General features: G+C 73.1%; 55 protein-coding genes and 1 pseudogene (1 of these 56 only partly in view). 36 read left to right on the top strand and 20 right to left on the bottom strand.

The genetic code is table 11. The features are described from left to right. Positions 1 to 606 (bottom strand): annotated as a pseudogene (locus AB0B83_RS09920) (EamA family transporter) (its annotated part extends 210 nt beyond the left edge of the window); the annotation flags it as partial. A 93-nt stretch (positions 607 to 699) separates the two neighbouring features. Here AB0B83_RS09920 and AB0B83_RS09915 point away from each other — a divergent pair. The 4 genes from AB0B83_RS09915 (at position 700) to AB0B83_RS09900 (ending at position 4,262) form a co-directional block, all read left to right on the top strand. Beyond that, entirely contained in the window at positions 700 to 1,203 is a 504-nt protein-coding gene (locus AB0B83_RS09915; RefSeq protein WP_357577830.1) for a MarR family transcriptional regulator, read from the top strand. Between the two features lie 215 nt (positions 1,204 to 1,418). After that, entirely contained in the window at positions 1,419 to 2,153 is a 735-nt protein-coding gene (locus tag AB0B83_RS09910) for a peptidase E (RefSeq protein WP_357577829.1), read from the top strand. A gap of 176 nt (positions 2,154 to 2,329) precedes the next feature. Continuing rightward, positions 2,330 to 3,415, top strand: coding sequence for a redox-regulated ATPase YchF (gene ychF / locus AB0B83_RS09905; protein ID WP_357577828.1), 1,086 nt, complete (start codon positions 2,330 to 2,332; stop codon positions 3,413 to 3,415). A 382-nt stretch (positions 3,416 to 3,797) separates the two neighbouring features. Further along, positions 3,798 to 4,262, top strand: coding sequence for a DUF4878 domain-containing protein (locus AB0B83_RS09900; protein WP_357577827.1), 465 nt, complete (start codon positions 3,798 to 3,800; stop codon positions 4,260 to 4,262). A gap of 26 nt (positions 4,263 to 4,288) precedes the next feature. On the opposite strand, the gene AB0B83_RS09895 is transcribed toward AB0B83_RS09900, so the two are convergent. From AB0B83_RS09895 to AB0B83_RS09875, 5 genes are all read right to left on the bottom strand, one after another. Further along, entirely contained in the window at positions 4,289 to 5,227 is a 939-nt protein-coding gene (locus AB0B83_RS09895; protein WP_357577826.1) for an MBL fold metallo-hydrolase, read from the bottom strand. A gap of 89 nt (positions 5,228 to 5,316) precedes the next feature. Next, on the bottom strand, positions 5,317 to 5,745 hold the full coding sequence (locus tag AB0B83_RS09890) for a hypothetical protein (RefSeq protein WP_357577825.1): 429 nt from the start codon (positions 5,743 to 5,745) through the stop codon (positions 5,317 to 5,319). A 54-nt stretch (positions 5,746 to 5,799) separates the two neighbouring features. Then, positions 5,800 to 6,135: a YnfA family protein gene (locus AB0B83_RS09885; protein WP_357577824.1), complete on the bottom strand. Its 336-nt coding sequence runs from the start codon at positions 6,133 to 6,135 to the stop codon at positions 5,800 to 5,802. Between the two features lie 46 nt (positions 6,136 to 6,181). Then, a complete protein-coding gene (locus AB0B83_RS09880; RefSeq protein ID WP_357577823.1) occupies positions 6,182 to 6,808 on the bottom strand; it encodes a superoxide dismutase in 627 nt (208 codons plus the stop codon). Between the two features lie 230 nt (positions 6,809 to 7,038). Beyond that, positions 7,039 to 7,395: a hypothetical protein gene (locus AB0B83_RS09875; RefSeq protein WP_357577822.1), complete on the bottom strand. Its 357-nt coding sequence runs from the start codon at positions 7,393 to 7,395 to the stop codon at positions 7,039 to 7,041. 161 nt (positions 7,396 to 7,556) lie between these two features. Between AB0B83_RS09875 and AB0B83_RS09870 the strand changes: the two genes are divergently transcribed. The 4 genes from AB0B83_RS09870 to AB0B83_RS09855 are packed head-to-tail and all read left to right on the top strand — an operon-like array spanning position 7,557 to position 9,997. Then, positions 7,557 to 8,018, top strand: coding sequence for a hypothetical protein (locus tag AB0B83_RS09870; protein WP_357577821.1), 462 nt, complete (start codon positions 7,557 to 7,559; stop codon positions 8,016 to 8,018). Then, entirely contained in the window at positions 8,005 to 8,562 is a 558-nt protein-coding gene (locus AB0B83_RS09865; RefSeq protein ID WP_357577820.1) for a DUF3995 domain-containing protein, read from the top strand. The genes AB0B83_RS09870 and AB0B83_RS09865 overlap by 14 nt, the downstream gene beginning before the upstream one ends. Next, positions 8,529 to 8,939, top strand: a complete 411-nt coding sequence (locus tag AB0B83_RS09860) for a cupin domain-containing protein (RefSeq protein WP_357577819.1) — start codon at positions 8,529 to 8,531, stop codon at positions 8,937 to 8,939. The genes AB0B83_RS09865 and AB0B83_RS09860 overlap by 34 nt, the downstream gene beginning before the upstream one ends. 32 nt (positions 8,940 to 8,971) lie before the next feature. Next, positions 8,972 to 9,997, top strand: coding sequence for a hypothetical protein (locus AB0B83_RS09855; RefSeq protein ID WP_357577818.1), 1,026 nt, complete (start codon positions 8,972 to 8,974; stop codon positions 9,995 to 9,997). Between the two features lie 289 nt (positions 9,998 to 10,286). On the opposite strand, the gene AB0B83_RS09850 is transcribed toward AB0B83_RS09855, so the two are convergent. Continuing rightward, complete coding sequence (locus AB0B83_RS09850; RefSeq protein WP_357577817.1) at positions 10,287 to 10,700, bottom strand: GntR family transcriptional regulator; 414 nt, start codon at positions 10,698 to 10,700, stop codon at positions 10,287 to 10,289. A gap of 155 nt (positions 10,701 to 10,855) precedes the next feature. On the opposite strand from AB0B83_RS09850, the gene AB0B83_RS09845 reads away from it, so the two are divergent. From AB0B83_RS09845 to AB0B83_RS09835, 3 genes are all read left to right on the top strand, one after another. After that, positions 10,856 to 11,119 (top strand): hypothetical protein, encoded by a 264-nt coding sequence (locus tag AB0B83_RS09845; protein WP_357577816.1) that lies wholly within the window; start codon positions 10,856 to 10,858, stop codon positions 11,117 to 11,119. Between the two features lie 76 nt (positions 11,120 to 11,195). Then, positions 11,196 to 11,531, top strand: a complete 336-nt coding sequence (locus tag AB0B83_RS09840; RefSeq protein WP_132231031.1) for a YciI family protein — start codon at positions 11,196 to 11,198, stop codon at positions 11,529 to 11,531. After that, entirely contained in the window at positions 11,524 to 12,759 is a 1,236-nt protein-coding gene (locus AB0B83_RS09835) for a DUF6596 domain-containing protein (RefSeq protein WP_357577815.1), read from the top strand. The genes AB0B83_RS09840 and AB0B83_RS09835 overlap by 8 nt, the downstream gene beginning before the upstream one ends. Here AB0B83_RS09835 and AB0B83_RS09830 read toward each other — a convergent pair. Together AB0B83_RS09830 and AB0B83_RS09825 are read right to left on the bottom strand one after the other, a co-directional pair. Continuing rightward, positions 12,752 to 13,114 carry a PH domain-containing protein gene (locus AB0B83_RS09830; RefSeq protein ID WP_088998502.1) on the bottom strand — a complete coding sequence of 121 codons (363 nt, stop codon included), beginning with the start codon at positions 13,112 to 13,114 and terminating at the stop codon, positions 12,752 to 12,754. The two genes, AB0B83_RS09835 and AB0B83_RS09830, sit on opposite strands and share 8 nt — an antisense overlap. A 55-nt stretch (positions 13,115 to 13,169) precedes the next feature. Next, a complete protein-coding gene (locus tag AB0B83_RS09825; protein ID WP_357577814.1) occupies positions 13,170 to 14,054 on the bottom strand; it encodes a LysR family transcriptional regulator in 885 nt (294 codons plus the stop codon). An 86-nt stretch (positions 14,055 to 14,140) separates the two neighbouring features. Between AB0B83_RS09825 and AB0B83_RS09820 the strand changes: the two genes are divergently transcribed. Both AB0B83_RS09820 and AB0B83_RS09815 read left to right on the top strand, forming a co-directional pair. Next, a complete protein-coding gene (locus tag AB0B83_RS09820) occupies positions 14,141 to 14,503 on the top strand; it encodes a DUF1801 domain-containing protein (protein ID WP_357577813.1) in 363 nt (120 codons plus the stop codon). Beyond that, on the top strand, positions 14,500 to 14,892 hold the full coding sequence (locus AB0B83_RS09815) for a VOC family protein (RefSeq protein ID WP_357577812.1): 393 nt from the start codon (positions 14,500 to 14,502) through the stop codon (positions 14,890 to 14,892). The genes AB0B83_RS09820 and AB0B83_RS09815 overlap by 4 nt, the downstream gene beginning before the upstream one ends. A gap of 117 nt (positions 14,893 to 15,009) precedes the next feature. Here the strand turns inward: AB0B83_RS09815 and AB0B83_RS09810 are convergent, their stop codons facing one another. Both AB0B83_RS09810 and AB0B83_RS09805 read right to left on the bottom strand, forming a co-directional pair. Continuing rightward, on the bottom strand, positions 15,010 to 15,345 hold the full coding sequence (locus AB0B83_RS09810; protein ID WP_357577811.1) for a hypothetical protein: 336 nt from the start codon (positions 15,343 to 15,345) through the stop codon (positions 15,010 to 15,012). Positions 15,346 to 15,527: 182 nt separating this feature from the next. Next, positions 15,528 to 15,833, bottom strand: a complete 306-nt coding sequence (locus tag AB0B83_RS09805) for a 4a-hydroxytetrahydrobiopterin dehydratase (RefSeq protein WP_132231035.1) — start codon at positions 15,831 to 15,833, stop codon at positions 15,528 to 15,530. Between the two features lie 183 nt (positions 15,834 to 16,016). On the opposite strand from AB0B83_RS09805, the gene AB0B83_RS09800 reads away from it, so the two are divergent. Further along, a complete protein-coding gene (locus AB0B83_RS09800; protein ID WP_132231036.1) occupies positions 16,017 to 16,454 on the top strand; it encodes a (deoxy)nucleoside triphosphate pyrophosphohydrolase in 438 nt (145 codons plus the stop codon). Positions 16,455 to 16,531: 77 nt separating this feature from the next. On the opposite strand, the gene AB0B83_RS09795 is transcribed toward AB0B83_RS09800, so the two are convergent. The 4 genes from AB0B83_RS09795 to AB0B83_RS09780 all read right to left on the bottom strand — a co-directional run bounded on the left by AB0B83_RS09795 (position 16,532) and on the right by AB0B83_RS09780 (position 21,235). Beyond that, the gene (locus tag AB0B83_RS09795) at positions 16,532 to 17,629 is read right to left on the bottom strand and encodes a succinate dehydrogenase/fumarate reductase iron-sulfur subunit (RefSeq protein WP_357577810.1); all 1,098 of its coding nucleotides are present in this window, start codon (positions 17,627 to 17,629) and stop codon (positions 16,532 to 16,534) included. A 3-nt stretch (positions 17,630 to 17,632) separates the two neighbouring features. After that, on the bottom strand, positions 17,633 to 19,561 hold the full coding sequence (locus AB0B83_RS09790; RefSeq protein ID WP_311410711.1) for a fumarate reductase/succinate dehydrogenase flavoprotein subunit: 1,929 nt from the start codon (positions 19,559 to 19,561) through the stop codon (positions 17,633 to 17,635). Positions 19,562 to 19,573: 12 nt separating this feature from the next. Beyond that, positions 19,574 to 20,380, bottom strand: coding sequence for a hypothetical protein (locus tag AB0B83_RS09785; RefSeq protein ID WP_357577809.1), 807 nt, complete (start codon positions 20,378 to 20,380; stop codon positions 19,574 to 19,576). 306 nt (positions 20,381 to 20,686) lie between these two features. Beyond that, on the bottom strand, positions 20,687 to 21,235 hold the full coding sequence (locus tag AB0B83_RS09780) for a Uma2 family endonuclease (protein WP_357577808.1): 549 nt from the start codon (positions 21,233 to 21,235) through the stop codon (positions 20,687 to 20,689). A gap of 275 nt (positions 21,236 to 21,510) precedes the next feature. Between AB0B83_RS09780 and AB0B83_RS09775 the strand changes: the two genes are divergently transcribed. From AB0B83_RS09775 to AB0B83_RS09755, 5 genes are all read left to right on the top strand, one after another. After that, positions 21,511 to 22,566 (top strand): ABC transporter ATP-binding protein, encoded by a 1,056-nt coding sequence (locus AB0B83_RS09775; protein ID WP_357577851.1) that lies wholly within the window; start codon positions 21,511 to 21,513, stop codon positions 22,564 to 22,566. 114 nt (positions 22,567 to 22,680) lie between these two features. Further along, positions 22,681 to 23,769, top strand: coding sequence for a dipeptide ABC transporter ATP-binding protein (locus AB0B83_RS09770; protein WP_357577807.1), 1,089 nt, complete (start codon positions 22,681 to 22,683; stop codon positions 23,767 to 23,769). Beyond that, the gene (locus AB0B83_RS09765) at positions 23,766 to 24,767 is read left to right on the top strand and encodes an ABC transporter permease (RefSeq protein WP_151455021.1); all 1,002 of its coding nucleotides are present in this window, start codon (positions 23,766 to 23,768) and stop codon (positions 24,765 to 24,767) included. The genes AB0B83_RS09770 and AB0B83_RS09765 overlap by 4 nt, the downstream gene beginning before the upstream one ends. A 12-nt stretch (positions 24,768 to 24,779) precedes the next feature. Continuing rightward, complete coding sequence (locus AB0B83_RS09760; protein WP_151455020.1) at positions 24,780 to 25,766, top strand: ABC transporter permease; 987 nt, start codon at positions 24,780 to 24,782, stop codon at positions 25,764 to 25,766. Positions 25,767 to 25,875: 109 nt separating this feature from the next. After that, positions 25,876 to 27,621 (top strand): ABC transporter substrate-binding protein, encoded by a 1,746-nt coding sequence (locus AB0B83_RS09755; protein ID WP_311410706.1) that lies wholly within the window; start codon positions 25,876 to 25,878, stop codon positions 27,619 to 27,621. A gap of 167 nt (positions 27,622 to 27,788) precedes the next feature. Here AB0B83_RS09755 and AB0B83_RS09750 read toward each other — a convergent pair whose 3' ends face one another. Further along, on the bottom strand, positions 27,789 to 29,930 hold the full coding sequence (locus AB0B83_RS09750; protein WP_357577806.1) for a prolyl oligopeptidase family serine peptidase: 2,142 nt from the start codon (positions 29,928 to 29,930) through the stop codon (positions 27,789 to 27,791). An 87-nt stretch (positions 29,931 to 30,017) separates the two neighbouring features. On the opposite strand from AB0B83_RS09750, the gene mshB reads away from it, so the two are divergent. From mshB to AB0B83_RS09735, 3 genes are all read left to right on the top strand, one after another. Then, on the top strand, positions 30,018 to 30,944 hold the full coding sequence (gene mshB, locus AB0B83_RS09745; protein WP_357577805.1) for an N-acetyl-1-D-myo-inositol-2-amino-2-deoxy-alpha-D-glucopyranoside deacetylase: 927 nt from the start codon (positions 30,018 to 30,020) through the stop codon (positions 30,942 to 30,944). 17 nt (positions 30,945 to 30,961) lie between these two features. Further along, complete coding sequence (locus AB0B83_RS09740) at positions 30,962 to 31,399, top strand: hypothetical protein (RefSeq protein ID WP_357577804.1); 438 nt, start codon at positions 30,962 to 30,964, stop codon at positions 31,397 to 31,399. A 78-nt stretch (positions 31,400 to 31,477) separates the two neighbouring features. Beyond that, on the top strand, positions 31,478 to 31,945 hold the full coding sequence (locus AB0B83_RS09735; protein WP_357577803.1) for a hypothetical protein: 468 nt from the start codon (positions 31,478 to 31,480) through the stop codon (positions 31,943 to 31,945). Between the two features lie 152 nt (positions 31,946 to 32,097). Here AB0B83_RS09735 and AB0B83_RS09730 read toward each other — a convergent pair whose 3' ends face one another. Continuing rightward, positions 32,098 to 33,057: a GNAT family N-acetyltransferase gene (locus AB0B83_RS09730; protein WP_357577802.1), complete on the bottom strand. Its 960-nt coding sequence runs from the start codon at positions 33,055 to 33,057 to the stop codon at positions 32,098 to 32,100. 79 nt (positions 33,058 to 33,136) lie between these two features. On the opposite strand from AB0B83_RS09730, the gene fdxA reads away from it, so the two are divergent. From fdxA to AB0B83_RS09700, 6 genes are all read left to right on the top strand, one after another. Next, positions 33,137 to 33,463 (top strand): ferredoxin, encoded by a 327-nt coding sequence (fdxA, locus tag AB0B83_RS09725; protein ID WP_091422126.1) that lies wholly within the window; start codon positions 33,137 to 33,139, stop codon positions 33,461 to 33,463. Further along, on the top strand, positions 33,460 to 34,566 hold the full coding sequence (gene dapC / locus AB0B83_RS09720) for a succinyldiaminopimelate transaminase (RefSeq protein ID WP_357577850.1): 1,107 nt from the start codon (positions 33,460 to 33,462) through the stop codon (positions 34,564 to 34,566). The genes fdxA and dapC overlap by 4 nt, the downstream gene beginning before the upstream one ends. Positions 34,567 to 34,641: 75 nt before the next feature. Continuing rightward, on the top strand, positions 34,642 to 35,634 hold the full coding sequence (locus tag AB0B83_RS09715; RefSeq protein ID WP_357577801.1) for a DUF4034 domain-containing protein: 993 nt from the start codon (positions 34,642 to 34,644) through the stop codon (positions 35,632 to 35,634). Between the two features lie 85 nt (positions 35,635 to 35,719). Next, complete coding sequence (locus tag AB0B83_RS09710; RefSeq protein ID WP_357577800.1) at positions 35,720 to 36,745, top strand: prephenate dehydrogenase/arogenate dehydrogenase family protein; 1,026 nt, start codon at positions 35,720 to 35,722, stop codon at positions 36,743 to 36,745. Between the two features lie 73 nt (positions 36,746 to 36,818). Continuing rightward, entirely contained in the window at positions 36,819 to 37,466 is a 648-nt protein-coding gene (locus AB0B83_RS09705; protein ID WP_357577799.1) for an SIMPL domain-containing protein, read from the top strand. Beyond that, a complete protein-coding gene (locus AB0B83_RS09700; protein ID WP_357577798.1) occupies positions 37,466 to 38,113 on the top strand; it encodes a nucleoside/nucleotide kinase family protein in 648 nt (215 codons plus the stop codon). Before AB0B83_RS09705 ends, AB0B83_RS09700 begins: the two co-directional genes overlap by 1 nt. A 40-nt stretch (positions 38,114 to 38,153) precedes the next feature. Here AB0B83_RS09700 and AB0B83_RS09695 read toward each other — a convergent pair whose 3' ends face one another. Then, positions 38,154 to 38,711 carry a sugar O-acetyltransferase gene (locus AB0B83_RS09695; protein ID WP_357577797.1) on the bottom strand — a complete coding sequence of 186 codons (558 nt, stop codon included), beginning with the start codon at positions 38,709 to 38,711 and terminating at the stop codon, positions 38,154 to 38,156. Positions 38,712 to 38,809: 98 nt separating this feature from the next. Between AB0B83_RS09695 and AB0B83_RS09690 the strand changes: the two genes are divergently transcribed. Next, complete coding sequence (locus AB0B83_RS09690) at positions 38,810 to 42,175, top strand: S8 family serine peptidase (RefSeq protein WP_357577796.1); 3,366 nt, start codon at positions 38,810 to 38,812, stop codon at positions 42,173 to 42,175. Positions 42,176 to 42,226: 51 nt separating this feature from the next. Here AB0B83_RS09690 and dapD read toward each other — a convergent pair whose 3' ends face one another. Beyond that, complete coding sequence (dapD, locus tag AB0B83_RS09685) at positions 42,227 to 43,183, bottom strand: 2,3,4,5-tetrahydropyridine-2,6-dicarboxylate N-succinyltransferase (protein WP_357577795.1); 957 nt, start codon at positions 43,181 to 43,183, stop codon at positions 42,227 to 42,229. A 118-nt stretch (positions 43,184 to 43,301) separates the two neighbouring features. On the opposite strand from dapD, the gene dapE reads away from it, so the two are divergent. After that, positions 43,302 to 44,375 (top strand): succinyl-diaminopimelate desuccinylase, encoded by a 1,074-nt coding sequence (dapE, locus tag AB0B83_RS09680; protein WP_357577794.1) that lies wholly within the window; start codon positions 43,302 to 43,304, stop codon positions 44,373 to 44,375. Positions 44,376 to 44,465: 90 nt separating this feature from the next. Here dapE and AB0B83_RS09675 read toward each other — a convergent pair whose 3' ends face one another. Beyond that, positions 44,466 to 44,627: a hypothetical protein gene (locus tag AB0B83_RS09675; protein ID WP_311414872.1), complete on the bottom strand. Its 162-nt coding sequence runs from the start codon at positions 44,625 to 44,627 to the stop codon at positions 44,466 to 44,468. Positions 44,628 to 44,880: 253 nt separating this feature from the next. Between AB0B83_RS09675 and AB0B83_RS09670 the strand changes: the two genes are divergently transcribed. The 6 genes from AB0B83_RS09670 to AB0B83_RS09645 all read left to right on the top strand — a co-directional run. Next, positions 44,881 to 45,741, top strand: coding sequence for a TIGR00730 family Rossman fold protein (locus tag AB0B83_RS09670; RefSeq protein ID WP_357577793.1), 861 nt, complete (start codon positions 44,881 to 44,883; stop codon positions 45,739 to 45,741). Between the two features lies 1 nt (position 45,742). Continuing rightward, a complete protein-coding gene (locus AB0B83_RS09665; protein ID WP_132231057.1) occupies positions 45,743 to 46,288 on the top strand; it encodes a TIGR00730 family Rossman fold protein in 546 nt (181 codons plus the stop codon). A 72-nt stretch (positions 46,289 to 46,360) separates the two neighbouring features. Continuing rightward, a complete protein-coding gene (locus AB0B83_RS09660) occupies positions 46,361 to 49,828 on the top strand; it encodes an ATP-dependent DNA helicase (protein ID WP_357577792.1) in 3,468 nt (1,155 codons plus the stop codon). A gap of 50 nt (positions 49,829 to 49,878) precedes the next feature. After that, positions 49,879 to 53,325 (top strand): ATP-dependent DNA helicase, encoded by a 3,447-nt coding sequence (locus AB0B83_RS09655; RefSeq protein WP_357577791.1) that lies wholly within the window; start codon positions 49,879 to 49,881, stop codon positions 53,323 to 53,325. A 205-nt stretch (positions 53,326 to 53,530) separates the two neighbouring features. After that, positions 53,531 to 53,734, top strand: coding sequence for a cold-shock protein (locus tag AB0B83_RS09650; RefSeq protein WP_007464836.1), 204 nt, complete (start codon positions 53,531 to 53,533; stop codon positions 53,732 to 53,734). Between the two features lie 220 nt (positions 53,735 to 53,954). Next, positions 53,955 to 55,224, top strand: a 1,270-nt coding sequence (locus tag AB0B83_RS09645; protein WP_357577790.1) for a DEAD/DEAH box helicase, incomplete at its 3' end; no start/stop codon positions are given.

Below are 55,224 nucleotides of genomic sequence, written 5' to 3'. Positions count from 1 at the left end.
CACGGGCGGCGTCCCCTCGACCAGCAGGGCGGCCGGCACCACCATCAGCCCGCCGGCGGTGAGCTGCCAGCCGGTGGCGGTGAGCGTGCCGACGCCCGGCGGACGGCCCCAGCGACGGGTCAGCACCAGGCCCGCGCCCATCGCGGCGGTGGCGGTCAGCCCGGCGGCGACGCCCGTCGGGTCGAGGCCCGCGTCGGGGCGCAGCACGACCAGGGTGACCCCGGCGAGCGCCGCGAGCGCGGCGGCCAGCGCCCGGGGTTGGGGCCGTTCGTGCAGCACGAGCACCGTCAGCCCCGCCACCAGCAGCGGCTGGGTGGCGCCGAGCACCGCGGCGGCGCCGCCGGGCAGGTGGTACGCGGCGAAGAAGAGCAGCGGGAAGAACGCCCCGATGTTCAGCGCGCCGAGCACGGCCGCGCGCCACCACCAGGCGCCGTGCGGGCGGTGCCGGGTCAGCGCGAGCAGCAGCAGGCCGGCGGGCAGGGCCCGGATCGCGCCGGACCAGAGCGGCCGGTCGGGCGGCAGCAGTTCGCTGGTGACCAGGTACGTCGTGCCCCACGCGGTCGGCGCGGCGGCGGTGAGCAGGATGTCGAGCCGGCGTCGGTCCACGGTTCCTCGCTAACTCTTGTTGCTAAGTATCTTGCCACTAAGCTACTTCGTGGCGAGTAAAAGCGGGAGTGCGAGGTGCGGCACAATCCGGGGGTGACCGAGCGGGACGACGTCGACGGCATCGTCGAGCAGTGGCAGCGCGAGCGGCCCGGAATGCGCCCCGAGCCGATGGCGGTCTTCGGCCGGATCTACCGGCTGGCCCGGCTCGTCGGCGACGAGCAGGAGCGCACCTACGCCCGCTGGTCGATCAGCCGGGGCGAGTTCGACGTGCTGGCCGCCCTGCGCCGCGCCGGCACCCCCTACACGCTGGCGCCGAAGGCGCTCACCGCCTCGCTGATGCTCACCTCCGGCGGGATGACCGGCCGACTCGACCGGCTGGAACGCGCCGGACTGCTCCGCCGCGCACCCGACCCGGCGGACCGGCGCGGGCTCCTGGTCACCCTCACGCCGGCCGGCCTCGAACTGGTGGAGGAGGCCGCCGAGGCGGGGCTGGCCGTCCAGCGCCGCCTGCTCGACGCGCTGCCCGCCGAGGACCAGCGGCGCCTCGCCGACCTGCTGCGTACGCTGCTGGGCGCGGTCACCGACAGCGGACGCTGACCGGCGCCGCGGACCTTGGCGGCCGACGGACGGCAGCCCCGGGCCGGCGACCGGCGGCGCTGACCTGGCGGCGATGGGCGGCGCTGACCCTGGCGGCGACGGGCGGCAGCCCCGGGCCGGCGACCGGCCCGGGCGGGCCCGCGTGGCGGGCGCCGAGCGGCGGGGGAGCGGCCTCGGGCAGGATGGGCACCGTCGACCCCGACGGAAGGACGACCGTGCCCGCCAGTGAACCGACCATCCTCGCCACCAGCATGGGCATCTACGCGCCGCGCCACGAGGGCGGGCCCCGGCGGGTCAATCCCGTCTTCGACCTCGCCGCCGAGCTGGCCGAGGCCGGGCCGGAGCCCAGGATCTGCTTCCTCAACCAGGCCGAGGGAGACCAGCCGACCACGCTCGCCCGGGTCTACGAGGCGTTCGCCGGCAGCCGGTTCCGGATGACGCACCTGGCGCTCTTCCCGATGCCGAACGTCGACGACGTCCGCGCCCACCTGCTCGCCCAGGACGTGATCTGGGTCGGCGGCGGCAGCGTCGCCAACCTCTGCGCGGTCTGGCGGGTGCACGGCCTCGGCGAGATCCTGCGCGAGTGCTGGGAGGCCGGCGTGGTGCTCGGCGGCGTCTCCGCCGGCTCGATCTGCTGGCACGCCGGCGGGGCCACCGACAGCTTCGGCACCACCCTGCGCGGCTTCACAGACGGGCTGGGCTGGCTGCCCTACGGCAACGGCGTGCACTACGACAGCGAGGAGCAGCGCCGCCCGCTGATGCACAAGCTGGTCGCCGACGGCACGCTGCCGACCGCGCACTGCACCGACGACGGCACCGGCCTGCTCTACCGGGGCACCCGCCTGGTCGAGGCGGTCGCGGACCGCGAGGGGCCCTCGGCGTACGAGGTCAGCCGCGCCGACGACGGCACCGCCCGGGAGACCCGGATCACCCCCCGCCTGCTCGCCTGACCGGCCCGAGCTGCGCGAACCCGGCCCGACCCTCCGGGCCGGCCCGGTCCTCCGTGCCGATCTTGGTACGGGAGCGCCCCTGGAGGGGCCGTTCCGTACCAAGATCGGTCGGGCGTGGCCCGGTGCACCGGCCTGCCTGAACCGGGGTGTGGGGCGTCGGCGTAAGCTGGCTCGTCGTGAGTCTCACCATCGGGATCGTCGGCCTGCCCAACGTCGGCAAGAGCACCCTGTTCAACGCGCTGACCAAGAACGACGTGCTCGCGGCGAACTACCCGTTCGCCACCATCGAGCCCAACGTCGGCGTCGTCGGGCTGCCGGACGAGCGGCTGCACACGCTCGCCGAGATCTTCAGCTCGCAGAAGGTGCTGCCGGCCCCGGTGTCGTTCGTCGACATCGCCGGCCTGGTGCGCGGCGCCTCCAAGGGGCAGGGCCGGGGCAACGCGTTCCTGGCGAACATCCGCGACGCCTCGGCGATCTGCCAGGTCGTCCGGGCCTTCTCCGACCCGAACGTGGTGCACGTCGACGGCAAGGTCTCCCCGGCCGACGACATCGAGACGATCAACACCGAGCTGATCCTCGCCGACCTCCAGACCCTGGAGAAGGCCCTGCCCCGGCTGGAGAAGGAGGCCAAGCTCCGCAAGGACCGGGCCGCCGCCGTCACCGCCGCCAAGCAGGCCGTCGAGCTGCTCGACACCGGCGTCACCCTCTACGCGGGCGCCAAGGACGCGGGCATCGAGCTGGAGCACCTGCGCGAGCTGCACCTGCTCACCACCAAGCCCTTCCTCTACGTCTTCAACGTCGACGAGGCCGAGCTGGGCAACGCCGAGTTCCTCGACGAACTGCGCGCCCTGGTCGCCCCGGCCGAGGCCGTCTTCATGGACGCCAAGATCGAGTCCGAGCTGGTGGACCTGCCCGACGAGGAGGCCCGCGAGCTGCTGGAGTCGATCGGGCAGAACGAGCCGGGCCTGGACCAGCTCGTCCGCGTCGGGTTCCGCACGCTCGGACTCCAGACGTACCTCACCGCCGGCCCCAAGGAGGCGCGCGCCTGGACCGTCCCGGTCGGCGCGACCGCGCCGGAGGCCGCAGGCGTCATCCACTCCGACTTCCAGCGCGGCTTCATCAAGGCCGAGGTGGTCTCCTTCGGCGACCTGGTCGCGGCCGGTTCGATGGCGGCGGCCAAGGCCGCCGGCAAGGTCCGGATCGAGGGCAAGGAGTACGTCATGCAGGACGGCGACGTCGTGGAGTTCCGCTTCAACGTGTAGTGACGATCCGGTTCAACGGGTAGTCACGTTTTGAGCGACCTCTGACGGCGGCGGCGCCCGGCTCAGCTCTTGCGAACGGGCACCAGCCCGTCCAGATCGAGCTTGATCGTGAACGGTGTCGTGGTGCGCAGCACGTGGCGATGAATCGCGGTCGGCACGTACGACCGGGCGGGCTCATCGAGTTCGTAGGTGTGGACCTCAGGCGTGTAGACGGTCCGGGACGGATCGTAGGGCGCCCTCGTGGCCAGAAGATCAGGCTCGGGACGATTCCATCTGTCGAGTCGAATCGTGATCTCCCGGTCGACCTCGATGCCCGGCGGTACCTGGTCCGTCCGAATCCAGCGCGTCGGAGGATTGCTCGCGTCGCCTACCCTCCCTAGCCATGGCCTATCAGCACCAGATGCCCCAGCCGCCCCAACCGCCGAAGAAGCGCACGCTGCGTACCGTGTTGATCGTCGTCGGCGTGGTCCTCGTGCTGTGCTGCGGTGGCGCCGGTATCGGCGGCTTCTTCCTGTACAAGGGGGTCAAGGGCGCGACTGATCCGGCGCGGCAGGCCGCTGAGTCGTTCGTCAGCCACCTGGAGGCGGGCGATCCGGACGCGGCGTACGAGCTGTTGTGCGGCGACACGCGCGCCGGGTACCCGAGGGAGGCGTTCGTCCAGGGTGTCGCCAAGGAGCCGAAGATCCGCGGTCACAAGGTGAACGGCGTGAACGTGCAGAGCGTCAACGGCCGCACCACGGCGACCGTACGCATGGCGCTGCAACTGGACAGCGGCTTCACCGACCAGCACATGTTCATGCTGGTGAAGGAGGACGGCGCCTGGAAGGTGTGCGGCCAGCCGTACTGAGCCGCACACCCTGGCGGGGTGGGATGTCAGCCGAGTCCCGCCCAGGGATCCTCCCGACGCCACACCATCGGCAGGCGCAGCGGGATCCGGTCGTGGTCGGCCAGCCGGACGAGGACGCGCATGGTGCGGTCGAGGTCGTCGCCCGCGTACGGCAGGGCGCGTAGCGGCTGGTCGAGCGGGCGGAAGAAGTCGTCCCAGTGGACGAGGACCACGCGCCGGGCTCCGACGGCCCGTACGGTCTGGTTCCAGTAGGCGCGGAGGTACTGCTCGTCCTGCACGCCGAGCTGGCCGACGCCCAGATAGACCACGTCGGCCCGGCACCCGTCCAGTGCTCCGGGCAGGTAGCCGGCGCTGCCCTGGACCAGCGCCGTCCGGCCGCTCGTGTGCGCGACGAGCACGGACCACGCCTCACCGCACCTGTAGGCGCTGGCCCTGGCAGGGGGCACCACGGGTGCGGTGATCGCACCGGGGAAGCGATCCGGTGGGCAGTGCGTGGACTTGACGAACGTGAGGGTGAAGGGGCCCCGGGTCACCGGCTCGCGCGGCGTGACGACCTGGATGCGGTCGTCGGTGAGGCCGGCCCCTCGACCGACCCAGGCCGCGGACCGGCCACCGGTGAGCACCGCACCGGTGCGGAGCGCGACGGTCGCGGAGTCCAGGACGTGATCGAAGTGGGTGTGCACCGGGACCACGGCGGCCAGCCGGCGTCCGCCCTCGTCGTGCTCCAGTCCCAGCCGGGTGAGCGCGGAGTCGATGCGTGCGTCGTCGGGGGCGAGCTTGCGGAGAGCGACCCTGAGCAGGGACGGCCGGGAGAAGAACCCGTCGGTCAGCACCGCGGTGTCACCGTCGTCGAACAGCAGGCTGGCGGTGCCGAGGAACGTGACGCTGAAGCCCTCGGCCGCAGCCGGGACGTCGAACCGGTCGGCATGGGCGTCGATGTCGGGGCGGCCGAACCTCAGGCGCATGGCCGGACGCTACCTGTTCGGTCGGCAGACCGGTGGGCCGCGTGAGGTCGCCATGTGAGACGGGGCAGGGCGATGGCGTACGTGCCCCGTCAACGGCGCACGGCGGCCATGGCTCCGGCGACGACGGTTCCGAAGCCGATTGCCATCAGCGGCAGGCCCCACCCGAAGGGCAGTTCACCGACCCAGTTGATGTTGCTGCGTTCCGGCAGGGAACCCAGGCTCACCGCGACCACGGCGCTGGCGAGGAACATCCCGGCCACCGCCGCGCCAACGGTGAGCAGAGCGAACCCCGCCGCCCGGCGGGCCCAGAAGCTGGCACCGAGGGCGGTCAGGAGGAGAACCACCACCCACCAGGTCCAGCCGCCTCCGACTTCCAGGTAGGCCCAGCCCGAATACGACCACAGGTACCTCTCGCTGATCCGGAACCAGGGGGTCAGGTACCCGAGCAGGGTGATGCTGGTGCCGAACATGAGCAGCACGTCGGGCGCCGGCCGGTACCACGGGGGCGAGTCGTCCATGGGTGCCGAAGGTAGCAGCCGGCGTCATCCGTTCCCCGGCCGCGGGAGCGCGGCTCAGCCGCTGCGTGGGGCGTACATGATGATGGCGACCCCGACCAGGCAGATGGCCGCGCCGACGATGTCGTAGCGGTCGGGGCGGAACTTGTCGACGACCATGCCCCAGGTGAGGGAGCCGGCGACGAAGACGCCGCCGTAGGCGGCCAGGATCCGGCCGAAGTTCGGGTCGGGCTGGAAGGTGGCGACGAAGCCGTAGAGGCCGAGGGCGACGACCCCCGCCGCCACCCACAGCAGCCCCCGGTGCTCGCGCCAGCCCTGCCACACGAGCCAGGCCCCGCCGATCTCGGCGAGCGCGGCGAGCAGGAACAGCAGGATCGAGCGCACCACCGTCATGGTGGGAACGGTAGCGGGGGCACGACCCGGTGAGCGGTCGGCCGGATCAGGGCGTTGCGGTGAGCGGGTTGCCGGCGGCGCGCGCGGCGTCGAAGCGTCGGGTGACGTCGGCCCAGTCGACCAGGTCCCAGAGCCGGTCGACGTAGTCCGGGCGGACGTTCTTGTACTGCAGGTAGTAGGCGTGTTCCCAGGCGTCGAAGACCAGGATCGGCGTGGAGCCGTGGCCGACGTTGCCGTGGTGGTCGTAGACCTGTTCGACGATGAGGCGCTGCGCCAGCGGCTCCCACGCCAGGACGCCCCACCCGGAGCCCTGCACGCTCTTCGTGGCGGCGGAGAGCTGGCCGGCGAAGCCGTCGAACGAGCCGAAGTGTTCGCCGATGGCGGCGGCCAGCTCGCCGTCCGGGCGGTCGCCGCCATCGGGGGAGAGGTTGTTCCAGAAGATCGAGTGCAGGACGTGCCCGGAGAGGTTGAAGGCCAGGGTCTTCTCCAGGCCGACAAGCGCCGAGTAGTCGCCCTTGTCGCGGGCCTCGGCGAGCTGGTCGAGGGCGTCGTTGCTGCCCTTGACGTACGCGGCGTGGTGCTTGCTGTGGTGCAGCTCCAGGATCTGACCGCTCATGGCGGGTTCCAGCGCCCCGTAGTCGTAGGGCATGTCGGGGAGCTTGTAGACGGCCATGGGGACCCTTTCGCGAGTGGACGATCTTCCGATCAGTATGCCTTATTGCAAAGTCTTGGCAACTGCGGAATATTGGCAACTGGAGCGGGTCGCACGGGATCCGCTCCACGGCCGACGCCGTCGGTAGGGCGCGCCTCCACGCCGCGATGATCACCGGTGGGGGCGCGCCCGCACGTGACTACCGGCCAGCCCCTGCCGTCACCGCCGCCGCGGCCGCGCGGCCGACCCGGTCACCGTCCGCCCGCCGCTGCCGCCGCCTGGTCGGTGAGGCCGTCGAGCACGGCGACGTGTGCCGCCGGTACCCGGATGTCCAGCGTCAGCGCGTCCGGCCCGGATCGGGACAGGTCGAACGTGAAGAACGAGCAGCACGCCGACTCGCGCGCCGTCAGGTCCCGTACCGTCTGCTCCGTCTGCGCCGTGCCGGCGAGCCGCAACCGCAGGTGCCGTGCGGAGAGCCGCGTGACGTCGCGTACCGCGTCGCGGAAGAGCCGGTCGAACTCGGCGAGCCGCAGCGGCCGCGCGGCCGTCGGCAGCGTGCACGCGTCCGGCACCCAGGCGGCCTCCGCCGCAGAACCATGAATGTCCATGTCTCGACGGTAGCCCTCCGGACCGGCGCGAAACGCGGGCCGTGCACGGGCGCCGGAGACGGCCGAGCACGGCCTGAACCACCGCGCTCCCTCCCACGGGGGAGGCGGTCCCCTCGCGCTCGGGAGTCGGCGCGGGGTCCGCCGGGCCTAGCGTCGGGAGCATGGATGCTTCTTCCGGTGCGCGGCGCTGGCCGGCCTACGCGTTGGTGGTGCTCTTCCTCGCGTACGCCGTGGGCAAGGCCGCCTTCGCCCTCGAATCCCGGCTCGGTTTCCCGGGCGGCCCGGTCGTCCCGGCCGCCGAGCACGAACGCTACGCCCGCGACGTGATGGGCGTGGCGACCGCGCAGTGGTCGGCGACCGCGTCGGGGGTGGCGGGCGCCTGCCTCGCCCTCGCCACGGTCACGGCGCCGGGGCGGCGGGTGCCGAGGCCCCTGATGCTGCTGGCGCTGGCGGGCATGCTGCTGGCCGTCGGGGCCGGCGCGACGATCATGGTGGTGGACGGGTTCGTGGGCCTCGGCGTGGGCTGGCAGTGGTACCACGGGGTCCTCGGACTCGTCGTGATCGGGCTGCTCGTGGCGACGATCCGGTCCTACGTGGTGGCGACGAGACGTGCCGCGCACTGACCGGGCGCGGGTGGGCGCGTACGGCGCGGCGGCGTGCGCCTCGGCCTACGGGGCGATGAAGCTCGCGCAGGCGCTGGGGGCCAACGCGCTGGCCGACAAGGATCCGCTCCCGCCGGAGCTGCGCGAACGGCTGCTCGCCCGCGACCCGCTGTTCGTGGCGAGCCACTGGGCGCTGGCCGCCGCCGCGGTCGTCGGTGTCGTGGTCGCGCTGGCCACCCTGCGCCCCTGGCCGGCGGCCTTTCCCCGCCGGCTGCTGCTGGCGGTCACCTGGACGCTCGGCATCCTCATGATCGCCCGGTCGGTCGGCGTGCTGGGGCACGGCCTCGTCGGTGACGCGCTGCTGCTGACCGGCGTCCGGCCGCCGCCGGTCGGGCACGCCGCCCTGGCCCGCGACCTGGCGTGGTGGGACCTGTTGCTGTGGTCGCCGTTCTTCCTGCTCTGGGGGGCGTGCTGGACGGCGGCGGGCTGGCGGCTGGGCAGGCGGCGCCGGGCCGGACCTACGATCGGGCGGTGCAGAAGGTACGCCTCCGCCGGCTTCCGGTGACGTCACCGCCGATCCCGGAAGGTGGCGGTCGGATCCAGTCGCCAGCCGGCGAGCTGGCCCAGATCGTCAACGGCGGCACCTACCGCTTCCTGGCGTACCTGGAGTTCCGGCCGGACGCCGTCCGGCCGCGCGGCAACCACTACCACGCCCACAGGACGGAGACGCTGTACGTGATCAGCGGGCGGCTCCGGGCGGTGTTCCGCGACCTGGACTCCGGCGAGCGGACCGAGCTGACGATCGAGGCGGGTGACGCGGTCACGGTGGAGCCGCGCTGCGCCCACGTCTACTTCGCCCTGGAGCACTCCCAGGCCGTCGAGTTGGCGGACACGCCGTACGACCCGGGCGACACCCACCCCTGCGACGTCGTCGCCGGCTGATCGGGTGGCCGTCGACCGCCTACGATCTCGCCATGATCACCCCGCCCCTCCCGCCCGACGTGCTCGCCCGTTACCCCGGCCTGGAGAAGTTGGGGCGCACGGCGACCCGTCTGCACCCGCGCCCCGGGGCGGCCACGGCCGCCATGAGCCACGTCGGCGGGCCGCTGCTCTGGCCGGCCGACGAGCCCTGGCCCACCTGCGAGGCGCCGCACATGGTGCACGAGGAGGTGCCGGTCCCGGCCGAGCTGGTGGAGCGGATGCGGGCGGCGGAGCGCCGGCGCACGCAGTCGCACGTCCTGGCCGAGGGCGAGGTCGAGCTGCGCGACGAGATCGCCGCCCTGATCGGCCCGGGTTTCGTCGGCTGGGGCTCGCGCGACGGCGGCCCGGTCGTCGGCCACCGGTACGTGCCACGACCGCACCCCGCGCCGAACCCGATGGTCCCGCTGGCGCAACTGCGCGCGCAGGACGTCCCCGACCTGCCGCGCCCCGGCGGGGCGGACCTGTTGCAGGTGCTGTGGTGCCCGTTCGAGCACGCCGAGGGCCCGTGGGGGCCGACGGTGGAGCTGCGCTGGCGGCGGGAGGCGGACGTGACCGATCTCCTCGGTCAGCCGCCGCGCGGCGAGATCGGGAACGACGGGTACGTGCCCCGGCCGTGCCGGCTGCACCCGGAGCAGGTGGTCGAGTACCCGTACCCGCAGGAACTGCCGGAGGCCCTGCGGACGCTGGTCGACGAGCAGGACGAGGAGTGCGAGTACGACGACCACAACTACGTCGACACCGTCATGGTGCCCGGCTGGAAGGTGGGCGGCTACGCCGACTGGAGCCTCACCGACCTGCGCCCGACGCCGTGCCCCCGCTGCGCCGGCCCCACCACGCTGGCCCTCGTCGTCGCCTCCTCCGAGCGGGGCACCGGCCGGTGGCAGCCGACGCGGCCGGACGGCGAGCCCGACCACGACCCGTACGAGCCGACCGGTGTCGTCGTCGGCCGGCACGGCGCGCTGCGCATCTTCGTGTGCCTGAGCTGCCCGGACACCCCGTTCCTGCTAGACCAGCAGTGACCGCTGCCGCCACCGACCCGCCACCGACCTGCTCCGCGCCGCCCCGCTCCGCGCCGACCGGCCCCGACCCGCTCCGCCGCCCGCCGGCTGACGGCCGCCGCCCACGACGTTGCCCGCCGCCCGACGTTGCCCGAACGCCCCGCTAGCCCGCAGCCGCCGGGACGAGTGGAACTCCACGGGTGTCAAACAGGCGTTTTGACGTACATGGTGTTCCACTCGCGGTGCAGCAGGACGTGCGGCCGGGCGTTGGTGGCGGTCAGCGGGTGGGGCGGGCCAGCGGTGGGGCGGGTCAGTGGGTGGGACGGATCAGTTCGACCTGGTCGCCGGCCAGCACCTCCGTGGTGCCCTCCGGGTGGCGAACCTCCAGCACCGGCACGCCCTCGTCGAGTTGCATGCTCCGCCGCTCCTCGCCCGTGGGCATCCGCGCGACCACCGTCGCGCCGGGAGGCACTTCGACCGGCCGGCGCACCGGCGTCTCCCGCACGTGGGTGCCGTGGCCCCGCACCGTGCTGACCAGCCCCTCGGACCGGAGCAACGAGGTCGCCATGCGCACGGCTTCGCGGCCGATCCCATACTCCTGCGTCAGTCGCGTCTCGCTCGGCAAGGTCGTTCCGGGACCGAACTCGCCCGACTCGATGCGCTGCCGGAGCAGGTCGGCGAGCTGCACGTAGACCGGGGTGTGCGAGCGCGGATCGATCGTCATGGCGCTTCAGCCTTGTTCCCCCGTCGGCAGGTCTGGTTGTGCCCCTGAGCCCCTGTGCGTATAGTTCCAGTGACGTTGAGTGCTCGGACGAGAAATCCTCCGTCACCTTCGGTCGCCCGTCGACGTCCCCTCCTACTCGCTGGAGGCCAACACTGATGAGAGCCGTCCGGGAGCGTTTCGTCATCCACCTGCCGGTCGTCACGAGGGACCTGCTCTCCGCCGTACGCCTGGCGCGGGTCGTGGCGCGGTGGGCGAGCGTGCTCGCGCAGACCGACCCCGGCGAGACCACGGTCTCCGCCGAGGACGCGCAGCACCTGCGGCACCGGGTCTTCTGTGACACGCTGCTGCCTGAGGGCCGGCGCTGCCTGCTGCGGGCTGACCACGACGGCCCGTGCACCCGCCGCCCCGCGAGATTCTGAGATCGCCGGTCGCACGTCGTCCGGAACCGGGTCGCCCGTTCGTCACCCTGGTGAGTACCCGACATCGAGGAGCGACATGAAATACCTGATGTTCGTCTGCACCGACAGCGAGCCGGACACCGACCGTGCCGACTGGCCGGACATCGAGGCGTGGGTGGCGGAGAACGACGCGCGGGGCCGGCGGCTGACGGGCGACGCGCTCGCGGAGACGACGGCGGCCACCACGGTCCGCGTCCGTAACGGGGAGTTGCTGGTCTCCGACGGCCCGTTCGCCGAGACAAAGGAGGTCATCGTGGGCTTCGACCTGCTGGAGTGCGCCGACCTGGACGAGGCGATCGAGGTGGCGCGCGCCCACCCGATGGCCCGCGAGGGCCGGCTCGAACTACGCCCGATCGTCAGCCTGGGTGGCTGACGGCCCCACCGACCGGCTCGCGGTGGCCGACGCCGTCGCCACCGCGAGCACCGGGTCGTACGCCCGGATCGTCGCGACGCTGATCCGGGTCACCGGCGACTGGACCCTGGCCGAGGACTGCGCCCAGGAGGCGTCGGCGCTCGCGCTGGCCCGGTGGCCGGCGGAGGGCGTGCCCGCCAACCCGGGCGGCTGGCTGATGACGGTGGCCCGCAACCGCGCGATCGACGTGCTCCGGCGATCCTCGGTCGAGCGGCGCAAGCTGCGTGAGCTGGCCGTCCTCACGCTGACCGCAGCGGAGCCCGATCCGGGAACGGCGGGGGAGGGGGAGATCGTGGATGACCGGCTGCGGCTCGTCTTCACCTGCTGTCACCCGGCCCTGGCGCTGGAGGCGCGGGTCGCCCTGACGCTGCGTACGGTCTGCGGGGTGTCGACCGCCGACATCGCGCGGGCCTTCCTGGTCACCGAGTCGACAATGACCCGGCGGCTCACCCGGGCCAAGGCGAAGATCGCCGCCGCCGGCATCCCGTACCGGGTGCCGACCGGCCCGATGCTCGCGGAGCGGCTCCCCGGCGTCCTCGCCGTGCTGTACCTGCTCTTCACCCGGGGCTACGACGCCGACGGCGAGCCCGCCTTCGCCGACGAGGCGATCCGCCTGGCCCGGCTGCTCGATCGGCTGATGCCGGGCCAGCCCGAGGTGGCCGCCCTGCTGGCCCTCTTCCTCCTCCAGCACTCCCGGCGCGCCGCCCGCCGCGACCGCGACGGCAACCTGCTCACCCTCGACCGGCAGGACCGCACCCGCTGGGACCACGCCGCGATCGCCGAGGGCGTCGGCATTCTCGCGCGGGTCCCGGCGGACGGCCCGTACGCCCTCCAGGCCCGGATCGCCGCCTGTCACGCCACCGCCGCGTCCGCCGAGGCCACCGACTGGGTCGCGATCGCCGAGGCGTACGACCGGCTCGCCGGGTGGCAGCCGTCGCCGGTGGTCGAGCTGAACCGCGCCGTCGCCCACGGCTACGCGTACGGGCCGGCGGCGGGGCTGGCGCTGCTGGCCGCCGCCCGGGCCGGCGGGGCGCTGGACGGCTACCCGCTCGCCGTCGCCGCCGAGGCCGAGCTGACCGCCCGACAGGGCGAACGCGAGCGGGCCGCCGCGCTGTTCCGGCGGGCCGCCGACGCCCATCACGGGGCGGAGCGCCGCGCCCTGCTGGAGCGCGCCGACCAGCTCAGCTGATGTGGTGCAGGATCACGTTGTGCACGTGGTGGCTCTTGTCGGCGCCCCGGAACTCCACCTCGTAGGTGTGCGTGCCGACGTGGATCGCGATGGCCCCGGTGGAGAAGAACGAGCCGCCCCACGACTTGTTGCTGACCACGCTGACGCTGGTGATCTTCGAGTACGGGATGCTGGTGATGGCGTACCGCTTGCCGACGAAGGAGCGGTCCTGGATGATGACGCGCCGGTCGGTCAGGCCGATGAAGCCGGTGCCGGTGCCGACGGCGTCGTAGACGGCGATGATCTGTTCTCCGTGGAGCAGGCCGCTCTGGATCTGCTGGAACTGCTCCTTGCGGTCGTACGTCGCGTTCGCCATGCCCCCACGGTAGGCCGCGCGCGCCAACCGAAGATCACCCCCGGCGCGGGACCCGTCAGGTCGTGTTCGCGTCGGTCGCGGCCCGCACGAACTCGTGGACGCGGGCCGTGCCGTTGCTCTCCCGCCAGACCAGGCCCCGCCGGATCGGTGGCGCGTCCCGGATCGGCACGTACGCCACGTCGGGGCGCGGGTAGTAGCGGCGCGTGTGCTCGCCCACCGGCAGCACCCCCCGCCCCATCGCGACCAGCGTCAGCATCTCCGAGAACGTGTTGCCCGCCGGCCCCTTCGGCACCGGCCGCCCCGACGGGGTCTGCTCGGGGGTGCGGTCGCGCTTGAACTCCGCCGAGGTCACGGCCGGGTACTGCACCACCGGGTGGTCGCCGAGCGTCTCCAGGGAGACCGACGCCTCCCGGGTCAACGGGTGCCCGGCGGTCACCGCGAGCAACCGCCGCTCCTGAAGCAGCGCCGGCCCGCAGGCCATCCCGTCGAAGGGGTACGCGGCCATCAGGACGTCGACGGAACCGTCGAGCAGGCTCTGCCGGGAGTTGAAGAGCTGCACCTCCCGCACCTCGACCTGGCAGTCGGGGTGGCGCTGCGAGAACAGGGCGACGCCCTTGAGCAGCGTCGGGGCGGTCCACTCGCCGAGGAAGGCGACCCGCAGCCGCCCGGTCACGCCCCGTCCCGCGTCGACGGCCCGGCGTACGGCGTCGTCGATGCCGGCGACCAGCGGCGCCAGGTCCTCGGCGAGCTGCCGCCCGATCGGGGTGAGCTGGACGACCCGGCTGGTGCGGGCGAAGAGCGGGGCGCCGACGCGGCGTTCCAACTTCTTGACCACCTGGCTGATCCGCCCGGTGGTCACCCGCAGGCGCTCGGCCGTCCGGCCGAAGTGCAACTCCTCGGCGAGGGTCAGGAAGGTCTCCAGCTCGTGTCGTTCCAGCACGTCCCGCCCCATCGTTGAATCCGGCTCAACGATGGTAGTGCGATCGCGTCTTGGTCGACGTGGCCGGCCGGCGGATCGTGAGGGGCATGGAAACGACGACAGTCACCGACTACCTGGCCGATCTCGACGCCCCCCTGCGGGAGATCGGCGAGAAGCTGCGCCCCGTCATCGAGTCGGCCCTGCCGGGCGCGACCGCGGCGGTGTGGCACGGACACCCGGTCTGGGGCCTCGGCGACCGGCCGGGTCGGCACCCCGTCTGCCTCGTGAAGGCGTACGGCACGTACGTCACCTTCGGGCTGTGGCGCGGCGCCGAGGTCACCGACCCCTCGGGGCGGCTGGTCGCCGGCGCCCGGCAGATGGCCTCCGTCAAGCTGCGTACCCTCGCCGACGTCGACCCCGCCCTGTTCACCGACTGGCTGCGCCAGGCTTACGCGCTGGAGGTCAGGTGAGCGCGGTACGGGTCACGGGCTTCGACCACCTGGTGCTCAACGTGACCGACGTGGAGCGCGCGCTGGACTTCTACTGTGGGCTGCTCGGCCTGGCTCCGGTGCGGGTCGACCGGTGGCGGGCCGGCGCGGTCCCGTTCCCCTCGGTACGCATCGACGCGGGGACCATCATCGACCTCGTGCGCCGGGACCGGGGCGAATCGAACGTCGACCACTTCTGTCTGGTGGTGGAGCCGCTGGACTGGGCGGAGGTCGTCGCGTCGGGTGCCTTCGCGGTGATCGAGGGGCCGGTGGGCCGGTTCGGCGCGCGGGGCAGCGCCACCTCGCTCTACGTGCGGGATCCGGACGGCAACTCCGTCGAGCTGCGCTGGTACCCCCAGGACGCCGTCTGAGCGGCCGACGCCGGGGTGCGTGCCGGCCGGGTGGCCCGGTGGCGGCGGCCCCGCACGCGTGAAGCCCCGCCGACGCATCGAGGGATGCGGGCGGCGGGGCTCCGGGCGCGGTGCGGACTACCGGTTGGTGCGCGGGTCGTTGTCGCGGCTGCGGCTGCCGGACTTGGCCAGGCCGCGGCTGATCAGGTAACCGATGGTCAGCAGCGTGATGTACCACCAGGCCTTGTCGGCCGCGAAGTAGTCGCCGCCGTTGTCGGCGGCGCCGTCACCGACGGCGTTCGAGGCGATCAGCACCCCGATCACGGAGAGCACGTAGACGGCCAGCTCGGTGGTCTTCCACGACGGCTTGGTCTCGTCGCCGTGCCGGTGCGCGTGCCGGACGTCGTGGTCCACGTGGTGGCCGTCGTGGTCGGTCACCCGGTCGGTCATGCGGTTCACGGTGGGGGTGGTCATGTCAGCTCCCAAAAAAATGCGTTATCAGGTGTTCAGTCCGTTGCGGGGCTTGTTGTCTGCTCCCGTGCCGGATTGATACCCGTGCGCCTTTCAGGGAAACATCAGCCGTACCAGCCTCTTCTCAGCCGACCTCGGCCGCGCCGACCCTCGCGACGGGGAGCCGGGCGACGGATGGAACGGGGTCAGGGCTGGGTGACGGCGCGGTAGGCGTCCTCGATGCGGGCGGCCAGCAGGACCTCCCCCTCGGTCAGCGGCGCGTTGCCGTGCCCCACCCGGATCCGGGTCTGGTCGGCCCGGCGGCTGATCTCCGGACGCAGGTGCAGCGCGTCGGCGACCACCTTCACCCGCTCGGTGAGGGCGGCGTGCTGCGAGTCGTCGATGACGAGGGTGCGTCGGATCTGCTCACCCTCGCGGATCCAGCCGGGGAGCAGGGTGAGAGCGTCGTCGAGGTAGTCGTGCTTGGATCGACTGCTGAACAGCGCGCGCATCACCGCACCTCCCAGGCGCCGTTGCCGGCTTGTGGCCAAATCGTCGCCGTCCCGTGTCTTGTCGGTGCCTTCTAGTCTGTCCTCGCATGCTGGGTGTGTCCACGCCCACACTTCCGGGTTCTCCTGCCCTGACGGTCGGCCACGCTACCCAAACCGCCGATTGATCTGGCACGCTGGACGCCCGTGCGGACCGAACGGGCGAATGGCGGCGGGCAGGCCGAGCGACGGGACCTCAGGGTGATCGTCGGGGCGGCGATCATCAGGGACGGCCGGGTGCTCGCCTGCGCCCGCTCCGCCCCGCCCGAGGTGGCGGGCATGTGGGAGTTCCCCGGCGGCAAGGTGGAGCCGGGCGAGAGCGAGACCGCCGCGCTCGCCCGCGAGTGCGCCGAGGAGCTGGCCGTACGCGTGGAGATCGGCGACCGGGTCGGCCGCAACGTCCGGATGGCCCACGGCCGCTCGGTGCTCAAGGTGTACGCGGCCCGCCTGCTGCACGACGACCAGCCGCAGGCCCTCGAACACTCGGCGCTGCGCTGGCTCTCCGCCGACGAGTTGGACAGCGTCACCTGGCTCCCGGCCGACGCGCCGATCGTCGCGGCCCTCCGGCCCATCCTGGCCGCCTGAGCGGAAGCGGACATCCGAGCCGAAAGAGGACGGGGGCCGGCGGCGTCAGCCGCGGCCCCCGTCGTCGTCAGCGCACGTCAGTGCTTGTCCTGCTCCGGGTGGGCGAAGTTCAGGTGCTCCGGCGGCAGCGGGAAGGTCACGTCGTCGCCGAACGGCGACGGCGCCGCCGCCCGGTCGAACGTGAGCTCCGTCAGCGGCAGCCGGCCGTGGTCGTCGACGGCGGGCGCGGTCGGCCTCGGCACCTCGCGGTCCCAGTTGACGCCGCGCTGCGCCTGCACCTCGGCCCGCGAATCGTGGGAGCCGCCCGCGTGCGAGTGCACGCCCCCGTGGGCCGCGCTGCCGCGCACCGCGCCGCTGGCGTGTTCGCTGGTCACGATGGTCTGAGGCACCTGACCCCTCCGGAAGATCTTGCTACCAAGCCACACGAGGGGATCGTACCTGCGGTCGACGACCCGTTCCTTCATGGGGATGATCCCGTTGTCGGTGATCTTGATGTGCTCGGGGCAGACCTCGGTGCAGCACTTGGTGATGTTGCAGAATCCGAGGCCCTGCTCGGCCTGCGCGTACTCCTTGCGGTCGCTCTTCGCGTCCAGCGGGTGCATGTCCAGCTCGGCCGCCCGGATGAAGTACCGCGGCCCCGAGAACGCCTGCTTGTTCTCCTCGTGGTCGCGGATCACGTGGCAGACGTTCTGGCACAGGAAGCACTCGATGCACTTGCGGAACTCCTGCGAGCGCTCCACGTCGACCTGCTGCATCCGGTACTCGCCGGGCGCCAGGTCGGCCGGCGGCGCGAACGCCGGCGTCTCCCGCGCCTTCTCGTAGTTGAACGAGACGTCGGTGACCAGGTCCCGGATCACCGGGAAGGTGCGCAGCGGGGTGACCGTGACCGTCTCGTCCTCCGTGAAGGTGGACATCCGGGTCATGCAGCTCAGCCGCGGCTTGCCGTTGATCTCCATCGAGCAGGAGCCGCACTTGCCGGCCTTGCAGTTCCAGCGGCAGGCCAGGTCGGGGGCGTCGGTCGCCTGGAGCCGGTGGATGACGTCGAGGACGACCTCGCCCTCGTTGACCTCCACCATGTAGTCCTGGAGGTCGCCGCCGTTCTCGTCGCCGCGCCAGATGCGGAACTGGCGCTTCGCGCCCGGCTTCCCGGGCCCCTGGGGGTTCTGGTTACCCATGCGTCAGCGCTCCTTCTCGGTCTCGACGTCGGCGACCTGGGCGTCGAACTCGGCGAGTTCCTCGTCCGTGAGGTACTTGGCCAGCTCCGCGCGGTCGAAGAGGCCGATCAGCTCCGGGCGCATCCTCGGCAGCGGCTTGCGCTCCAGGCGCACCGTGTCGCCGTCGAGGGAGCAGACCAGGTTGACCCGACGCCACGCCGGATCCATGGCCGGGTGGTCCTCCCGGGTGTGCCCGCCGCGCGACTCCCGCCGCTCCAGCGCCGCCTTCGCGGTGCACTCCGAGACCACCAGCATGTTGCGCAGGTCGAGCGCCAGGTGCCAGCCCGGGTTGTAGCGCCGGCCGCCGCTCGCGCTGACCTTCGCCACCCGCTCCCGCAGCTCCGCCAGCCTGCCCAGCGCGTCGACCAGCTCGCCCTCGCGCCGGATGATGCCGACCAGGTCGCCCATCACCGCCTGGAGGTCCTGCTGGAGGGTGTACGGGCTCTCGCCGGTGTCCCGCTGCAACGGGGCCAGGGCCGTCTCCACCGCGGCCTCCACGGCGGCGACGCCCACCTTCGGGCGCGCGGGGAGGCTGTCGGCGTACGTGGCGGCGTGGCCGCCCGCGCGCTTGCCGAACACCAGCAGGTCGGACAGGGAGTTGCCGCCGAGCCGGTTGGAGCCGTGCATGCCGCCGGACACCTCGCCCGCGGCGAAGAGCCCCCGCACGTGGCCGAACGCGGCCCCGCTGTCCGGGTCGACCTCGACGCCGCCCATCACGTAGTGACAGGTGGGCCCGACCTCCATCGGCTCCTTCGTGATGTCGACGTCGGCCAGCTCCTTGAACTGGTGGTACATCGACGGCAGGCGGCGGCGGATCTCCTCCGCCGGCTTGCGGGAGGCGATGTCCAGGTAGACGCCGCCCGCCGGCGTGCCCCGCCCGGCCTTGACCTCGCTGTTGATCGCCCGGGCCACCTCGTCACGCGGCAGCAGCTCCGGCGGGCGCCGGTTGTTGTCCGGGTCGGTGTACCAGCGGTCCGCCTCCTCCTCGGTCTCCGCGTACTGCTTGCGGAAGACGTCGGGGACGTAGTCGAACATGAACCGCTTGCCGTCGGAGTTCTTCAGCACACCGCCGTCGCCGCGCACCGACTCGGTGACCAGGATGCCCTTCACCGAGGGCGGCCAGACCATGCCGGTCGGGTGGAACTGGAGGAACTCCATGTTGATCAGCGTCGCGCCGGCCCGCAGCGCGAGCGCGTGCCCGTCACCCGTGTACTCCCAGGAGTTCGAGGTGACCTTGTAGGAGCGGCCGACGCCGCCGGTCGCCAGCACCACCGCGGGCGCCTCGAAGAGGACGAACTCGCCGGACTCCCGGTAGTAGCCGAACGCGCCGGCGACCCGGTCGCCGTCGAGCAGCAGCTCGGTGATCGTGGTCTCGGAGAAGACCTTGATCCGGGCGTCGTACGAGCCGTGGTCGCGCTTGTCCTCCTGCTGGAGCGACACGATCTTCTGCTGGAGGGTGCGGATCAGCTCCAGGCCGGTCCGGTCGCCGACGTGCGCCAGGCGGGGGTACTCGTGGCCACCGAAGTTGCGCTGCGAGATCTTCCCGTCCTTGGTGCGGTCGAAGAGCGCACCGTACGTCTCCAGCTCCCAGATGCGCTGCGGCGACTCCTTCGCGTGCAGCTCGGCCATCCGGAAGTTGTTGAGGAACTTGCCGCCGCGCATCGTGTCGCGGAAGTGCACCTGCCAGTTGTCCCGGCTGTTCACGTTCCCCATCGCGGCGGCGGCGCCGCCCTCGGCCATCACCGTGTGTGCCTTGCCGAAGAGCGACTTGGAGATGATCGCGGTCTTCTTGCCGGCGAGGCGGGCCTCGATCGCCGCGCGCAGGCCGGCGCCACCGGCCCCGATCACGACGACGTCGTAGTGGTGTCGTTCGATTCGCGTTGTGTTGGTCATGTCAGGGGCCCTCTAGTTGATGAACCGCAGGTCGTTGAACCAGCCGGCCGCGACCGCCATGACGTAGAAGTCCGTCAGGGCCAGCGTGCCGAGGGTGATCCAGGCGAGCTGCATGTGCCGGACGTTCAGGGCGGAGACGAAGCTCCAGGCCCGGTAGCGCACCGGGTGCTTGGAGAAGTGCTTGAGCCGCCCGCCGATGATGTGCCGGCACGAGTGGCAGGAGATCGTGTACGCCCAGAGCATCACCACGTTGACGAGCAGGACGATGTTGCCCAGCCCGAACCCGAAGCCCTTGGGGGAGTGGAAGGCCAGGACCGCGTCCCAGGTGTTGATCAGCGAGATGATCGCGGCGGCGTAGAAGAAGTAGCGGTGCAGGTTCTGGCCGAGCAGCGGGAACCGGGTCTCGCCGCCGTAGGACTTGTGCCCGTCGGGGACCGCGCAGGCGGGCGGCGACAGCCAGAACGACCGGTAGTAGGCCTTGCGGTAGTAGTAGCAGGTGAGGCGGAACAGCAGCAGGAACGGCAGCGTCAGCGCCGCGTCCGGGATGATCCACCAGCCGGGCAGGAACCGTCCGAAGTGGGAGGCGCCCTCCACGCACCGCTCGGTCACGCAGGGCGAGTAGAACGGGGTCAGGTAGTGGTAGTCCTCGACCCAGTAGAAGTCGTGCATGAAGACCCGGACCGTCGCGTACGCCACCCACGCGCTGAGCCCGATCACGGTGATCAGCGGGGCGAGCCACCAGCGGTCGGTTCGCAACGTCTTCGCCGCGATGGCGGCGCGCGCCCGCGCTCCCCGCGGCCTCGTTGCCGTTGATGTCATTAGAGTCGTCTCCCTGACAGGACCCTCACGGGCGGATCAAGTTCCGGTCGGCAACGCGGACCGGCAGACCCGCACCCGCTTGCCACGTCATGCGCACACCAACGACCGCGCCGGCGATACGGCGCAGCTAAGTGACACACGTTACGCCGATCTTCGCGAGCCGTCCGCGCAAGGCAGTGTCCCGTGTGTCCCGGCCGGTGGAAAGCCCCGCACGGTGATCGATGTCCGGATGTTAAGAACCTCACCCGGCGCCTGTCCGGCGTACCGGAGCGGCTCACCCGAAAAGCGTCCCGCGGCGGTGGCCCGTCAGGCGAGCAGGTCCGCTGGCCGGATCGTGGCCCGGACCGGCTCGGTCAGCTCCAGCGTCTCGCCGGCCTTGGTCACCGACCGCTCGACGTAGTGGGCGCCCTGCCGCTGGTAGACGTGCACGGTCAGCGTCTCCTGCTCCACCAGGAGATACCACTCGATGCCGGCCGCCGCGTAGTAGTGCATCTTGAGCACCTTGTCGGTGGCCGCGTTGCCCGGCGAGATGATCTCGCAGACCAGCTTCACGTCGGCCGCCTCGATCCAGGGGTCGTCGAGGTCGATCGGGGCCGTGACGACGAGGTCCGGGATGGGGATGCGCCCCGGCCGGAGCCGGACGTTCACCGCCTCCAGCAGCTCCAGCCCGAGGGCTTCGGCAGCGGGTTCGAGGATGTTGCCCAGCCTGCGTGAGAGGCGCTGGTGGCGGGGCGTGGGGGCTGGGGTCACGTGAAGGCTCCCGTCGAAGAGTTCGACGCGCTGCTGCGTCTCGTCGAGGGCGAGGTACTCCTCTTCACTCCACGGGCCGTCGTGGCCGAACACCGCCGCGGTCATCGTCACCTCCACCTCGTGCCGGGGGACATCCTTGCGGGACTGCCGGGCCCATCGTCGCACCCGCTGTCCGGGGGCGTGAGGTCAACGCCGGTGAATGCCGAGGTGAGGGCTGTTCACGCCCGTTGCAGAGTCGTTACGCTGTGGCCCGCTGACAGCTCCGGTTATGTAGCTTATTTTCACCCTCAGTGCTTTCCTGTAAGTTCTCTTCGTCGCTGAGGGAGGCGGTCGTGGACAGGCCGGAGTCGGCGCCGTCCGGGAAACCGGACCGCCCCAACGTGCCGGAGCAGCGCTCCGGCCAGGACCCCTACCTGCGGGTGAGCGACCTGCGGGTCCGGTTCGACACCGAGGACGGCGTGGTGCGCGCCGTCGACGGGGTGTCGTTCGAGGTGGCCCGGGGACACACCCTCGGCATCGTCGGTGAGTCCGGCTCGGGCAAGAGCGTCACCTCGCTGGCCATCCTCGGCCTGCACAGCGCCAAGCGGACCAGCATCACCGGGGAGATCTCCGTCGGCGGCCGCCAGCTCGTCGGCCTGCCGGACGAGGAGGTACGCCGGCTGCGCGGCCGGGACATGGCGATGATCTTCCAGGATCCGCTGTCCGCGCTGCACCCGTACTACACGGTGGGCCGGCAGATCGCCGAGGCGTACCGGGTGCACCACCCGAAGGCCGGCAAGCGCGAGGCCCGCCAGCGCGCGGTGGACATGCTGGGCCGGGTCGGCATCCCGCAGCCGGCCCGCCGCTTCGACCAGTACCCGCACGAGTTCTCCGGCGGCATGCGGCAGCGGGCGATGATCGCCATGGCGCTGGTCAACGACCCGGACCTGCTGATCGCCGACGAGCCGACCACCGCCCTGGACGTGACGGTGCAGGCGCAGATCCTCGACCTGCTGGCCGACCTCCAGGCCGAGTTCAACTCCGCGATCATCCTGATCACCCACGACCTGGGCGTGGTCAGCCAGGTCGCGGACGAGGTGCTGGTCATGTACGGCGGGCGGGCCGTCGAGCACGGCAGCGTCGAGCAGGTGCTCCGCCGGCCGCAGCACCCGTACACCTGGGGTCTGCTCTCCAGCGTGCCCTCGCTGCACGGCGACGCGGACGCGGACCTGGTGCCGATCAAGGGCAACCCGCCGAGCCTGATCAACCTGCCGTCCGGCTGTGCCTTCCACCCGCGCTGCCGCTACGCCGACCGCAACGGCGACCGGTCCCGCACCGAGGTCCCGGAGCTGCGCCCGGCGGGCGCGCCCGGCCACATGGTGGCGTGCCACCTCTCCGCCGACGACCGGACCCGGCTGTACGCGGAGGACATCGCCCAGGTGGGAGTGGCCCGGTGAGCGCGAGGAACGCAGCGCAGCGGAGTACCGCAGTCGCGAACGGAAGGTGGGCCCGGTGAGCGCGAGGAACGCAGCGCAGCGGAGTCCCGCAGTCGCGAACGGAGGTTGGCTCCGATGAACGTGGAGATCAAGGAGCCGGTGGAGCCGCTGCTGCGGGTGCGCGGGCTGGCCAAGCACTTTCCGGTGCGCAACGGGCTGCGGCGCAGCGGTCTGGTCCGGGCCGTGGACGGGCTGGACTTCGACGTGCGCCCGGGCGAGACGCTCGGCCTGGTGGGCGAGTCCGGCTGCGGCAAGACGACCACCGGGCGGATGCTGGTGCGCCTGCTGGAGCCCTCGGCGGGCAGCATCGAGTTCGCGGGGCGGGACATCACCCACGCGGGCCGCCGCGAGCTGCGGGCGCTGCGGCAGGACCTCCAGATCATCTTCCAGGACCCGTACGCGTCGCTGAACCCCCGGCACACGGTGGGCCGGATCGTGGCGATGCCGTTGCAGGTCAACGGGATCACCCCGCCGGGCGGGGTGAAGAAGCGGGTCCAGGAGCTGCTGGAGCTGGTCGGGCTGAACCCGGAGCACTACAACCGCTACCCGCACGAGTTCTCCGGCGGCCAGCGGCAGCGCATCGGCATCGCCCGCGCGCTCGCCCTGCAACCCAAGCTGATCGTCGCCGACGAGCCGGTCTCCGCCCTGGACGTGTCGATCCAGGCGCAGGTGGTCAACCTGCTGCGCGACCTGCAACGCGACCTCGGTCTGGCTTTCGTCTTCATCGCCCACGACCTGGCCGTGGTGCGGCACTTCTGCCAGCGGGTCGCCGTCATGTACCTCGGCAAGGTCGTCGAGATCGGCGACCGGGACGACATCTACGAACGCCCGCAGCATCCGTACACCCGGGCCCTGCTCTCGGCCATCCCCGACGTCACCCAGCTCGGCGCGGCGGGTCGGATCCGGCTCTCCGGGGACGTCCCGACGCCGCTGGACCCGCCGTCGGGTTGCCGCTTCCGCACCCGGTGCTGGAAGGCGCAGGAGCGGTGCGCCACCGAGGAGCCGGCGCTGGTGTCGCGCGACGGCGGCGCCCAGGCCACCGCCTGCCACTTCCCCGAGACGGGGCCGGTCGGCGCCACCACGGGACCGGCCGGCGACGACGCGCGGCCGGTGGACCCCGGGACAGCCGGGGTCGGCACGACCGCCGAGGAGGTGGCGAAGTGAGCTTGTCCCCGGTCGAGGGCACGGCGCTGGCCGAGATCGAATCCGGCGGCGACGCCGGCGAGGGGAAGACGCTGGTCGGCCGCTCGCCGGGCCAGCTCGTCCGCAGCCGGCTGCGCAGCGACCGCACCGCCCTGGTGAGCGGCGTGGTGCTGGTCTTCTTCGTGCTGCTGGCGGTGGGTGCGCCCCTGGTCCAGCGGCTCTACGGGGTGACCCCGAACGAGCAGTTCGGCGAGCTGCTGGACAGCACGGGGATGCCGCTGGGATACGTCGGCGGGATCAGCGGCGACCACTGGTTCGGTCTGGAGCCCGGCCTGGGCCGGGACATCTTCATGCGGATGATCTACGGCATCCGCACCTCGCTGCTGATCGCGCTCGGCGCGGCCCTGATCACCACGACGATCGGCGTGGTCCTCGGGATCCTCGCCGGCTACCTCGGCGGGGTGGTGGACGCGGTGATCAGCTGGATCACCGACGTGGCGTTGGCGATGCCGTTCCTGATCTTCGCGCTGGCGGTGGTGCCGACGTTCTCGCTGCGCTTCTACGGTCCGCGCGACGAGGTGCCGACCTGGTTCGCGGTCACCACGCTGATCGTGGTCTTCACCGCGTTCGGCTGGACCAGCACGGCGCGGCTGGTTCGCGGCCAGGTGGTGTCGCTGCGCGAACGCGAGTTCGTGGAGGCGGCCAAGGCCAGCGGCGCGGGGCTGGGGCACATGCTCTTCCGGCAGCTGCTGCCGAACATCTGGGCCCCGATCCTGGTGTCGTTCTCGCTGCTGGTGCCGTCGTACGTGACCAGCGAGGCGGCGCTGTCCTTCCTCGGCGTCGGGCTGCCCGAGTCGGTGCCCAGCTTCGGCCGGATGATCTACCGGAGCATCGACTACCTGCAGACCGACCCGGCCTACGTCTTCTTCCCCGGCATCACGATCTTCGCGCTCGTGCTGGCGTTCAACCTCTTCGGCGACGCGTTGCGTGACGCGCTCGACCCGAAGTCGTCACGGTAAGGGGTACTGCGCATGGTGCGCTTCCTGGTGAAGCGGGTGCTGCTGGCGATCTCGGTGCTGTTCGCGGTGAGTGTGGTCAGCTTCCTGCTGTTCTTCGCGCTGCCCGCCGACCCGGTGACCGGCATGTGTCCGAAGAACTGCAACGCCGAGCGTCTGGAGCGGGTGCGGACGGAGTTGGGGCTCAACGAGCCGAAGGTGCAGCAGTACGCCGACTACATGAAGGGCATCTTCGTCGGCCGCGACCTGGGCAGCGCCCAGGGCGGCGAGTGCGCGGCGCCCTGCCTCGGCTACTCGTACGTCAACAGCGAGGCCGTCACCGACACCTTCGCCCGGGTGCTGCCGGTGACGTTGAGCATCGTCCTGCCCGCGGCGGTGCTGTGGCTCGCCATCGGGGTCGGGCTCGGCATGGTCTCGGCCCTGCGGCGCGGCTCGCTGCTGGACCGGATCTCGATCGGCCTCACCCTGACCTTCGCCTCGCTCCAGCTCTACTTCGTCGGCGCGGTCCTGTTGCTGATCTTCGTCTACACCCTGCGGATCCTGCCCACACCGCGGTACACGTCGCTGTTCGAGAATCCCGTGGAGTGGGCGCGGGGGCTGGTGCTGGCCTGGGTCACCCTGGCGCTGCTCTTCTCCGCGATCTACGCCCGACTGTCCAGGGCCCAGATGCTGGAGACGCTCTCCGAGGACTACGTGCGTACGGCCCGGGCGAAGGGCATGCCGAAACGGCAGGTGTACGGCAAGCATGCGCTGCGGGCGGCGATCACGCCGATCGTCACCATCGCCGGTCTCGACGTGGGCACGGCGCTCGGCGGCACGGTGATCACCGAGACCACCTTCGGCATCCAGGGCCTGGGGCGTACGGCGGTGGAGGCGGTCAGCCAGGGGGACCTGCCGACCATCATGGGGACGGTGCTGATCGCCGCGCTGTTCGTGGTCGTCGCCAACATGCTCGTCGACCTGCTCTACGCGTTCATCGACCCCCGGGTGCGCCTCGGCTGACCCGAGGCGTGCCGGGTGCCGATCGTTGTAGCCCCGTTATCTGCTCGAAATTTACCGTCATTGAAGGCTAGGCGAAGCTTTCCTTCATCGGCGATCCGGAGGAGTGAGTATGCGAGCAAGACGCGTCACCGCCCTGGGCGGTGCGATCGCACTGATGGTTTCCCTCGGTGCGTGCAGCGAGAACACCGGTGACGACACCGGCGGGGTGGACACCACCAAGCCGCGCACCGGTGCCATCGCGACCGACCCCAAGGACTCTCTCGGCCCGGCGCCGGAGGTGCCCGGCGCGGCCAAGGGCGGCACGTTCTACATCCTGCGGGAGAACAAGATCTCCCACATGGACCCCCAGCGGATCTACTCGTTCGCCGGCCTGATGGGAAGCCAGCTCTACGCCCGCTTCCTCACCACGTTCAAGGACGACGGCAAGGGCAACGTCACCCTGGTCGGCGACCTGGCCGAGACCCCCGGCACCAACGTCAACAACGACTGCAAGGTCTGGGAGTTCAAGGTCAAGCAGGGGGTGAAGTTCGAGGACGGCCGGCCGATCACCAGCAAGGAGATCGCGTACGGCATCGCCCGGTCCTTCGACCCGGACCTCACCGGCGGCCCGACCTACCTCCAGGAGTGGCTGGTCGACAGCCCGCAGTACGACACCAAGTGGGACTTCAAGGCCAACAAGACCTCGCTGCCGCCGGGGCTGACCACGCCCGACGAGAAGACCCTGCGCTTCGAGTTCAACAAGCCCCGCTGTGACCTGCCGTTCGCCGTCTCGCTGCCGGCCACCGCGCCGCTGCCGGCCGACAAGGACACCGGCGTCAACCTGGACAACCAGCCGTTCTCCTCGGGCCCGTACAAGTTCACCAAGCACACCCCGGGCGTCGAGATCGTGCTCGAGCGCAACGAGCACTGGGACCCGGCCACCGACGCCGTGCGCCACCAGTACCCGGACAAGTTCGTCTGGTCGCTGGGCGCGGACCAGGCCGCCCAGACCAACCGGGTGCTCGCCGGCACCGGCAACGACGCCGCGGCGGTCGCCACCGGCGGTGTCCCGTCGGAGCTGCTCGCCAAGGTCACCGGCGACCCCAAGCTCAAGGAGCGGATGATCGTCGCGGCCACGCCGAACGCGTACCGCCTGAGCATCAACACCGCCCGGGTCACCGACCTGTCGGTGCGGCAGGCGATCAACCACGCGATCGACCGCACCAGCATCACCAAGAACCTCGGCGGCCCCTACGGCGCCGTGCCGATGACCACGCTGCTGCCGCCCACCACGCTCGGCTACAAGCAGTTCGACGCGTACCCGGCCGGCGACGGCGGCAACCCGGAGAAGGCCAAGGAGCTGCTCGCCGGCAAGACGCAGAACCTGGTGCTGCTCACCTCCGACGTGACCAGCTCCCAGGAGCGGGCCACCCAGATCAAGAACGCGCTGGAGAAGGCCGGCTTCACCGTCACGATCAAGACGATCCCCGAGGACGGCTACCTCGACACGGTGAAGAAGAAGGACAACCCGTACGACCTCTGGGTCGACTCGTGGGCGGCGGACTGGCCCAGCGGCGCGTCGATCCTGCCGGTGCTCTTCGACGGCCGTGGCATCAAGGCCGAGGGCAACAGCAACACCTCGCAGCTCAACAACGAGGCGCTCAACGCGGAGTTCGACCGGATCCTCGCGCTCGACCCGGCCAAGCAGGCCGACGAGTGGAGCAAGATCGACGAGCGGCTGATGAAGGAGACGGCGCCGGCGGTGCCGCTCTACGTCGAGGTGGTCTCCATCGCGCACGGCGAGAAGGCCGGCGGCATCTTCATCGGCAGCATCTTCGGCTGGCCGAGCTTCGTGGACGCGTACGTCAAGCAGTGACACACCCGTGAGGCGGTGACACCCGCGCGGTGACACCGCACGGACCGACCCCCGGTCGACAACGACGTCGGCCGGGGGTCGCCGTGTCGGTGGGCTGCCCGCGACTGCTCGGCGGGCCCGCCACCCGGGCGGCCCGTGGCGGCGGGGACGGCCGCGCCGGGGCGCGGCTAGAGGTGCCGGCGGACGAAGTCGAGTTCCAGCCTGAGCAGGCGTTCGGCGATGCCGCCGGCGGCCATGTGGGTGGCCCCGGTCAGCGGGAGCACGGAGTGCGGCCGGCCGGTCGCCAGCAGCGCCGCCGACAGCCGCAGCGTGTGCGCGGCCACCACGTTGTCGTCGACCAGGCCGTGCACCAGCAGCAGCGGCCGGGCCGCCTCCCCGGCCGGCACGGGCTCGCCGGCCAGCTCCACCAGCGAGTGGTGCGCGTAGATGTCCGTGCCGTCGTCCGGCAGGCCCAGGTAGCGCTCCGTGTAGGCCGTGTCGTACAGCGTCCAGTCGGTGACCGGCGCCCCCACGATGCCGCACCGGAACAGCTCCGGGTGCCGCAGCACCGCCAGCCCGGCCAGCCAGCCGCCGAACGACCAGCCCCGCACCGCCACCCGCTCCAGGTCCAGGTCGGGGTGCTTGCCGGCCAACGCGGTGAGCGCGTCCACCTGGTCGAGCAGGACGACGTCGGCCATCCGCCGGTGGATCGCCTTCTCGAAGGAGGGGGCCACCCCCGGCGTACCCCGGTTGTCGATGGTGACGACCGCGAAGCCGGCGTCGGCCCACCACTGCCGCTCCAGCCACGCCGCGCGGGCCGCGAGCACCTCCTGGTGCCCCGGCCCGCCGTAGACGTCCAGCAGCACCGGCAGCCGCCGGCCGGTGACGTAGTTGTCCGGGTAGAGCACAGCCGTCGGCAGCCGCCGGTCGGTGACCCGCTCCAGCAGCGGCAGCGGCGCGTACGGCGGGGTGGCGGCGAGCGAACGCAGCACGGCCACCTCCTGCTCGCCCCGCCGCACCGTCCACCGGACGCCCGGGTGGTCGAGCGAGGCGCACCCCACCACCAGCACGTCCCCGCCCACGGCGGCGGTGTGCCAGCCCGGGTCGGTGGTGATCCGGCGGGCGTCCACGCCGCCGCCGATGGTGGTGCGCACCCGGAACAGGTGCCGTTCGCTCGGCTCGCCGTCGCTCGCCTCCACCAGCAGGTCGGCCGGGCCGCTGCCGCCCGGCAGCCGCCCCACCACCCGCCGCACGTAGAGCGAGGGCGGGGTGAGCAGGGTGCCGTCGGCGAAGAGGCAGCGGGCGTCGTACCCGTCGTGGGCGAGTTCGCCGCCGACGAGCACCCGGCCGTCCGGCAGGTGCGCCGGGGTGCCCGGGATCGGTTCCACCCAGCGCGGGTCGGCCAGTTCGGCGTGCACCTGGGTCTCGCCGGTGCGCGGGTCGACGGCGAGCACCAGGCCGTGCTGCTGGGAGCGGCGCAGCACGGTGATCAGCGGGCCCCCGTCGGCCCAGTGCACGGCCGTCAGGTACGGGTAGGTCTCCCGGTCCCAGTGCACGTCGACCCAGCCGTCGTCGAGATCCAGCAGGTGCAGGCTGACCTCGGCGTTCGCGGTGCCCGCCCGGGGGTACGCGACGGTGGTCGGCGGGCTCGCCGGGTCGGCCGGGTCGTGCAGGTGCCAGCGCTCCACGCGGGACTCGTCCACCCGGGCGGCCAGCACCGAACGACCGTCCGGCGCCCACCAGTAGCCGCGGTAGCGGTCGAACTCCTCGGCCGCGATGTGCTCGGCCAGCCCCCAGGTCACCCCGGAGTCCTCGCCGGCCAGCAGGGTGTCCGTGCCGTCGTGCTCGACCACCCGCAGCTGCCCCCGCCGGACCCCCTCGGCGGCGTCGGTGACGTACGCCAGGCGCTGTCCCGTGGGATCGGGCCGGGGGTCGAGCACCGGGCCGACGGTGGCCACCTCGACCACGTCGCCGTGCACCAGGTCGGCCCGGAACAGCCGCCCGGCCAGCGCGAAGACCGCCACCCGGCCGGCGCCGTCAAGCGTGTAGGAGCCGATGCCGGAGGCGCTCAGCCGCAGCCGCTCGCGCAGCGCGCGCTCGCCCGGGCTCAGCGCGCCGGCGTCGGCGTCGGCCCCGAGCAGCGCCGCCGGGTCGGCGACGAGCCGCTCCTCGCCGGTCGCCACGTCGAGCTGCCAGAGCGCGTCGGCCGGGTCCTCCGGGCCGGCCGAACGCAGGAAGACCACCCGGGAGCCGTCGTCGGCCACGGTGACCGCCCGCGGCGCTCCGCGGCTGAACCGGCGGGTGCGGGCGGCCAGCTCCGGAAAGTCCACAGTCCAGATCGTAGAGCGGGGACCGGGGGTGATGTGGCCGACCTGCGCGGACGCGTCGGGGTCGGCGGAGGAGAACCGCCGGATAGAGTGACCGGCGTGACGACGCTGCCTGACCGCCGCCTCCTGCTGGTCCACGCGCACCCCGACGACGAGTCCATCGGCACCGGCTCGACGATGGCGCACTACGCCGCCGCCGGCGCTCACGTCACCCTGGTGACCTGCACCCTCGGCGAGGAGGGCGAGATCCACGTGCCGGCGCTCGCCCAGCTCGCCGCGGCCGAGGCCGACCAGCTCGGCGGCTGGCGGATCGCCGAGCTGACCGCCGCCTGCGCCGCGCTCGGCGTCACCGACCACCGCTTCCTCGGCGGCGCCGGCCGTTACCGCGACTCCGGCATGATGGGCCTCGCCACCAACGAGCACCCCCGCGCCTTCTGGCAGGCCGACCTCGACGAGGCCGCCGGGCACCTGGTGGAGATCATGCGGGAGGTACGCCCGCAGGTCATGGTCACGTACGACGACAACGGCTTCTACGGGCACCCGGACCACATCCAGGCGCACCGGGTGGCGATGCGCGCGTACGAGCTGGCCGACGCGGAGGGCTTCGCCCCGGCGAAGGTCTACTGGACGGCGATGCCGCTCAGCGTGCTGGAGGCCGGCCTGACCCACTTCGCCGAGTCGGCGGACAACCCCTTCGCCGGCATCCAGGACATCTCGGAGCTGCCCTTCGGCACCCCGGACGCGCAGATCGCCGCCCGGATCGACGCCACGGACCAGCACGCCGCCAAGGAGGCGGCGATGCGCGCGCACGCCACCCAGATCCCCGACGCCTCCTGGCTCTACTCGATCGCCGGCAACTTCGGCAGCGAGTTCATGGGCGTGGAGTACTACACCCTCGCGGTGGGCGGGCGGGGGCCGGGCAGCGGCCCGTACGGCTGGGAGGACGACCTCTTCGCCGGGCTGGACCTCGCCGACGGTCCGGACCGGTCCCCGGTCTCGGCGGCCGGTAACCGGTGACCCTGCCCGTCGCGTCGATGTCGACCGCCCCGCAGGAGACCGCCCCGCCGCCGTCCGGGCCGTCCCGGCGGCTGCTCGACCTCGCCCTGCGGGTGGCCGGCGGGCTGGTCGCCGTCCTCGCTGGGACGCTCACGGCGGTGCTGGAGCTGCTGCTGGCCACGGTTCGGGTCGGTGGGCACCTGATCGGTGTCTCGGTGCTCGTCGCGATCGCCGCGAACATCGCGCTGAGCTGGTTCGCGCACGAGGCCGTCGGTCGCCGGTGGGCCGTGGCGCTGCCCGCGACGCCCTGGTTCGTCCTGATGTCGGTGGCGGCGGTCCGCACCGCAGAGGGGGACCTGCTCGTCACCGGCGACAACTGGGTCGGCCTGGCGATGATCGTGGCCGGCGCGATGACCTTCGCGGTGATGGGTTTCCGGCAGATCCTGGCACCGCCACCGGTCCGGTCGGGGGACTGACGGCGCACAGGTTCCGATGGTAGACATTCCTGCCAGGAGGCCCGCCGCTCCGGCGGGCGGTACGGCGGGAGGCGTGCGATGAGTGAGCGGTGGCGCGCGATCGGAGTTCTCGCGGTCGCGTTGTTCGCGGTCAACGTGGTCGCCCGGCTGATCACCCGGTTCGGCTTCGACGGCGACGACACGGCCGCCGCCGACCGGGTGTCGCTGGGGATGTTCGTGGTGATCGGGCTGGCCCTGGCGGCGGTCGCCTTCGTGTGGGGCAGGCGTCGCCCCGTCTCGGCCTGGGGCGCGGACCTGGCCGCCGCGGTCGGGATCGCGCTGCTGCTGACGGTGCTGGTCGGGCCGCTGCTGGTCGGCGACAACCCGTTCGGCGGGGGCGCGGGCACCTTCTTCGCCCAGATCTGGCTCTACCTCGCGGCGGCCGGCGTGGGCGTGCTGCTCGGCTACCTGCTCCTCACGGCGCTGGGCCTCGACCACCGCTCGCAGTCCCTCAAGCGCTACGCCGAACTGAGGGCCACCAAGCCCCGCCGAGTGGTCCGCCGCTGACCCACCCCACCCATCTGACCTCGTTGATCATGAGGTTGTTGCCACTGTAAGCGCTTTCCGGTGGCAACAACTTCATGATCAACGCTGCGGCGGGCGACGGCGGGGCGGGCGACGGCGCCGCGCGGCGGGGGCGGCGGGGGCGGAGGGCGTGGTCAGGGGGGTGGGGTGCGGGTCAGGTAGGTGTGGTGGGTGGTGAAGCCCAAGGCACGGTAGAGGGTCACCGCCGGGGTGTTGCGCTGCTCGACCTGGAGGAAGGCGCGCGAGGCGCCGGTCGCGGCGCCCCAGTCGGCCAGCGCGCGGATGATCCGGCCCGCCAGGCCCTGTCGCCTCGCCTCGGGCAGCACCTCGATCAGGCTGAGCCCGAGCCAGCGGCCCTGCCCGGTGACGGTGCCCCGGCCGATGGCGAGCAGCGTGCCGTCGGCGTACACGTGGGCGAAGCGGACCTGGTCCACGGCGGTGAGCACGTGCCAGGCGGCGTCCGGCAGGCCGCCCTTGCGGCCGGCGGCGACGGTGAGCCAGTCGTCCGACGGCTCGGCGGTCAGCTCGACCGGCGGCGCTCCGGCGCGCTCCGGCGCGGCCGGTGGCAGCCCCGCCAGCGGCACCGTCTGCACCAGCACGGGCGGCCTGCCGACCCAGCCCCGGGCGTCCAGCTCCGCGCCCACCGGGGCGGCGAGCGGCAGCGGGGTGTTGACCATCGGCGGTCGACCGAGGTCGGCGTACCAGCGTTCCACCGCGTCGAGCGCGGCCGGCAGGGGCCGGTCCGGGTCGCCCACGGGCAGCGCCGAGTTGGCCCGGCCGGTCCAGCCGTCGGCGGCGCGCAGCCGCCAGTCGCCGAGCCGTCCCCGTACGGCGGCGGGCCACGCCTCGTCGGCGGCCAGTTCCAGCTCGACCACGGCCGCCGCGGTGGGTCGGCGGGCCGGCGGTACCCGCTTGGCCCGGTGCACCTCGGCCACGGGGACCTGGAGCCTGCCCTGCGCGGTGGCGAGTGTGAGATGGGTTTCGCTCAGCTCGACCAGCTCGCCGAGGGCGTCCGAGAAGAGCGGGCGACCTTCGCGAATGCCCACGATTCGGCGCACCACGATCCGGTGTCCCACATCCTGCTGTCGGAGCACGATCGACCCCCTCCCCGGCGAGATACTAGGCTCTAACCGTCGCGGGTGATCGCGGCGTGTCTTGCGGAGGAGAAGACCGGTGACCTACATCATCGCCGAACCGTGCGTGGATGTGCTCGACAAGGCTTGCATCGAGGAATGCCCGGTCGACTGCATTTACGAGGGCAACCGGATGCTCTACATCCACCCCGACGAGTGCGTCGACTGTGGGGCCTGTGAGCCGGTCTGCCCGGTCGAGGCGATCTTCTACGAGGACGACGTCCCGGAGCAGTGGAAGGACTACACCGGCGCCAACTACGAGTTCTTCGAGGAGTTGGGCTCGCCCGGCGGCGCCTCGAAGATCGGCAAGGTGGAGAAGGACGCGACCTTCGTCGCCGCGCAGCCGCCGCGCGGCGAGGGCCACTGAACCGGCCCGCGCCGGTCTCCTCGCGGCTGCCGGAGTTCACCTGGGACACCCTGGACGCCGCGGCCGCACTGGCCGCGGCGCATCCTGAGGGCCTGATCAACCTCTCCATGGGTACGCCGGTCGACCCGGTGCCCGAGGTGATCCGGCGGGCGCTGGCCGACGCGTCCAACGCGCCGGGCTATCCGCTGACCGCTGGCACGCCGGTGCTGCGCGAGACGATCGCGGCCTGGGTGGCACGGGCCTGCGGCGCCGGCGTCGACGGCCTCGGCGTGCTGCCGACGATCGGCTCCAAGGAACTCGTCGCCTGGCTGCCGACCCTGCTCGGGATCGGTCCCGGCGACGTCGTCGTGGTGCCCTCGATCGCCTACCCGACGTACGAGGACGGGGTCCGGCTCGCCGGCGCCACCGTCGTGCGTGCCGACTCGCTGACCGCCGTCGGGCCCACCTCCCGGGTGCGCCTGGTCTGGGTCAACTCGCCGGGCAACCCGACCGGCCGGGTGCTGCCGGCGGCCCACCTGCGCAAGGTGGTCGACTGGGCCCGGGAGCGCGGCGCGGTGGTCGCCAGCGACGAGTGCTACCTGCCGCTGGGCTGGGCCGCCGAGCCCGTCTCGGTGCTCTCGCCGGAGGTCTGCGGCGGCTCGTACGACGGGGTGCTGGCCGTGCACTCGCTCTCCAAGCGGTCCAACCTGGCCGGCTACCGGGCGGGATTCGTGGCGGGCGACCCGGCACTGGTGGCGGAGCTGCTCAAGGTCCGCAAGCACGCCGGGATGATCGTGCCGGCGCCGGTGCAGGCGGCGATGGTGGCCGCGCTGCGCGACGAGCGGCACGCCGACGAGCAGCGGGAGCGCTACCGGGCCCGGCGGGACACCCTGCACGCCGCGTTCACCGACGCCGGCTTCACCGTCGAGCACTCCGAGGCCGGGCTCTACCTCTGGCTGACCCGGGGCGAGGACTGCTGGGAGACGGTCGACTGGCTGGCCCGGCGGGGCATCCTCGCGGCGGCGGGCGTCTTCTACGGCCCGGGCGGCCGGCAGCACGTCCGGGTGGCGCTTACCGAGTCCGACGAGCACGTGGCGGCGGTCGCCGGCCGGCTGCGCGCCTGAGCGGTTCCGGCAGCCGATCAAGGGCTCGGCCGGCGCTCTTTCGTGGCCACAGATGGACCTCTACGATCTGCGGCGGTGCTGCGGCGAGAGGGACACAACGACATGCGGGTGCTTCGGCGTAGGACACGGCGGCAAGAGTTGGTGCCGTCGGTGGATTGGGCGATGGGTGACCCCACCGCCCAGGCGCTGTGCGAGGCACTGCGACGGCAGGACTGGCGGACCGCGCGGGACGTGCTGATCCCGGTCACAGACCCGGATCACCACGCCTTCTGCCTCTGGGCTGCCTGCCGCGTGCCGAACGTGCAGGACTGGATCGGCGAGTGGCTGGACGCCGAGCCACGATCCACCCTCCCCCTGTTGGTGCGCGGAACGCACGCGGTGGACTGGGCGTGGGAGGCGCGTGGCGGCGCGTCGGCCTCCCAGACCAGCCGGGACCAGTTCCGGGAGTTCCATCTGCGGCTGGCGCTGGCCGAGGAATGCCTCAGAGAGGTGGCCGCGCGGGACCCTGACGACACGACTGCCCGAGCGTTCCTGGTCACTTCCGCACGCGGACTACAGGTGGACCGGAAGGAAGCGCAGCGGCGGTTCGACGAGGTGGTGGCGAGGCACCCCTGGCACCGGCTGGCGCATGTCCAGATGCTCCAGTACCGGTGCGCGAAGTGGTTCGGCAGCCACGAGGAGATGTTCGGCTTCGCCCGTGCCGTGGCGGAGGAGGCACCGCCCGGCACGGGGCTGGCACACCTCGTGGCGATGGCACATCTGGAGATGTGGCTCAGGCTGCCGGAGGGCGAAGACGATCAGTACCTGGAACAGCCGGAGGTGCTCGACGAACTGCACCTGGCCGCAGATCGTTCGGTGCGCCACGCCGAGCACGGGCGGTACCCGGGCTGGCCCGCACCGCACAACAACTTCGCGATGTGCTTCGCACTGGGTGGTGACCGGCCTGCGGCGGCTGAACAGTTCCGGATCGTCGGCGACTTGGTGACCCGGTTGCCCTGGGCGTACCTCGACGGTGACGACCCGGGCACCCCGTTCCTACAGTGGCGGAACTGGGTGACCGGAAGCTGAGACTGATCGGACCGGGCGATATCCTCGGCCCGGATCGACGCGGGGTGGGCGTGCCCCGTGCCCAACGTGAACGCCGGGGTGGCCGATGGTGCACGGGATCGGTGGCATGGCACGGGCTGCGGTGGTCGGCACCGGTCTGATCGGCGGCTCGGTCCTGCTCCGGCTGCGTGACGCTGGGCTCGATGTGACCGCGTGGGATCCGGATCCGACAACCCGGAGACACCTCCAGGAACAGGGCTTTGCCTGCCCGGACACCGTCGAGGAGGCGGTCACGAGCCGCGATGTCGTCTTCCTCTGCGGCCCGCTGCCCACCCTGCCTGAAATGCTGTGCCGGGTGGGTGTCGCCACTGCCGAGGAATGCGTACTGACCGACGTCGGCAGCACGAAGTTGGAGTTGGCCGCCTTCGCCACCGCGCAGGGCTTCGGGCATCGGTTCGTCCCTGGACATCCGATGGCCGGCGCGGACCGGGCCGGCATCACTTCGGCAAGCGCGGCGCTGCTCGACCGGGCCGCCTGGGTGCTCTGCCCGGCCCCGTCCGGGATGGCGGCGTTCCGTCGGCTCGCTCCGCTGATCATCGAGGCGTTCGGGGCCAGGTTGGTGCCGATGTCACCGGCACAGCACGACACGGTGGTCGCGCTCTCCTCGCACGTGCCGCACCTGCTGGCTGGCGCGCTGGCGGGGGCGGTGCAGGAGGCGCCCCTGCGCGACGCAGTCCTGGGTCTGGCCGCCGGCAGCTTCCGTGATGGCAGCCGGGTCGCTGCCGCACCCGCCGAGCGCACCGCCAACATGCTGCTCAGTAACCGGGAGCGCGTGATCGAGGAACTGGCTCGGGTCACCGCGTTCCTCGAAGGTCTTGCCGAGGCGGTTCGGGCGAACGACGTCGAGGCGCTCGCCTTGCAGTACCGGAAGGCGGCGTCGGCGCGGGCCGCGTTGTCCGGGCGCCGGTTCGTCGCGCGGGAGCACAACTCCTCCGTTGCCGGCGACGTCGCTGCGGAGGTCGCCTACCTGTGGGGACTCGGGGCGGCCGGCGGATACCTGAGTGGGTGCCGTGTCCGTGCCGGCACGGTCTCGTACATCGCACACCTCCCGGCGAATACCGCACCGGCCTGAGCGGCGAGACCCAGGCCCTTACGGCATCGTGCGAGCAGGCGACGGCGGACGGGCATGCCGTTAGGGTGAGGGCATGGTGGACGGGCCGGTGGTGGCGGTGCGCGGCGAGGCGTACCGGGAGGTGGCTCCGGAGATCGCCCGGTTCACGGTGACGGCCAGGGCGCGCGACCGGGACCGCGAGGCCACCCTGACTCGGCTGGCCGAGCGGGCCGCCGCCGTCCGGGTGCTGCTCGACGGCGAGGGCCCCGGCATCGACCGGCGGGAGACCGGCGAGCTCCAGGTCAGGCCGGAGACCCGGCGCTCCGGCGAGCGGGTGGTGGCGTACAGCGGCAGCGTGACCACCACCGTGACGGTCAGCGACTTCACCGCGCTCGGCGAGCTGATGCTGCGCCTCGCCGACCAGGACCAGATCGAGGTGGCCGGGCCGTGGTGGTCGCTGCGGCCGGACAGCCCGGCCCACCGTGAGGCCCGGCACGCCGCGCTCGCCGACGCCCTGCTGCGCGCCCGCGAGTACGCGGAGGCCCTCGGCGCCCGCGTGACCGCCCTGATCGAGCTGGCCGACGCGGGCGCGGCGGAGCAGCCGATGATGAGCCGGATGGCGTACGCGATGGGCGACAGCGCGGAGAGCGGCCCGCCGGAGCTGGAACTCGACCCGCAGCCGCAGACCGTGCACGCCGCGGTGCAGGCGCGGTTCGCGATCAGCGAGCCGGTACTCGGCTGATGGCCGGCGCCCGGGTCGTCGGCACCGACGAGCTGGTGGCGCGGGCGCGGGCCCTCGCCGGGGCCGGCCCGCGGCAGCTGCTCGGCATCGCCGGGGCGCCCGGCGCGGGCAAGTCGACGCTGGCGGAGCGGATCGTCGAGGCGGTCGGCCCCACCGCCCGGCTGGTGCCGATGGACGGCTTCCACCTCGCGCAGGCCGAGCTGCGCCGGTTGGGCCGGGCGGAGCGCAAGGGTGCAGTCGACACCTTCGATGCCAACGGCTACGTCTCGCTGCTGCGCCGCCTGCACCGGCTGGAACCGACGGCGGTCTACGCGCCGGCGTTCCGCCGGGACCTGGAGGAGCCGGTGGCCGGGTCGATCGAGGTGCCGCCGTCGGTGCGGCTGGTGGTCACCGAGGGCAACTACCTGCTGGTGGCCGCCACGCCCTGGGACGAGATACGGCCGCTGCTGCACGAGGCGTGGTTCCTCGACCTGGACGCCGAGCTGCGGCTGCGCCGGCTGACCACCCGGCACGAGTCGTACGGGCGGTCGGCGGAACAGGCCCGGGCGTGGGCGACGGGCAGCGACGAGGCCAACGCCGCCCTGGTGGCCGGCACCGCGCACCGCGCCGACCTGGTCGTCCGGCTCGCCGAGCCGCCGCCGCTCTGACGGGTCGGCCCTCGGCAGGCTGTCCGGCGGACTGACGCTGTCAGTCGAGCTGGCGTACGACGCGGGCCGGGTTGCCCACGGCGACCACGTTCGCCGGCAGGTCCTTCGTCACCACGGCGCCTGCGCCGACGACCGTGTTCTCCCCGACGGTGACGCCGGCGAGCACGATGGCCCCACCGCCGAGCCAGACGTTGTCGCCGATGGTGATGGGCTTGGCCCCCTCCCACTTGTCGCGGCGGGGCCCGGGTTCGACGGGGTGGGTGGGGGTGAGCAGCTGCACGTTCGGTCCGATCTGGACGTCGGCGCCGATGGTGATCGGGGCGACGTCGAGGAGGACCGCGTTGAAGTTGACGAAGCTGCGCGGCCCGATCCGGACCTGCCAGCCGTAGTCGACGTAGAGCGGTGGCCGGACGTAGGCGCCCTCGCCCAGCTCGCCGAGCAGGTCGCGCAGGGCCGCGAGCCGGGCCTCGGGGTCGGCGGCCGGACTGGTGTTGAAGGCTTCCATCAGCCGCGCGGCCCGGTCCAGGTCGGCGGCGATCTCCGGATCGTCGGCGATGTAGGGCTCGCCGGCGAGCATGCGTTCCTTCATGGATGTCACCGGTCGATCATCGCCGACGATCGGGCCCGTTCGTTGGCTGGTCCGTCAATTTTAGGACTTCATTTTGCATACTCGGTATGCAACTCTGATGACTGTCAATGCGTCTCTCCCTACAGGTAGTAACGCCCGACGAGGAGGATCCGTTGCAGCGAAGAAGAAAACTGGTTGGTCTCGGTCTGGTGCTCGGCATGGTGCTCGGCGCCCCCGGCATGGCCGTCGCCCAGAAGCCCACCGAACCGACAGTCCGTCCCGACGCGGCCCCGCCGTCCCGGGTGGGTGACGCCAGCCGCCCGGTCACCGTCACCCTGCTCACCGGCGACCGGGTCACCGTCAGCGGGACCCGGGCCAGTGTGCGACCCGCACCCGGGCGCGAGGACGTCCGCTTCCTGACCCGACGGGAGCGGGGGCACGTCTCCGTCGTACCCGAGGACGCCGTGGCGCCCATCCGGGACGGGCGGATCGACCGGCGGCTGTTCGACGTCACCGAACTGGTCGCCGCCGGCTACGACGACGCCCGGCGTGACGACCTGCCCCTGCTGATCACCGGCAGTGCCGGCGCGGCCCGGCGCTCCGCCGTGCCCGCCGGGGTGACGGTCACCCGTGAGCTGCCCGCCGCCGGCGGGCTCGCCGCCACGGCGAGCAAGCGGCGGGCCGCCGAGGTCTGGGCGGCGGTCACCGCCGCCGGTGCGAAGGTCGGCGCGGCAGGGGGTGCCGACCGGATCTGGCTCGACGGCCGGCGGCAGCTCACGCTCGACCGCAGCGTGCCGCAGATCGGCGCGCCGGAGGCATACCGGGCCGGCTACACCGGCCGGGGCGTGCGGGTCGCCGTGCTGGACACCGGGATCGACGCCACGCACCCGGACCTGGCCGGCCGGGTGGCCCAGACGCGCAACTTCACCGAGGAGTCCGCGCCGGGCGACATCGTCGGGCACGGCACCCACGTCGCCTCGACCATCGCCGGCAGCGGCGCCGCCTCCGGCGGCCGGATGCAGGGCGTGGCCCCGGACGCGACACTTCTCGACGGCAAGGTCTGCGAGACGTACGGCTGCCCGGAGTCGGCGATCCTCGCCGGCATGCAGTGGGCCGCGGTCGAGCAGCGGGCCCACGTGATCAACCTCAGTCTCGGCGGCTTCGACACCCCGGAGGTCGACCCGCTGGAGGCGGCCGTCAACACGCTCACCGCGCAGACCGGCGCCCTGTTCGTGATCAGCGCCGGCAACTCCGGCCGGTTCGCGCCGGTCAGTTCCCCCAGCACGGCCGACGCCGCCCTCTCGGTGGGCGCCGTCGACCGGGACGACAGCCTCGCCGACTTCTCCAGCCGTGGTCCCCGCACCGGTGACGACGCGCTGAAGCCGGACATCACCGCCCCGGGGGTGGGGATCGTGGCGGCGCGCAGCCGCGACGGGGTGATCGGCGACCCGGCCGGGACCGGGTACGTGGCGATGTCGGGCACCTCGATGGCGGCCCCGCACGTCAGCGGCGCGGCGGCGCTGATGGCCCAGATGCGGCCCGGCTCCAAGGCCGGCGAGATCAAGGCACTCCTGATGTCCTCGGCGAAGCCGGATCCCGAGCTGACCGCATACGAGCAGGGAGCCGGGCGGGTCGACCTGGCCAAGGCGACCTGGCAGTCGCTGACCAACGACCCGCCGAGCGTGTCGTTCGGGCGGACGCTCTGGCCGCACGGCGACGACGCCCCGGTGACCCGCACGGTGACCTGGCGCAACGACAGCGGGACCGCGACCGACCTGGAGTTGGCCGTCGAGGCGACCGGCCCGGACGGCAGGCCGGCCCCGGCCGGCATGTTCACTCTCGGCGCGACCCGGATCAGCGTGCCGGCTGGCGGCACGGCGCGCACCACCGTCACCGCCAACACCCGTGTCGACGGCCCGGACGGCCACTACACCGGCCGGATCGTGGTCCGCGGCGACAACTTCCCGGCGGGCATCCCGCTGGCGGTGCACCGGGAGGTGGAGAGCTACACGGTGACCGCCCGGCACCTGAACCGCGCCGGCGTGCCCACCGGGGAGCACAGCACCACGCTGGTCTCCCTGGACGAGCTGGACCCGTACGACCTGTACGACCCGGACGGCACCGCCGAGGTGCGGGTCCCCAAGGGCCGGTACGGGCTGGTCAGCTACGTGTTCGAGGTGGACGGCGACGAGGTCACCGCGGCCACCCAGCTCGTCCAGCCGGAGCTGGTGGTCGGCGGGGACACGCGGATCACCCTCGACGCCCGACGGGGCAAGCCGGTCAGGATGAGCGTCCCGCAGCGCTCGGCCACCCCGGCGCTCGTCGTCACCGAGGCGAACTTCCTCGCCGAGGCGGGCGGCTACTCTTTCGGCCTGCTGGACTCCGACTTCGACAGTCTCTTCACCGCCGGGCTCGGGCAACCGGTGCCCGCGGAAGGGTTCGTCGCCACGGTCAGCAGCCAGTGGGCCGACCTGGAAGCGGCGAGCAGTCCCTACCTCTACGCCCTCAACGAGGCCATGCCGGGCCGGATGCCGACCGGCTTCGTCCGGCACTACCGCACGAAGGACCTGGCCACGATCACCCATCGGTTCAACGGCGGCAGCCCCGGTCTGGTCACCGAGCGGGTGGTCTTCCCCCACCGGGATCCCGACCTCGGCGGCTGGGCGGTCGTCGTGCCCACCGCCACGCCGGGACAGCGGGTCGAGCACTACAACAGCCGGGGTGTGCGCTGGTCGTCCGAACTGCTCTTCGGAGCGCCGACCCCGGATGGCTGGGCCGACCTCAAGGCGATCCTCTTCTCCGAGGAGCGGAGCCTGCGCCCCGGGCGGCACTACCGGGAGAGCTGGAACACCGCGCCGTACGGGCCGTCGTTCCCGGAGGCGGGGATCGTCCGCCGGGGCGACCGTATCGAGGTGGGCCTGCCGCTGCACAGTGACGCCGAGGGGCACCCCGGCGGCTCGGTCGCCGACACCGCCCGCACCGCCCTCTACCGCAACGGGAAGCTGGTAGGGGAGCACGAGGAGCCGGCGTACGGCGGGTTCGACGTGCCGCCGGGCGCGGCCGACTACCGGCTGGAGACCTCGTCGAAGCGGAGCTTCACCGACCTCTCGACCGAGGTGTCGGCCACCTGGACGTTCCGGTCCCGGCACGTCGCCGGGGACGACCCGGCCGCGCTGCCGGCGTCGGCGATCCGGTTCGCGCCCCGACTGGACCGGGACAACGCCGCCCCGGCGGGCCGGAGCTTCGCGATCCCGGTGACGGTGCAGCGGCAGCCGGGCGCGCCCCCGGCCCGGGTCGCCGCGTTGACCGTCGACGTCTCCTACGACGGCGGGAAGACCTGGCAGCGGGCCCGGATCCGTGGCGGCGGGGACGGCTGGACGGCCACTGTGCAGCACCCGGCCGGCACCGGACACGTCTCGCTGCGGGCCACCGCCCGGGACACCGCCGGCAACACGGTCACCCAGCGCGTCATCCAGGCGTACCGCCTGCGCTGAGGCGTACCCCCGCCGGGTCCGCGGCCGACCGCGGGCCCGGCGGGGCGACCGTCAGTCGTTGGCGTGCAGCGCGGCGTTCAGCTCGATGCCCCTGCCGCTGCGCTGCTTCGCCTCCAGCGCACCGGTGACCGAGTTGCGCCAGAACAGCAGGTTGTCCACCCCGGACAGCTCGCGGGCCTTGACCACCCGGCCGTCCGGCAAGGTGATCTTGGAGGCGGCGGTGATGTAGCAGCCGGCCTCCACCACGCAGTCGTCGCCGAGCGAGATGCCCACGCCGGCGTTCGCGCCGACCAGGCTGCGCTCGCCGATGCGGACCCGGTCGGTGCCGCCGCCGGAGAGGGTGCCCATGATCGAGGCGCCACCGCCGATGTCGGAGCCGTCGCCGACCACCACGCCCTGCACGATCCGGCCCTCGACCATCGAGGTGCCGAGCGTGCCGGCGTTGAAGTTGACGAAGCCCTCGTGCATGACGGTGGTGCCGGCCGCCAGGTGCGCGCCGAGGCGCACCCGGTCGGCGTCGGCGATCCGCACGCCCGACGGCACCACGTAGTCGGTCATCCGGGGGAACTTGTCCACCCCGTGGACGGCCAGGTGGCGGCCGGCGGCCCGCTCGATGACCCGCAGCTCGTCGACCCGCTCCGGGGGGCACGGCCCGGCGGAGGTCCAGGCCACGTTCGCCAGCTTGCCGAAGATGCCGTCGAGGTTGAGCTCGTTGGGGCGCACCAGGCGGTGGGAGAGCAGGTGCAGCCGCAGGTACGCGTCGGCGGCGTCCTTGATCGGCTCGTCCAGCGAGCCGATCACGGTGACCACCTGGACGGTACGCAGCCCGGGCAGCGCCCGGTCGCCGACCGCTCCCGGGGGCAGGTCCAGCACGTCCGCCTCGTCCTCGCCAGCGACCAGCGGCAGCTCGCCGAGGCCCAGCTTGCCCGTCGGATACCAGGTGTCGAGCACCTGGTCGTCAGCGGTAACGGTGGCCAGGCCGATGCCCCAGGCGGATTCGGACGTCACTGATCTACCTCTCGTTCGTGCTGCGGGCCGGCGAGCCCTCCGCGTCCCGCGTCCCGCGCGGGCCGCCCCGGAACGCTCGCTCCACGCGCTCGCCGGATCTGACGGTACCGTGCGAACCATGGAGAACCCGCTGACCCCCGAGGTCCTGGCCGATCCGGTGGCGCTGACCCGCGCGCTGGTCGACATGGAGTCCGTGTCCCTCAACGAGAAGGCGATCGCCGACTGCGTGGAGGAGGTGCTGAGGGGCGTACCGCACCTGACCACGTACCGGCACGGCAACACGGTGATGGCGCGGACGGACCTGGGCCGCGACCAGCGGGTGGTGCTCGCCGGTCACCTGGACACGGTGCCGCTGAACAACAACTTCCCGTCGACAATGCGCGGCGACCTGATGTACGGCTGCGGCACCTCGGACATGAAGTCCGGGGTGGCGTTCGCGCTGAACCTGGCGGTGAGCCTGCCGGACCCGCGCTACGACGTGACGTACTTCTTCTACGAGGCGGAGGAGATCGAGTCGAAGTACAACGGCCTCTTCCTGGTCGCCGACGCGTACCCGCAGTGGCTGGAGGCCGACTTCGCGCTGCTGCTGGAGCCGACGCACGGCATCGTCGAGGCGGGGTGCCAGGGCACCATGCGCGGGGTCGTGACCACCACCGGCGTACGCGCCCACTCGGCCCGTTCCTGGCACGGGGTGAACGCGATCCACGCGGCCGGCGAGGTGCTCGACCGGCTGACCAACTACGAGGCGCGGCGGGTGACCATCGACGGCTGCGACTACCGGGAGGGGATGAACGCGGTCCGTATCCACGGCGGCGTGGCCGGCAACGTGGTGCCCGACCGGTGCGAGGTCGAGGTCAACTACCGGTTCGCGCCGGACCGGACCCCGGCCGAGGCCGAGGCGCACCTGCGCGAGGTCTTCGCCGGCTTCGACGTGCGGGTCACGGATTCGGCCGCCGGTGCCCCGCCCGGGCTGGACGCGGCACCCGCTAAGGAGTTCCTCGCCGCGGTCGGTGCCGCGCCGATCGGCAAGCTGGGCTGGACGGACGTGGCCCGGTTCGCCGCGATGGGCATCCCGGCGCTGAACTTCGGCCCCGGCGACCCCAACCTGGCCCACCACCCGGACGAGCACGTGGAGATCAGCAAGGTCCGGGAGGGCGCCGTCACCCTGCGCCGCTGGCTCGCCTCCTCCTGACGCTCCCGCGCGGGGCGCCCCCCCCCGCATGACGGAAGGTCCGCGTCGGACGACGCGGACCTTCCGGTGTTCCCGGTGTCGGCGGTGCGGTCAGACGGTGGTGGACGCGTCGGCGGCGGGCCGGGCGTCGGTCTGGCTGCCCTGGTCGGTGGACGGTTCCATCAGGCGGGCGCGGCGGCGCTCGGCCACCACGTCGCGGATGCGGCGCTGCATCTGCCGCCGGATCCGGATCATCTCGCTGTTGCTGATCACGCTGACTCCTCCCCCGAAGGCGCGCGCCGGGGCATACCCGGTATGTGAATAGTAAGACGCCCGTGCGACCGAATTAGTTGCCCAAGATCCGGAAAAATATTTCCGATCGTCGCCCGGCCCGTCTCCGTTCGCCGCCCGAGGCCGTGCCGTTCGCCGCCCGGGGGCGTGTCGTTCGTCGCCTTGGCCGTCACCTGCGGCGGCCCGGCTAACGGTGCGTGCACCTGGCGGGTGCGGCTCCACTACGGTTGCTCCCATGGGTCAGAGCAACGGGCGGGAGGCCGGCCGCGAGCCGGGACAGGAACGGCACCGGGGGGCCGTGACGCTGCGTCGGCAGGCGTTGACGGGCAGCACCGCCGACCAGCGCCTGCTCGATTCGCGGGGGCGTGAGGACTGGAAGACCAAGGACGCCTGGCGGGCGCTGCGCATCCTCTCCGAGTTCGTCGAGGGCTTCGACACCCTCGCCGACCTGCCCTCGGCGGTCAGCGTGTTCGGTTCCGCCCGCAGCCACCCGGAGAGCCCCGAGTGCCAGCTGGCCGAGGCGGTGGGCGCTGCCCTGGCCCGGGCCGGCTACGCGGTGATCACCGGCGGCGGGCCGGGCGTGATGGAGGCGGCCAACCGGGGCGCCAGCGAGGCCGGTGGGCTGTCGGTCGGCCTCGGCATCGAGCTCCCCTTCGAACAGGGGCTCAACGACTGGGTCGACCTGGCCATCGACTTCCGCTACTTCTTCGCCCGCAAGACCATGTTCGTCAAGTACGCCCAGGCGTTCGTCGTGCTGCCCGGCGGGTTCGGCACCATGGACGAGCTCTTCGAGGCGCTCACCCTGGTGCAGACCGGCAAGGTGACCCGGTTCCCCGTGGTGCTGATGGGCGCCGACTACTGGAGCGGCCTGCTCGACTGGCTGCGCGACACGATGGCCGCCGACGGGAAGATCGGCCCCGTCGACCTGGAGCTGATCTGCGTGACCGACGACGTCGACGCGGCGGTCCGGCACATCGTGGAGGCCGAAGCCGCCCTCAACGTCGAGCAGGAGGCCGTCCGCGAGGAGGCGGTCGCCGTCACCGCCGCCGACCAGCAGGCCGCCGCCGAGGCGGGCGACGAGAACCGGAAGCGCTGACATGGCGGCGATCTGCGTGTTCTGCGCCTCCTCCCGTACGCTCGACCAGCGCTGGCTGGACCTCGCGGCCGAGACGGGCGCGGAGATCGCCCGGCGCGGGCACACCCTCGTCAGCGGCGGCGGGTGCGTCGGCATGATGGGCGCGCTGGCGGACGGGGCGCGGGCCGCCGGCGGCCGGACGGTCGGGGTGATCCCGCAGTCGCTTGTCGACCTGGAGGTCGCCGACCTGGCGTCGGACGAGTTGCTCGTCACCGACTCGATGGCCAGCCGCAAGACCCTCATGATCGACAAGTCGGACGCGTTCCTCACCCTGCCGGGCGGGCTCGGCACCCTCGACGAGCTGTTCGAGGTCTGGACGACCGCCACCCTGGCCCTGCACGCCAAGCCGATGGTGCTGGTCGACACCGACGGCTTCTACCGTCCGGTGCTCGACTGGCTGGGCGCGCTGGCCGACCAGACCTTCCTCAAGCCCGCCGGCCTGGGCCTGCTCACCGTGACCGACACGGTCCCCGCCGCACTGGACACCCTGGAACTCCAGCTCCTCTGACGGGGGCGGGTGGGTTGGTCCCCGGCGGGGTGGCGGGGCGGGGGTGTCGTACCGGCGTGGTGGGATGGACGGATGCAGGCGTACCGGCTGGTGCGCCGGCCTGCCGAGGCGGTCCGGGGGGACCACCGGCCCGGCGGGCCGGCCGGGGGTGAGCGGCGGTCCGGGGGGCCGGCCGACGGGGACGCGCACCCTGGGGCGGCGCGGCTGGCCGATCCGCGCCAGGTCGAGATCGTGGCGCACACCGACGGGCCGATGCTGGTGCTCGGCGGTCCCGGCACGGGCAAGACCGCCACGCTGGTCGAGGCCGTCGCCGCGCGGGTGGCCGAGGGCGTCGACCCGGAGCGGATCCTGGTGCTCACCTTCGGCCGCCGGGGCGCCACCGCGCTGCGCCAGCGGATCGAGGCCCGCGTCGCCGAGGGCGGGCACCGCGTGCTGCGCGAGCCGCTGGTGCGCACCCTTCCGGCGTACGCCTTCGGGCTGCTGCGGCGGGCGGCGGCCGAGCGCGGCGAGCCGTCCCCCCGGCTGCTCACCGGGCCGGAGCAGGATCTGATCATCCGCGAGCTGCTCGACGTGGTCGGCGAGGCGCCCGACGACGACCCGGTCGGCTGGCCGGAGGACCTGCGCCCCGCGTTGCGCACCCGGGCCTTCGCGGCGCAGCTGCGCGACCTGCTGATGCGCGCCGCCGAGCGGGGCGTCGGCCCCGTCGAGCTGGCCCGGCTGGGCGAGAAGCTCGGCCGCGCCGACTGGCCCGCCGCCGCGCGTTTCCTGCGGGAGTACGTGGCCGTGCTCGCCCTGCGCGACGTCAGCAACCGCGGCTCCGTCGCGTACGACCCGGCCGAGCTGGTCCGCGCCGCCACCGGGATGCTGCTCGACGACCCCGAGCTGCTCGCGGCCGAGCGCCGACGGCTGGCGTACGTCTACGTCGACGAGCTGGCCGACACCGACCCGGCCCAGCAGGACCTGCTCGCGACGGTGGCCGGCGGCGGCAAGCCCCTGGTCGCGTTCGCCGACCCGGATTCCTCCACGTACGCGTTCCGGGGCGCCGACCCGGCGGGGGTGGCGACGTTCCCGCACCGCTTCCGCACCGCCTCGGGTGCGCCCGCGGCGCAGGTGGTGCTCACCACGTCCTACCGGGCCGGTGCCCGGCTGCTCGCCGCGTCCGGCCGGCTGGCGCGGCGGCTGCGCGGCCCGGCTGCGCACCGCCGGCTGCACCCGCTGCCCGACGCGCCCCCCGGCGCGGTCGAGGTACGCACCTTCCGCTCGGCCACCAGCGAGGCGGCCTGGCTGGCGCACGCCCTGCGCGAGGCGCACCTGCTCGGCGGCGTGCCCTGGTCGGAGATGGCCGTGCTGGTGCGCTCCACCGGGCGGCAGCTGCCCTCGCTGCAACGTGCCCTGCACGCCGCCGGGGTGCCCACCGTCGTGCACGGCGAGGACCTGCCGCTGCACCTGCAACCGGCGGTCGCGCCGCTGCTGCTCCTGCTGCGCTGCGCCCTGGAGCCCGAACGGCTCGACGAGGAGGCCGCCGTGGCACTGCTGCACTCGTCGCTCGGCGGCGCCGATCCGCTGGCCGAGCGGCGGCTGCGGCAGGGGCTGCGCGCCCTGGCGCTGGCCGGCGGCGACCGCCGGCCCTCGGGCGAGCTGATCGTGGAGGCGCTGCGCGACCCGGCCGGGTTGGCCGGGATCGAGCGGCACTGGGCGGAGCCGGCGCAGACGGTGGCCGGTCTGCTTGCCGTGGCCCGGGAGTCCGCCGCGCGGCCCGGCGCCACGGCGGAGGACGTCCTCTGGGCGGTGTGGCGGGCCAGCGGGCTCGCCGAGCTGTGGTCCGCGGCGACCGGCCGCGGCCAGACGGTGACCGGCGAGGGCGACGTCGCGCGGCGCCGCCGCGCCGAGGCGGCCGACCGCGACCTCGACGCCGTGATGGTCCTCTTCGACGCGGCGGCCCGGTTCACCGACCGGCTGCCCGGCGCGCGTACGGAGGTCTTCCTCGACCACGTCCTCGGCCAGGACCTGCCGGCCGACACCCTCGCCCCGACCGCCGACCGGGGGGAGGCGGTACGGCTGCTCACCGCCCACGCCGCGAAGGGGCTGGAGTGGGATCTCGTGGCGGTCGCCGGGGTGCAGGAGGGCGTCTGGCCCGACCTGCGCCTGCGCGGCAGCCTGCTCGGCTCGGAGCGCCTGGTCGACGTGCTCGCCGGCCGGACGGCCGGCGCGGGAGTGGTGGCGGCCCTGGTCGGGCAGACCTCGGCGCTGCTCGACGAGGAGCGCCGGCTGTTCCACGTCGCGGTCACCCGGGCCCGGCGACGGCTGCTGGTCAGCGCGGTCGCCTCCGCCGCGGTGGGCGGCGACGACCACGAGGAGCAGCCGAGCCGCTTCCTCTACGAGCTGGGCCCCACCGACCCGACCGACCCGTCCGACCCGTCCGACCCGCCGGACCCGTCCGGCCCGCCGGATCCCACCGCCCCGCCGGATTCGACCGGCCCGACGGGTCCCGCCGACCCGGAGGAGCCGGATCGGCCGGGGGCGTTGCCGGTGAGCCGGCCGCCCCGGGCGCTGACCCTGCCGGCGCTGGTGGCGGAGCTGCGTACCGCCGTCAGCGACCCGGCCGTGTCCTACGCCCGGCGGCAGGCGGCGGCTGCCGAGCTGGCCCGGCTCGCCGCCGCCGGGGTGGCCGGCGCGCACCCGGACGACTGGTGGGGGCTGCGGCAGCTCTCCGACGACCGCCCGCTGGTCGACGAGGGGGAACCGGTCCGGGTCACCCCGTCGGCGATGGAGAGCGCGCTGCGGTGCAGCCTGCGCTGGCTGCTGGAGCGGCACGGCGGCAGCCCGCCGGCCAGCGCCGCCCAGGGCGTCGGCAACCTGGTGCACGCCGCCGCGATGCTCGCCGAGGACGCCAGCGCGGACCGGGGCGCGCTGCTGGACTACGTCGCCGCCCGGTTCGACGTCATCGAGCTGGCCGCCCGCTGGATGGTCGGTCCGGAGCACAGCCGCGCCGAGGCGATGGTGGACAAGCTGCTCCGCTGGCTGGCCGCGAATCCGCGCCGGCTGCTCGCCATCGAGCACGAGTTCGCGGTGCGCCTCGACGACCCGCACCGGCCGGTCGAGCTGGTCGGCCGGGTGGACCGGCTGGAGGTCGACGAGGACGGCCGGCTGGTCGTCATCGACCTGAAGACCGGCAAGTCCACCGCCGTCACGGCCAACGACCTCGCCGAGCACCCGCAGCTCGGCGCCTACCAGGCGGCGGTGGAGGCGGGGGCCTTCGCCGACTTCGGCGAGGAGTCCGGCGGCGCGGCCCTGGTGCAGCTCGGCACAGGCGCGAAGGACGCGAAGGAGCAGAGCCAGGCGCCGGCGGGGGAGGGCCCGGAGGCCGGCTGGGCGACCGCGCTGGTACGGCGCACCGCGGATACGATGGCCGCCGCCACCTTCGCCGCGGTCGCCAACTCCAAGTGCCGGGTCTGCCCGGTGCGTACGAGCTGCCCGGTGTCCGGGCAGGGCCGCCAGGTGGTCGAGCCGCCGACCACCCGTCGTCCGGAGCGCCCGTGAGCGTGAGGAGTGAGCTTGCGAGCCCCGCAGTCGCGAACTGAGATTAGTCAGTGACGCAGCCCGCCCTGTTCAGCAGCGCGACCCCGACGCCCCGGGTCGCCGACGCCGGCCCCCGCTACACGCCGGTGGAGCTGGCGAAGCTGCTGCGGCTGCCCGCGCCGACCCGGGAACAGGCCGCGATCATCGCCGCGCCCGTCGAGCCGCTGCTGGTGGTCGCGGGCGCCGGGTCGGGCAAGACGGAGACGATGGCCGCCCGGGTGGTCTGGCTGGTCGCCAACTCGCACGTGCGGCCGGAGCAGGTGCTCGGGCTCACCTTCACCCGCAAGGCCGCCGGGGAGCTGGCGCACCGGGTGCGTACGCGGCTGGACCAGTTGGTGCGCCGGCTCGGGCGGCGGGGGCGCGACCCGCTCGACGACCCGCTGGCCGGGGAGCCGACCGTCTCCACCTACCACTCGTACGCCGGCCGGATCGTCACCGAGCACGGGCTGCGGGCGGGCTACGAGCCGTCCACCCGGCTGCTCACCGAGGCGTCCCGCTGGCAGTTGGTCGACCTGCTGGTGCGCAACTACGACGGCGACATGTCCGGGGTGGACCGGATGCCGAGCACGATCACCGACGCGGTGCTGGCGCTGGCCGGCGAGCTGGACGAGCACCTGGTCGACCCGGACGCGCTGGCCGCGTGGACGGGCCGGTTCTTCGCCGAGGTGCAGGTGCGCCCCGGCCGGGTCTACGCCGACGTGCGCAAGGCGCTGCAACTCCAGCAGATCCGGCTGAAGCTGCTCCCGCTGGTGCGCGCGTACGCCCGGCGCAAGGAGGACTTCGAGGCGATGGACTTCGCCGACCAGCTCGCGCGGGCGGCCCGGGTCGCCCGCGACCATCCGGGCGTCGGCGAGATCGAGCGGGACCGGTTCCGGGTGGTGCTGCTGGACGAGTACCAGGACACCAGCCACGCCCAGGTGGTGCTGCTCAACGCGCTCTTCGGCGGCGGGCACCCGGTGACGGCGGTCGGCGACCCCTGCCAGTCGATCTACGGCTGGCGCGGGGCGAGCGCCGGCACCCTGGACCGCTTCCCCACGGAGTTCGCCCGCGCCGGCGGTGCGCCGGCCGAGGTGCTCGGCCTCACCACGAGCTGGCGCAACCGGCCCGAGATCCTCGGTGTCGCCAACGCCCTGGCCACCCCGCTGCGGGCCGCCGGCGCCCGCGTGCCGGAGCTGCGCGCGGCGATGAGCGTCAAGGAGCCGGTCCCGCACCGCAGCGCCCGCGGCGCCGCCGGCGGCACCGTCCACTGCGCCCTGCTGCGGACGTACGCCGACGAGGCCGACTGGATCGCCGACAGCGTGCTGCACGCCTGGCGCGGCGCGGCCGGGATGCCCGGCGTGCTGCCCGAGCACATCCCGGTGCCGCTGCGGCCCACGACCGCGGTGCTCGTGCGGCTGCGCAGCCAGATCCCGGCGATCGAGTCGGCGCTGCGCGAGCGCGGCCTGCCGGTCGAGGTGGTCGGCCTGGGCGGCCTGCTGGACACCCCCGAGGTGCGGGACGTGGTGTGCACGCTGCGGGTGCTGGCCGACCCGACGGACGGGGCCGCGCTGCTGCGGCTGCTGACCGGCGCGCGCTGGCGGATCGGGCCCCGTGACCTGGTGGCCCTGCACCGCCGGGCGAAGTCCATCGCGGCGGCCCGGCGCAGGCTCGCCGACGACGGCACCCCGGAGATCAGCCCGGACCTGCTCGACGAGGCGACCCTGGTGGAGGCGCTGGCCGACCTGGGCCCGGCGCAGGCGTACTCGGCGGAGGGCTACGCGCGGCTGCGGGCGTACGCCCGGGAGTTGGGCCTGCTGCGCTACCGGCTGGACCAGTCCCTGCCGGAGCTGATCGCGGACATCGAGCGGACGATCGGCCTGGACGTGGAGGTGGCGGTGCGGGCCGGCCGGGACGGGGCCGGGGACGCCGGCCTGGCGCGGGGCCACCTGGACGCGCTCGGCGACGTCGCCGCCCGGTTCAGCGGGGAGACGCCGGGCGCCACCCTGTCGGGGTTCCTGGCCTACCTGGCCGCCGCCGAGGACGAGGAGCGCGGCCTCACGCCGGGCGAGGTGGAGGTGGTCGAGGGGGCGGTGCAGATCCTCACCGCGCACGCCGCGAAGGGCCTGGAGTGGGACGTGGTCGCGGTGGCCGGGCTGAGCCGGGGCGTCTGGCCGGGGCCGGTGCGCAACTCCGACCACTGGCTCGGCGGGCTGGGCGTGCTGCCGTTCCCGTTGCGCGGCGATGCCGACGGGCTGCCGGAGCTGGGCCTCGACGAGGCCGAGGACCAGCGGGGCGTGGCCCGGGCGCTGGAGGACTTCACCGACGCCTGGCGGGCGCACGACGAGCGGGAGGAGCGCCGGCTGGCGTACGTGGCGGTGACCCGCCCCCGGCGGCTGCTGCTCTGCTCCGGCTACTGGTGGGGGGAGGGCACCAAACGGCCGCGCGGCCCGTCGGTGCTGCTGCGGGAGGTGCACGACGCCTGCCTGGACGCCCGCGCCGGGCACCTGGTGGACGAGTGGGCGCCGGAGCCGCCGGGCGACGCGGTCAACCCGACGACCGAGGTGGTGCTGCGCGCCGAGTGGCCGGCCGACCCGCTGGGCGCCCGCCGGCCGGCGCTGGCCGAGGCGGCGGCCCTGGTCCGCCGCTTCCTCACCGACGGCGACCCGGCCGCCCGCCCGCTGCCCGGCGGCGAGACCGCCGAACGGGCGCCGTCCGGCGACGACGACACCGCCCGGGTGGGCGCGGACCCGACGGCCGACGACGCGGACGTGGCGCGGTGGCGGCGGGAGGCCGACCTGCTGCTCGCCGAGCGGGCCGAGCTGACCCGGCAGTCCGGCGCCGTCGAGGTGGCCCTGCCCGGCCAGCTGTCGGTGACCCAGTTGGTGGCGCTGCGCCGGGATCCGGCGGCGCTGGCCCGCGCGCTGCGCCGCCCGGTGCCCACCGAACCCAATCCGTACGCCCGCCGGGGCACCGCCTTCCACACCTGGCTGGAGCAGCGGTTCGGCGCCGACCGGCTGCTCGACCTGGACGAGCTGCCGGGTGCGGCGGACGCGGACGCGGCGCCGGACGAGGCGTTGGCCGAGCTCCAGGAGCGCTTCCTGGCCAGCGAGTGGGCCGAGCGGGTGCCGGTCGAGGTGGAGGTGCCCTTCGCCACAGTGATCGCCGCAGTGGTGGTCCGGGGGCGGATGGACGCCGTCTTCGCCCGGCCGGGCGGGCGGTTCGACGTGGTCGACTGGAAGACCGGCCGGCAGCCCGACGGCGCCGCCGCCGAGGTGGCCGCCGTGCAGCTCGCGGTCTACCGGCTGGCCTGGGCGGAGCTGGCCGGCGTGCCGGTGGAGCGGGTCGGCGCGGCGTTCCACTACGTGCGGGACGGGGTCACGGTCCGCCCGACGGACCTGCTCGACGCGGACGGGCTGACCGCGCTGATCGCCTCCGTACCGGAAATCCCGGCAGACGGTGGTGCCGGGACGAATCCATGATAGGTTGGTCGCGTTGCAGTTATGGTTCCCAGAGACTCTGTGTGCGCCTGGAGGATTGTGGCCCAGGCGCTCTTTGTTGTGTCCGGAGTTCTCCGGGCGGGGCGACCAGAAGCGACAAGCGAGCCAGGCAGTTCCGCGTGGCGCGCTCCTCTTCGAGCCCGCAACAAGTGCGGGTTCGACGTTCCGTCAAGGAGACGAAACAAAAATGGCTATTGGCACCGTCAAGTGGTTCAACGCTGACAAGGGCTTCGGCTTCATCACCCCGGACGGCGGCGGCGCCGACGTCTTCGCCCACTTCTCGGCGATCCAGTCCTCCGGCTACCGGAGCCTGGACGAGAACCAGCGGGTCGAGTTCGAGGTGACCCAGGGCCAGAAGGGCCCGCAGGCGGAGAACATCCGCCCGCTCTGATCTTCGGATCGTCCAGTAACACCCATCGCGCCCTCCGGGTGTGGTGACGGGACCGGCCCGCCGCACCGTCGACCTGCGTGAGCAGGCGGCGAACGGCGGCGGGCCGGGGCCCGTACCCCTTTCGGTTCGTGCTTGTGAGTCACCCGCGGCTGGTCCGCCGGTGACAGCGCCGCCTCCGGCGCCCTCCCTCGACACGTGCCGCGTCGAGGAAGGCTTCCGCATGACCACTGTCGTACCCTCTTTCGCCCTCACCGGGCTGGCCCCGGCGCTGCTCGCCGAGCTGACCGCCCAGGGCATCACCGAGCCGTTCCCGATCCAGTCGGCGACCCTGCCGGACTCGCTCGCCGGCCGGGACGTGCTCGGCCGGGGCCGCACCGGCTCCGGCAAGACGCTCGCCTTCGGGCTTCCCCTGCTGTCCCGCACCGCCGGCCGCCGGGCCCGCCCGGGCCGACCGCTGGCCCTGGTGCTGGTGCCCACCCGTGAGCTGGCCCAGCAGGTCACCACCGCGCTCGACCCGTACGCCCGCGCCGTCGGGCTGCGCTGCGCCACCGTCGTCGGCGGGCTCTCCCTGCAACGCCAGGCGGACGCCCTGCGCGCCGGCGCCGAACTGGTCGTGGCCACCCCCGGCCGGCTGCACGACCTGATCAACCGCGGCGACGCCCGGCTGGACCAGGTCGGCATCACCGTGCTCGACGAGGCCGACCAGATGGCCGACATGGGCTTCCTGCCGCAGGTCACCAAGCTCCTGGAGCAGGTCGCCCCGAACGGGCAGCGGATGCTCTTCTCGGCCACCCTCGATGGCGGCGTGGACAAGCTGGTGCGCCGCTTCCTCAGCAACCCGGTCTCGCACTCGGTCGACCCGGGCACCGCCACGGTGACCGCGATGACCCACCACGTGCTGCACGTCGACGCGGTGGACAAGCCCACCGCGCTGACCTGGATCGCCGCCCGCGAGGGCCGCACCATCCTGTTCATGGGCACCAAGCACCGCGCCGACCGGCTCGCCCGCCAGTTGCTGGCCAAGGGGGTACGCGCGGCCGCGCTGCACGGCGGCAAGTCGCAGCCGCAGCGCACCCGGATCCTGGAGCAGTTCCGCACCGGGCAGGTGACGGCGCTGGTCGCCACCGACGTGGCGGCCCGGGGCATCCACGTCGACGGGCTCGACATGGTGGTCAACGTGGACCCGCCCACCGAGGCGAAGGACTACCTGCACCGTGGTGGGCGTACCGCCCGGGCGGGGGAGTCCGGCACGGTCGTCACCCTGGTCCTGCCGGAGCAGCGCCGGGACGTGTCCCGGCTGATGTCGACCGCCGGCATTCGTCCCGAGTCCGTCCAGGTGCGCCCCGGCGACGACGCCCTGGCCCGGGTGACCGGCGCCCGGGAGCCGTCCGGCGTGCCGGTGACGATCGCGCCGCCCGCGCCGCAGGCCGCCTCCGCCGGGTCTGCCGGCGGCCGGTCGGCCGGCCGCTTGAGGGCTGCCCGCCCGATGT

This window comes from Micromonospora sp. NPDC049060, assembly GCF_040649055.1.
In the GTDB taxonomy this organism is placed as follows: domain Bacteria; phylum Actinomycetota; class Actinomycetes; order Mycobacteriales; family Micromonosporaceae; genus Micromonospora; species Micromonospora reichwaldensis.
Note: the sequence above shows the minus strand (reverse complement) of the source record. Positions and strands in the feature narration are given on the sequence as shown.

What these genes read in the sequence shown, in the direction of transcription:
- AB0B83_RS09900 (WP_357577827.1), top strand. Translation starts at nt 3,798, where the DNA reads ATGGCCTATCAGCACCAGATGCCCCAGCCGCCCCAACCGCCGAAGAAG.
- AB0B83_RS09895 (WP_357577826.1), bottom strand. Translation starts at nt 5,227, where the DNA reads ATGCGCCTGAGGTTCGGCCGCCCCGACATCGACGCCCATGCCGACCGG.
- AB0B83_RS09890 (WP_357577825.1), bottom strand. Translation starts at nt 5,745, where the DNA reads ATGGACGACTCGCCCCCGTGGTACCGGCCGGCGCCCGACGTGCTGCTC.
- AB0B83_RS09885 (WP_357577824.1), bottom strand. Translation starts at nt 6,135, where the DNA reads ATGACGGTGGTGCGCTCGATCCTGCTGTTCCTGCTCGCCGCGCTCGCC.
- AB0B83_RS09880 (WP_357577823.1), bottom strand. Translation starts at nt 6,808, where the DNA reads ATGGCCGTCTACAAGCTCCCCGACATGCCCTACGACTACGGGGCGCTG.
- AB0B83_RS09875 (WP_357577822.1), bottom strand. Translation starts at nt 7,395, where the DNA reads ATGGACATTCATGGTTCTGCGGCGGAGGCCGCCTGGGTGCCGGACGCG.
- AB0B83_RS09870 (WP_357577821.1), top strand. Translation starts at nt 7,557, where the DNA reads ATGGATGCTTCTTCCGGTGCGCGGCGCTGGCCGGCCTACGCGTTGGTG.
- AB0B83_RS09855 (WP_357577818.1), top strand. Translation starts at nt 8,972, where the DNA reads ATGATCACCCCGCCCCTCCCGCCCGACGTGCTCGCCCGTTACCCCGGC.
- AB0B83_RS09850 (WP_357577817.1), bottom strand. Translation starts at nt 10,700, where the DNA reads ATGACGATCGATCCGCGCTCGCACACCCCGGTCTACGTGCAGCTCGCC.
- AB0B83_RS09845 (WP_357577816.1), top strand. Translation starts at nt 10,856, where the DNA reads ATGAGAGCCGTCCGGGAGCGTTTCGTCATCCACCTGCCGGTCGTCACG.
- AB0B83_RS09840 (WP_132231031.1), top strand. Translation starts at nt 11,196, where the DNA reads ATGAAATACCTGATGTTCGTCTGCACCGACAGCGAGCCGGACACCGAC.
- AB0B83_RS09830 (WP_088998502.1), bottom strand. Translation starts at nt 13,114, where the DNA reads ATGGCGAACGCGACGTACGACCGCAAGGAGCAGTTCCAGCAGATCCAG.
- AB0B83_RS09820 (WP_357577813.1), top strand. Translation starts at nt 14,141, where the DNA reads ATGGAAACGACGACAGTCACCGACTACCTGGCCGATCTCGACGCCCCC.
- AB0B83_RS09810 (WP_357577811.1), bottom strand. Translation starts at nt 15,345, where the DNA reads ATGACCACCCCCACCGTGAACCGCATGACCGACCGGGTGACCGACCAC.
- AB0B83_RS09805 (WP_132231035.1), bottom strand. Translation starts at nt 15,833, where the DNA reads ATGCGCGCGCTGTTCAGCAGTCGATCCAAGCACGACTACCTCGACGAC.
- AB0B83_RS09795 (WP_357577810.1), bottom strand. Translation starts at nt 17,629, where the DNA reads ATGGGTAACCAGAACCCCCAGGGGCCCGGGAAGCCGGGCGCGAAGCGC.
- AB0B83_RS09790 (WP_311410711.1), bottom strand. Translation starts at nt 19,561, where the DNA reads ATGACCAACACAACGCGAATCGAACGACACCACTACGACGTCGTCGTG.
- AB0B83_RS09785 (WP_357577809.1), bottom strand. Translation starts at nt 20,380, where the DNA reads ATGACATCAACGGCAACGAGGCCGCGGGGAGCGCGGGCGCGCGCCGCC.
- AB0B83_RS09780 (WP_357577808.1), bottom strand. Translation starts at nt 21,235, where the DNA reads ATGACCGCGGCGGTGTTCGGCCACGACGGCCCGTGGAGTGAAGAGGAG.
- AB0B83_RS09770 (WP_357577807.1), top strand. Translation starts at nt 22,681, where the DNA reads ATGAACGTGGAGATCAAGGAGCCGGTGGAGCCGCTGCTGCGGGTGCGC.
- AB0B83_RS09760 (WP_151455020.1), top strand. Translation starts at nt 24,780, where the DNA reads ATGGTGCGCTTCCTGGTGAAGCGGGTGCTGCTGGCGATCTCGGTGCTG.
- AB0B83_RS09755 (WP_311410706.1), top strand. Translation starts at nt 25,876, where the DNA reads ATGCGAGCAAGACGCGTCACCGCCCTGGGCGGTGCGATCGCACTGATG.
- AB0B83_RS09740 (WP_357577804.1), top strand. Translation starts at nt 30,962, where the DNA reads ATGTCGACCGCCCCGCAGGAGACCGCCCCGCCGCCGTCCGGGCCGTCC.
- AB0B83_RS09735 (WP_357577803.1), top strand. Translation starts at nt 31,478, where the DNA reads ATGAGTGAGCGGTGGCGCGCGATCGGAGTTCTCGCGGTCGCGTTGTTC.
- AB0B83_RS09710 (WP_357577800.1), top strand. Translation starts at nt 35,720, where the DNA reads ATGGTGCACGGGATCGGTGGCATGGCACGGGCTGCGGTGGTCGGCACC.
- AB0B83_RS09705 (WP_357577799.1), top strand. Translation starts at nt 36,819, where the DNA reads ATGGTGGACGGGCCGGTGGTGGCGGTGCGCGGCGAGGCGTACCGGGAG.
- AB0B83_RS09700 (WP_357577798.1), top strand. Translation starts at nt 37,466, where the DNA reads ATGGCCGGCGCCCGGGTCGTCGGCACCGACGAGCTGGTGGCGCGGGCG.
- AB0B83_RS09690 (WP_357577796.1), top strand. Translation starts at nt 38,810, where the DNA reads ATGCGTCTCTCCCTACAGGTAGTAACGCCCGACGAGGAGGATCCGTTG.
- dapE (WP_357577794.1), top strand. Translation starts at nt 43,302, where the DNA reads ATGGAGAACCCGCTGACCCCCGAGGTCCTGGCCGATCCGGTGGCGCTG.
- AB0B83_RS09670 (WP_357577793.1), top strand. Translation starts at nt 44,881, where the DNA reads ATGGGTCAGAGCAACGGGCGGGAGGCCGGCCGCGAGCCGGGACAGGAA.
- AB0B83_RS09665 (WP_132231057.1), top strand. Translation starts at nt 45,743, where the DNA reads ATGGCGGCGATCTGCGTGTTCTGCGCCTCCTCCCGTACGCTCGACCAG.
- AB0B83_RS09660 (WP_357577792.1), top strand. Translation starts at nt 46,361, where the DNA reads ATGCAGGCGTACCGGCTGGTGCGCCGGCCTGCCGAGGCGGTCCGGGGG.
- AB0B83_RS09650 (WP_007464836.1), top strand. Translation starts at nt 53,531, where the DNA reads ATGGCTATTGGCACCGTCAAGTGGTTCAACGCTGACAAGGGCTTCGGC.